The 57,671-nt window shown below is 58.4% G+C and carries 48 protein-coding genes and 3 pseudogenes (1 of these 51 cut by a window edge); 18 read left to right on the forward strand and 33 right to left on the reverse strand.

Annotation, left to right across the window (positions count from 1 at the left end; translation table 11 throughout):
- Positions 1-344, forward strand: partial view of a bifunctional transcriptional activator/DNA repair enzyme AdaA gene (locus tag B7E11_RS03570; RefSeq protein ID WP_080832251.1) — the 3' end only. Its footprint begins 706 nt before the window's first position; the window shows 344 of its 1,050 coding nt (coding positions 707-1,050); its start codon lies beyond the left edge, outside the window; its stop codon occupies positions 342-344.
- A 216-nt stretch (positions 345-560) separates the two neighbouring features.
- On the forward strand, positions 561-1,178 hold the full coding sequence (locus B7E11_RS03575; RefSeq protein ID WP_080832252.1) for a TetR/AcrR family transcriptional regulator: 618 nt from the start codon (positions 561-563) through the stop codon (positions 1,176-1,178).
- 105 nt (positions 1,179-1,283) lie between these two features.
- On the opposite strand, the gene B7E11_RS03580 is transcribed toward B7E11_RS03575, so the two are convergent.
- The 5 genes from B7E11_RS03580 to B7E11_RS03600 form a co-directional block, all read right to left on the reverse strand.
- Positions 1,284-2,714, reverse strand: a complete 1,431-nt coding sequence (locus tag B7E11_RS03580) for a hypothetical protein (RefSeq protein WP_245809611.1) — start codon at positions 2,712-2,714, stop codon at positions 1,284-1,286.
- Between the two features lie 19 nt (positions 2,715-2,733).
- On the reverse strand, positions 2,734-3,726 hold the full coding sequence (locus B7E11_RS03585; protein ID WP_080832253.1) for an ABC transporter permease: 993 nt from the start codon (positions 3,724-3,726) through the stop codon (positions 2,734-2,736).
- 5 nt (positions 3,727-3,731) lie between these two features.
- Complete coding sequence (locus tag B7E11_RS03590) at positions 3,732-5,201, reverse strand: sugar ABC transporter ATP-binding protein (protein ID WP_213084122.1); 1,470 nt, start codon at positions 5,199-5,201, stop codon at positions 3,732-3,734.
- Between the two features lie 119 nt (positions 5,202-5,320).
- Positions 5,321-6,298: a sugar ABC transporter substrate-binding protein gene (locus B7E11_RS03595; protein ID WP_080832255.1), complete on the reverse strand. Its 978-nt coding sequence runs from the start codon at positions 6,296-6,298 to the stop codon at positions 5,321-5,323.
- A 198-nt stretch (positions 6,299-6,496) separates the two neighbouring features.
- Positions 6,497-8,509 (reverse strand): LacI family DNA-binding transcriptional regulator, encoded by a 2,013-nt coding sequence (locus B7E11_RS03600; RefSeq protein WP_080832256.1) that lies wholly within the window; start codon positions 8,507-8,509, stop codon positions 6,497-6,499.
- Positions 8,510-8,774: 265 nt separating this feature from the next.
- Here B7E11_RS03600 and B7E11_RS03605 point away from each other — a divergent pair, with 265 nt between their 5' ends.
- From B7E11_RS03605 to B7E11_RS03620, 4 genes are all read left to right on the forward strand, one after another.
- The gene (locus tag B7E11_RS03605; RefSeq protein ID WP_080832257.1) at positions 8,775-9,380 is read left to right on the forward strand and encodes a TetR/AcrR family transcriptional regulator; all 606 of its coding nucleotides are present in this window, start codon (positions 8,775-8,777) and stop codon (positions 9,378-9,380) included.
- Between the two features lie 15 nt (positions 9,381-9,395).
- Positions 9,396-9,776 carry a DUF5367 family protein gene (locus tag B7E11_RS29360; protein ID WP_176220592.1) on the forward strand — a complete coding sequence of 127 codons (381 nt, stop codon included), beginning with the start codon at positions 9,396-9,398 and terminating at the stop codon, positions 9,774-9,776.
- Positions 9,777-9,892: 116 nt separating this feature from the next.
- Positions 9,893-11,209, forward strand: a complete 1,317-nt coding sequence (locus B7E11_RS03615) for a phytoene desaturase family protein (RefSeq protein WP_176220593.1) — start codon at positions 9,893-9,895, stop codon at positions 11,207-11,209.
- Complete coding sequence (locus tag B7E11_RS03620) at positions 11,199-12,098, forward strand: RNA polymerase sigma-70 factor (RefSeq protein WP_080832259.1); 900 nt, start codon at positions 11,199-11,201, stop codon at positions 12,096-12,098. The genes B7E11_RS03615 and B7E11_RS03620 overlap by 11 nt, the downstream gene beginning before the upstream one ends.
- 70 nt (positions 12,099-12,168) lie before the next feature.
- On the opposite strand, the gene B7E11_RS03625 is transcribed toward B7E11_RS03620, so the two are convergent.
- Positions 12,169-14,175 carry an S-layer homology domain-containing protein gene (locus B7E11_RS03625; protein WP_176220594.1) on the reverse strand — a complete coding sequence of 669 codons (2,007 nt, stop codon included), beginning with the start codon at positions 14,173-14,175 and terminating at the stop codon, positions 12,169-12,171.
- A gap of 473 nt (positions 14,176-14,648) precedes the next feature.
- Between B7E11_RS03625 and B7E11_RS30560 the strand changes: the two are divergent.
- Together B7E11_RS30560 and B7E11_RS03630 are read left to right on the forward strand one after the other, a co-directional pair.
- A pseudogene (locus B7E11_RS30560) lies at positions 14,649-14,756 on the forward strand (ATPase); the annotation flags it as partial.
- Between the two features lie 23 nt (positions 14,757-14,779).
- A complete protein-coding gene (locus B7E11_RS03630) occupies positions 14,780-15,142 on the forward strand; it encodes an SRPBCC domain-containing protein (RefSeq protein WP_245809620.1) in 363 nt (120 codons plus the stop codon).
- 385 nt (positions 15,143-15,527) lie between these two features.
- Here B7E11_RS03630 and B7E11_RS03635 read toward each other — a convergent pair.
- The 4 genes and pseudogenes from B7E11_RS03635 to B7E11_RS03650 form a co-directional block, all read right to left on the reverse strand.
- A pseudogene (locus tag B7E11_RS03635) lies at positions 15,528-16,065 on the reverse strand (alpha/beta hydrolase).
- Positions 16,062-16,379 carry an ABC transporter substrate-binding protein gene (locus B7E11_RS03640; protein WP_245809612.1) on the reverse strand — a complete coding sequence of 106 codons (318 nt, stop codon included), beginning with the start codon at positions 16,377-16,379 and terminating at the stop codon, positions 16,062-16,064. The pseudogene B7E11_RS03635 and the gene B7E11_RS03640 overlap by 4 nt, the downstream one beginning before the upstream one ends.
- 262 nt (positions 16,380-16,641) lie before the next feature.
- On the reverse strand, positions 16,642-17,721 hold the full coding sequence (locus B7E11_RS03645; protein WP_080832261.1) for a sensor histidine kinase: 1,080 nt from the start codon (positions 17,719-17,721) through the stop codon (positions 16,642-16,644).
- Entirely contained in the window at positions 17,718-18,437 is a 720-nt protein-coding gene (locus tag B7E11_RS03650; RefSeq protein ID WP_425430051.1) for a response regulator transcription factor, read from the reverse strand. Before B7E11_RS03650 ends, B7E11_RS03645 begins: the two co-directional genes overlap by 4 nt.
- Positions 18,438-18,622: 185 nt before the next feature.
- Here B7E11_RS03650 and B7E11_RS03655 point away from each other — a divergent pair, with 185 nt between their 5' ends.
- Positions 18,623-18,847: a hypothetical protein gene (locus tag B7E11_RS03655; protein WP_080832262.1), complete on the forward strand. Its 225-nt coding sequence runs from the start codon at positions 18,623-18,625 to the stop codon at positions 18,845-18,847.
- Entirely contained in the window at positions 18,837-19,493 is a 657-nt protein-coding gene (locus B7E11_RS03660) for a DUF2306 domain-containing protein (protein WP_080832263.1), read from the forward strand. Before B7E11_RS03655 ends, B7E11_RS03660 begins: the two co-directional genes overlap by 11 nt.
- Before the next feature lie 582 nt (positions 19,494-20,075).
- Here B7E11_RS03660 and B7E11_RS03665 read toward each other — a convergent pair.
- From B7E11_RS03665 to B7E11_RS03675, 3 genes are read right to left on the reverse strand one after another with little or no spacing between them, the layout of a single operon-like run.
- Positions 20,076-22,082, reverse strand: coding sequence for a carbohydrate-binding domain-containing protein (locus B7E11_RS03665; protein ID WP_080832264.1), 2,007 nt, complete (start codon positions 22,080-22,082; stop codon positions 20,076-20,078).
- A gap of 21 nt (positions 22,083-22,103) precedes the next feature.
- A complete protein-coding gene (locus B7E11_RS03670; RefSeq protein WP_080832265.1) occupies positions 22,104-22,793 on the reverse strand; it encodes a DUF4956 domain-containing protein in 690 nt (229 codons plus the stop codon).
- Complete coding sequence (locus B7E11_RS03675; protein WP_080832266.1) at positions 22,790-23,530, reverse strand: polyphosphate polymerase domain-containing protein; 741 nt, start codon at positions 23,528-23,530, stop codon at positions 22,790-22,792. The genes B7E11_RS03670 and B7E11_RS03675 overlap by 4 nt, the downstream gene beginning before the upstream one ends.
- 196 nt (positions 23,531-23,726) lie before the next feature.
- Between B7E11_RS03675 and B7E11_RS03680 the strand changes: the two genes are divergently transcribed.
- Together B7E11_RS03680 and B7E11_RS03685 are read left to right on the forward strand one after the other, a co-directional pair.
- Positions 23,727-24,404 carry a response regulator transcription factor gene (locus tag B7E11_RS03680; RefSeq protein ID WP_080832267.1) on the forward strand — a complete coding sequence of 226 codons (678 nt, stop codon included), beginning with the start codon at positions 23,727-23,729 and terminating at the stop codon, positions 24,402-24,404.
- Positions 24,404-25,666 (forward strand): sensor histidine kinase, encoded by a 1,263-nt coding sequence (locus tag B7E11_RS03685; RefSeq protein WP_080832268.1) that lies wholly within the window; start codon positions 24,404-24,406, stop codon positions 25,664-25,666. The genes B7E11_RS03680 and B7E11_RS03685 overlap by 1 nt, the downstream gene beginning before the upstream one ends.
- Positions 25,667-25,763: 97 nt before the next feature.
- Here B7E11_RS03685 and B7E11_RS03690 read toward each other — a convergent pair whose 3' ends face one another.
- The 5 genes from B7E11_RS03690 to B7E11_RS03710 form a co-directional block, all read right to left on the reverse strand.
- On the reverse strand, positions 25,764-26,207 hold the full coding sequence (locus B7E11_RS03690; RefSeq protein WP_080832269.1) for an SRPBCC family protein: 444 nt from the start codon (positions 26,205-26,207) through the stop codon (positions 25,764-25,766).
- 185 nt (positions 26,208-26,392) lie between these two features.
- Complete coding sequence (locus tag B7E11_RS03695) at positions 26,393-26,812, reverse strand: DUF1801 domain-containing protein (protein ID WP_080832270.1); 420 nt, start codon at positions 26,810-26,812, stop codon at positions 26,393-26,395.
- A gap of 281 nt (positions 26,813-27,093) precedes the next feature.
- Positions 27,094-28,137 carry an LLM class flavin-dependent oxidoreductase gene (locus B7E11_RS03700; RefSeq protein WP_080832271.1) on the reverse strand — a complete coding sequence of 348 codons (1,044 nt, stop codon included), beginning with the start codon at positions 28,135-28,137 and terminating at the stop codon, positions 27,094-27,096.
- A gap of 22 nt (positions 28,138-28,159) precedes the next feature.
- Positions 28,160-28,906, reverse strand: coding sequence for a GTP cyclohydrolase II (locus B7E11_RS03705; RefSeq protein WP_080832272.1), 747 nt, complete (start codon positions 28,904-28,906; stop codon positions 28,160-28,162).
- A 506-nt stretch (positions 28,907-29,412) separates the two neighbouring features.
- Positions 29,413-30,180, reverse strand: a complete 768-nt coding sequence (locus B7E11_RS03710) for a sporulation protein (protein WP_176220595.1) — start codon at positions 30,178-30,180, stop codon at positions 29,413-29,415.
- A gap of 186 nt (positions 30,181-30,366) precedes the next feature.
- On the opposite strand from B7E11_RS03710, the gene B7E11_RS03715 reads away from it, so the two are divergent.
- The gene (locus B7E11_RS03715; protein ID WP_080832274.1) at positions 30,367-30,873 is read left to right on the forward strand and encodes a tellurite resistance TerB family protein; all 507 of its coding nucleotides are present in this window, start codon (positions 30,367-30,369) and stop codon (positions 30,871-30,873) included.
- Positions 30,874-30,942: 69 nt separating this feature from the next.
- Here the strand turns inward: B7E11_RS03715 and B7E11_RS03720 are convergent, their stop codons facing one another.
- The 7 genes and pseudogenes from B7E11_RS03720 to B7E11_RS30080 form a co-directional block, all read right to left on the reverse strand.
- The gene (locus tag B7E11_RS03720; protein WP_080832275.1) at positions 30,943-33,660 is read right to left on the reverse strand and encodes a discoidin domain-containing protein; all 2,718 of its coding nucleotides are present in this window, start codon (positions 33,658-33,660) and stop codon (positions 30,943-30,945) included.
- 152 nt (positions 33,661-33,812) lie between these two features.
- Positions 33,813-35,447, reverse strand: a complete 1,635-nt coding sequence (locus tag B7E11_RS03725; protein ID WP_080832276.1) for a response regulator transcription factor — start codon at positions 35,445-35,447, stop codon at positions 33,813-33,815.
- Positions 35,425-37,182 (reverse strand): sensor histidine kinase, encoded by a 1,758-nt coding sequence (locus B7E11_RS03730; protein WP_080832277.1) that lies wholly within the window; start codon positions 37,180-37,182, stop codon positions 35,425-35,427. The genes B7E11_RS03725 and B7E11_RS03730 overlap by 23 nt, the downstream gene beginning before the upstream one ends.
- Positions 37,183-37,247: 65 nt before the next feature.
- Entirely contained in the window at positions 37,248-38,621 is a 1,374-nt protein-coding gene (locus B7E11_RS03735) for an ABC transporter substrate-binding protein (RefSeq protein WP_139787055.1), read from the reverse strand.
- Positions 38,622-38,756: 135 nt separating this feature from the next.
- The gene (locus B7E11_RS03740) at positions 38,757-39,587 is read right to left on the reverse strand and encodes a carbohydrate ABC transporter permease (RefSeq protein ID WP_080832279.1); all 831 of its coding nucleotides are present in this window, start codon (positions 39,585-39,587) and stop codon (positions 38,757-38,759) included.
- 21 nt (positions 39,588-39,608) lie between these two features.
- Positions 39,609-40,544, reverse strand: a complete 936-nt coding sequence (locus B7E11_RS03745; protein WP_080832280.1) for a carbohydrate ABC transporter permease — start codon at positions 40,542-40,544, stop codon at positions 39,609-39,611.
- A 465-nt stretch (positions 40,545-41,009) separates the two neighbouring features.
- A pseudogene (locus B7E11_RS30080) lies at positions 41,010-41,177 on the reverse strand (MBL fold metallo-hydrolase); the annotation flags it as partial.
- A 199-nt stretch (positions 41,178-41,376) separates the two neighbouring features.
- On the opposite strand from B7E11_RS30080, the gene B7E11_RS03750 reads away from it, so the two are divergent.
- Positions 41,377-44,172, forward strand: coding sequence for an endo-beta-N-acetylglucosaminidase (locus B7E11_RS03750; protein ID WP_080832281.1), 2,796 nt, complete (start codon positions 41,377-41,379; stop codon positions 44,170-44,172).
- A gap of 73 nt (positions 44,173-44,245) precedes the next feature.
- Here the strand turns inward: B7E11_RS03750 and B7E11_RS03755 are convergent, their stop codons facing one another.
- Together B7E11_RS03755 and B7E11_RS03760 are read right to left on the reverse strand one after the other, a co-directional pair.
- Positions 44,246-44,677, reverse strand: a complete 432-nt coding sequence (locus tag B7E11_RS03755) for a DUF3995 domain-containing protein (protein ID WP_080832282.1) — start codon at positions 44,675-44,677, stop codon at positions 44,246-44,248.
- Positions 44,678-44,689: 12 nt separating this feature from the next.
- Positions 44,690-45,244 carry a TetR/AcrR family transcriptional regulator gene (locus B7E11_RS03760; protein ID WP_080832283.1) on the reverse strand — a complete coding sequence of 185 codons (555 nt, stop codon included), beginning with the start codon at positions 45,242-45,244 and terminating at the stop codon, positions 44,690-44,692.
- 274 nt (positions 45,245-45,518) lie between these two features.
- On the opposite strand from B7E11_RS03760, the gene B7E11_RS03765 reads away from it, so the two are divergent.
- The 4 genes from B7E11_RS03765 (at position 45,519) to B7E11_RS03780 (ending at position 50,206) form a co-directional block, all read left to right on the forward strand.
- The gene (locus B7E11_RS03765) at positions 45,519-46,556 is read left to right on the forward strand and encodes a phosphodiester glycosidase family protein (RefSeq protein ID WP_080832284.1); all 1,038 of its coding nucleotides are present in this window, start codon (positions 45,519-45,521) and stop codon (positions 46,554-46,556) included.
- Between the two features lie 18 nt (positions 46,557-46,574).
- Positions 46,575-47,585: a bifunctional glycosyltransferase family 2/GtrA family protein gene (locus B7E11_RS03770; protein ID WP_080832285.1), complete on the forward strand. Its 1,011-nt coding sequence runs from the start codon at positions 46,575-46,577 to the stop codon at positions 47,583-47,585.
- Between the two features lie 147 nt (positions 47,586-47,732).
- On the forward strand, positions 47,733-48,650 hold the full coding sequence (locus tag B7E11_RS03775) for an aldo/keto reductase (RefSeq protein ID WP_080832286.1): 918 nt from the start codon (positions 47,733-47,735) through the stop codon (positions 48,648-48,650).
- A 248-nt stretch (positions 48,651-48,898) separates the two neighbouring features.
- A complete protein-coding gene (locus tag B7E11_RS03780) occupies positions 48,899-50,206 on the forward strand; it encodes an ABC transporter substrate-binding protein (protein ID WP_080832287.1) in 1,308 nt (435 codons plus the stop codon).
- 63 nt (positions 50,207-50,269) lie between these two features.
- Here the strand turns inward: B7E11_RS03780 and B7E11_RS03785 are convergent, their stop codons facing one another.
- The 6 genes from B7E11_RS03785 to B7E11_RS03810 form a co-directional block, all read right to left on the reverse strand.
- Complete coding sequence (locus B7E11_RS03785) at positions 50,270-53,620, reverse strand: aquaporin (RefSeq protein WP_213084118.1); 3,351 nt, start codon at positions 53,618-53,620, stop codon at positions 50,270-50,272.
- 82 nt (positions 53,621-53,702) lie between these two features.
- Positions 53,703-54,473: an SDR family NAD(P)-dependent oxidoreductase gene (locus B7E11_RS03795; RefSeq protein WP_080832289.1), complete on the reverse strand. Its 771-nt coding sequence runs from the start codon at positions 54,471-54,473 to the stop codon at positions 53,703-53,705.
- 5 nt (positions 54,474-54,478) lie between these two features.
- Positions 54,479-54,913 (reverse strand): hypothetical protein, encoded by a 435-nt coding sequence (locus B7E11_RS28765; RefSeq protein WP_139787056.1) that lies wholly within the window; start codon positions 54,911-54,913, stop codon positions 54,479-54,481.
- 25 nt (positions 54,914-54,938) lie between these two features.
- Entirely contained in the window at positions 54,939-55,919 is a 981-nt protein-coding gene (locus B7E11_RS03800; RefSeq protein ID WP_080832290.1) for a DUF4179 domain-containing protein, read from the reverse strand.
- A gap of 4 nt (positions 55,920-55,923) precedes the next feature.
- Positions 55,924-56,460 (reverse strand): sigma-70 family RNA polymerase sigma factor, encoded by a 537-nt coding sequence (locus tag B7E11_RS03805; protein WP_080832291.1) that lies wholly within the window; start codon positions 56,458-56,460, stop codon positions 55,924-55,926.
- Between the two features lie 292 nt (positions 56,461-56,752).
- Entirely contained in the window at positions 56,753-57,643 is an 891-nt protein-coding gene (locus B7E11_RS03810; RefSeq protein WP_080832292.1) for an SMI1/KNR4 family protein, read from the reverse strand.
- Between the last annotated feature and the right edge of the window lie 28 nt (positions 57,644-57,671).

The raw sequence follows: 57,671 nt of genomic DNA on the forward strand, positions 1-57,671 counted from the left end.
AACCGATCCGCTCGGTCGAACGGGAGCTGGGCCTCTATTTCGAAGGGAAGCTGACCGCGTTCGAAACCCCGCTCTTTTTGCTGGGGTCCGAGTTTCAAAAAAGCGTATGGGCGCAGCTGTTGAAAATTCCGCCGGGGGAAACCCGCTCCTACCTCGACATCGCCCGCTCCCTGGACCGGCCGACCGCTTCCCGCGCCGTCGCCCGCGCCAACGGGTCCAACCAGCTGGCCATCGTCATTCCTTGCCACCGCGTGATCAATTCGAACGGCGACCTTGGCGGATACGCCGGGGGAGTCGCGCGGAAAAACTGGCTGCTGGAGCACGAGCGGCGGGGAGAGGGATAGCGCCGCGCCGCCCTGTCCCTTATTCCGGAAACACTCTTGCCACCGTAAGGATATAGTCCGTCTCCTCCGCCGGAAAATTTTGCGTTACGGTCACATCGCCGTCGGCTTTAACCTCCGAAACCGGAGGATATCCTTTGACGCCCTTCCGGCGTCGGAAGTTTCATTGCAATCGGGAAATTATATAATAGAAGGAGCGAGTTTCGAAGGAGGATCCAGATGGCGAACGAGTCCTGCGACCGGAGAATCAGGAAATCGAAGGCGGCGTTGAAAGAGTCCCTGCTGGCGCTGATGGAGCAGAAGAATTTCGAGGACATTTCGATTACGGATATCGTGCGGGCGGCCGAGCTCAATCGGGGCACCTTTTACAAGCACTATCAGGTGAAAGAGGAGCTGCTGAACGAACTGCTGGACGACGTCGCCGCCGAATTTATCGAGGCCTATCGGGCGCCCTATCGAAACAAGCAAACGTTCGAGGTCAAGCACTTGACGGCATCCGCCATTACGCTCTACGACCACGTTCAACGAAATGCTCGGTTCTACACTCTGTTGGTGATGAGAAACGCCTTCGGCGGCTTTCAAAACCGCATCTGCGGCATTCTGAAAAATCTGTATCTCGAGGACGTCACGGATATGTCCCCGAGCCCGAAGATCGACCGGGAGCTTCTGGCCGGCTTTCGCGCACACGCGGTGTTCGGCTTGATCGCGGAGTGGGTCAAAGGCGGTTTCAAGTACAGTTCGACGTATATGGCCGAGCAAACGCTTGAAATCATCCGCAAAAACCAGGAGAACGACGCGTACGCCACCAATCTATCCCGAACGGAAATCACGAGATAGCGGTCGCCGTCTCCCTGACCTTCGCACGCAAAAAAAGGCGGCACGCACGCCACGGAAACCCGATGGCCATGCATGCCGCCGGCGCCGAATCGACGCTCCCGGCGCTTATTTCAACATTTGACCCAGCCCTTGCTTCGAGTCGATGTTTTTCTCCATCGCGTCCGCCTCGGCTTCCCAATCGTCGAATTGCCCGTACGCCGAGTAAATGACGGAGCCGGTCGGCAGCTCGGGATGCTCGTTTTCGCCGTTCGTTCCCCAGTTGACCCAGCCGGAATCGTTGCGCTGAACGATCTGGTAACGGGACACGACGTTGCTCGTGTACCACACCATCGCATAGCCGGTCCGGTCGTTGAGCTCGGCCGTCTTGTTCGCGCTCATCGGGAAAATCGTTTGCTCCGGAGCGGCGTTGACGTCGACGAATTTGCCGAACTTGACGTTTTCGTTGCGTTCGCTCCGGTGAACCTGCTTGTGCGATTCCGGAATGATGTCCGCGATATGCCGCTTGATCTCCTCTGCGCCAAGGATGCCCTCCTTGACGCAGAACAGCCGCCAGAAGAAATCCCAGGACACCTTGTTGATGTCTTCGCCGATGCTTTCCTTATACCTTTGGATATTAGGGCTGTTTTGCTCGTCGGCATGCTCGAGCAGCTTGTGCACGCCTTCGGACAAAATGTTCGCGTACAGATCGCCTTCCCGGTAATAGGTGCCTCCGTAGCAGGCGAACGACGTAAACACCCGATCCCCTTGTCCGCTTTCGAATTCGTCGCCGACCGTGATTTTGTTGACGACCGGAATGCCGTCCACCGTCGTCGAGAAATCGTCCACGTCGTACTTTCTCCGGAACCACGGGGTATTATAAAAGAACTCCCACGTAATCGCGAACTTCTTTCCCTTCAGATTTTCGTCCAGGCCGTCCGGCACGGTGCCTTTGAACAGATAGCGGCAGTACAGCGGACCTTCCTCCTCGACGACGCAGTCGACCGTCGTATGCTCCGGAGGGTTGATGAGCCCGTTTTTGGGCGTGAAAAAGGGGCCGTAAAAGCCGCCGATCGCGTTGGAGCAATCCTTGATCAGGTTTTTCCCTTCCGCCTTCGCCTCGAAATAGCGGATTCCCCACTTGCCGTAGGAGGTTCCGTCCGCCGTCCCCGAACACAGCTCCAAAATATAATGGCCCGTGTCCAGCCGCCGGAAGCCGTCCTTCTGGGTGAGCGCCAGCTTCTCGATGCCTTTGAAATCGCCGGTTCTCGGCGCCGGCTCCTCGCCCGCGTACAGCCAGTAGGAGGCAACGAGCTTGTCCATGTCGACCAGATACACGATGGATGCCTCGAGAAGCCGATCGCCTTCCGCGCGAACGTCGATCAGTTGAAACGGGATTTCGCGCTCCTTATCGTCGACGAGAACGAGACTGTCCCGATGAATGCGATAATCCGTAAAATTCAATTTGGTGATGACGGGCTCTTTCTTCCGGACCAGCCGATCCGGGTTGTTGAGCATGATCTGAAATTTGCAGGTAGCGTTCGAAAGGATGGAGTTCACAGCTCATGCCTCATTTCGTTTAGTTTTTCGCGAATTTGAAGGAAAAATTCAGGCGTTTTCCCTTTTGGGCGTCGACGAGGATCGCGATGAGAATGATGATCCCTTTGACGACCAACTGCCAGAACGAGCTGACGCCGAGCAGGTTCAGCCCGTTGCTGATGACCCCGATGACCATGGCGCCGAGCACGGTTCCGCTGATGCGGCCCCGGCCGCCGGCCATCGACACCCCGCCCAGGACGCACGCCGCGATGGCGTCCATCTCGTACCCTTGGCCGACCGAAGGCTGGCCGGAGTACATCCGGGCCGACAGCACGATTCCGGCAAAGGCGGCGAGAAAGCCGGTGATCGTATAGACGGCGATTTCGACTTTTTTGATCGGCACGCCGGACAGGCGCGCGGCCTCCCGGTTGCCGCCGATCGCATAGACGTACGTGCCGAATTTCGTTTTGTTGAGCAGCACCGAAAAGATAAAGATCAGGACGAACATGTACAAAACCGGCAGCGGAAGAAAGCCGAACAATTGGCCCGTTCCGATCGTCGTGTACGCGTCGTTCGTGATCCGTACGGATTGGCCGCCGCTGTACAGATAGGCGATCCCCTGCGCCACGTTCATCGTCGCCAGCGTCACGATAAAGGCCGGCAGCTTGAACCAGCTGACGATGCACCCGTTCAGGAAGCCGACGACCGTGCCGATCAGCAGTCCGAGCAAAATGGCCGGAACGAGCGGGATGCCGGCGTTGACGATGAAGCCGACCGTCAGCGTGCCGGTCAAGGCGACGACGGCCCCGACGGACAGGTCGATGCCGGCCAGAATGATGATCAGCGTCATCCCGAGCGCCAGAAAGACGTTGATCGAGATTTGCCTCAGCACGGTGATCAGGTTGTCTTCGGTCAGGAAGACCGGAGACGTGAGCGCCAGCGCGACAAACAAAAGCACCAGCACGGCAAGGATGCCGATATTCCCTTTAAACGCCGTCAGAAACGGGCTTGTTCTCTCCATTTTGCGGGTCATGGGTTTTACCCTCCTGTTGCGTAACGCATGATATTTTCTTGCGTAAGCTCGGACTGGCCGAGCTGCGCCGCGATTTTCCCGTTTCGCATGACGCATACGGAATCGCACATGTTGATAATTTCCGGAAGCTCCGAAGAGACGAGAATGATGGCGAGGCCTTCCATGGCCAGCTCGTTGATGATCGAATAAATTTCGGCCTTCGCCCCGACGTCGACGCCTCTTGTCGGCTCGTCCAGAATGAGCAGCTTCGGCCGGGTGGCCAGCCATTTCGCGAGAACGACCTTCTGCTGGTTCCCCCCGGACAAGCTCGACACTTCGGCGTCGGGCGAAGCCGTTTTAATATTCAAATCCTTGATGTACTTGTCGATAATTTCGCTCCGCTTCCGCTCGCTCACGAGAAGCTTGTTGCTCATTAGATGCTTCAGCTCGGACAGCGTCATGTTGAATCCGACGGAGTTCATCAGGACGAGCCCCTGGCCTTTGCGGTCTTCCGGCACCATCGCGATCCCCTTTTCGATCGCTTCGCCGCAGTTTTTGATCGCGAGCTTTTCCCCGTTGAGGTAAACGGAGCCTTGGTCGTACGGATAAGCGCCGAAAATCGCCTGCATCAGCTCGCTGCGGCCCGCGCCCATCAGCCCGGAAAAGCCGAGGATCTCGCCTTTGTGCACGTCGAAGCTGATGCCTTCGAACAGGTTCCGCTTGCTCAGGCCCTCGACCTTCAGCACGACCTCGTCCCGGCGCGCATACGTCCGCGGATAGAAGCTGTCCAGTTCCCGGCCGACCATCATCGCCACGAGCTCGTCCGGCGTCGTCGCCTTCGTCGGCACCGTTCCGACGTACGTGCCGTCCCGGATGACGGTGATCCGGTCGGTGATTTTGAACAGCTCTTCGAACTTGTGCGAAATGTAAATGATGCTGACGCCGCTTTTTCTCAATCGTTCCATCGTTATAAAAAGGTTTTGGACCTCTTCGTCCGACAGCGAGGACGTCGGCTCGTCCATAACCAGTATTTTCACGTTAAACGAAATGGCCTTTACGATTTCGACCAGCTGCTGATGCGCGACGGTCAGTTCCCCGACCAGCGTGTTCACGTCCAGGTTGAGTCCGAGCTGACTCACCATTTCCCGGGACCGGGCGATCATCTGCTTTTTGTCCTTGAATCCGAATTTCGTCACGGGCTCTCTTCCGAGAAAAATGTTTTCCGCGATGCTGAGATAAGGCACGAGCACGATTTCCTGGTGAATGATGCCGATGCCGTGGGCTTGCGCGTCCTGCACGCCTTTCATGCCGACCGTCTTGCCGTCGATCCGGATTTCGCCCCGGTCGGGCTGATGGATGCCGCCCAGCACTTTGATCAGCGTCGATTTTCCCGCGCCGTTCTCCCCGAGGAGAGCGTGAATCTCCCCTGCCTTCAGCTCGAAATTCAGTCCGTTTAAGGCGCGGGTCGGGCCGAAGCTTTTCGCGATCCCGCGCATTTCCAGAACGGTTGCGCCCAATGAAGTTCACCTCCGAGAGTTAAAAAATGTAGAATGCAAGGAAACCTTGCATTCTACGAAGATGAAGCTTTGCCGTTTTGAAAGGTTCATCCGGTACGTTATTGCCACTCGCCGGCCGTTTCCTCCGCCATCTCTTTCGTGACGACGTGGGAAGGCAGCAGCATTTCTTTTTCGATCTCTTTGCCGTCCAGCGAATCCAGGGCGGCCTGGAACGATTGCTCGGCGATCTGGATCGGCACCTGCGCCGCTACCGCCGTGAACGAACCGTCCACGAGCGCCGCTTTGCCGTCCGGAGACGCGTCGATCGAATAGACGCCGATGCCGGTTTTGCCGCTCGCTTTGATCGCCGCGGCGACGCCGAGCGCGGACGGGTCGTTGATCGCGAAGAAAGCGTCGATATCGGGGTTAGCCTGGATAATGTCTTCGGCGATCGGCAGCGAAGCGTCCAGGGCCGCCTTGCCGTCCTGCTGGGCGACGATGTCGAATTTCGACTTGCTGTCGCCCAGGCCGTCCATGAAGCCGGCGACGCGCTGCACGCAGCTTTCGTTCGACGGGAAGTCGAGGATGGCGATTTTGCCGCCGTCCGGATAGTCCTTCACCATCTGCTCGCCCATCAGCTTGCCGGCCATGTAAGCGTCCGTGGCGACGATGCTTTTCACCAGTTCCCGGTCTTCCTCGATGACCGCGGTGTCGACGTTAAAGACCGGAATTTGCTTGTCGTTCAGCTGCTCGAGCCCTTGACGGATTCCGGCCGAGTCGACCGGAATGACGAATACCGCGTCGAAGCCCTGGTTGGCGGCGTCGGACATTTGGTTCAGCTGCTTGTTCAAGTCGTAGTCCGGATCCAGCATCGTGAATTTGACGCCGTGCTCCTCGGCCAGTCTTTCGTACGTTTTCGTCATTGCGGTTTGGAACGTGTTGTTCTGCGTATTGGGCAGGAAAGCGAAGCTTAACGTATCGCCGTCGCCGGATGCCGACGCGCCCCCGGTGTTCGCTTGCTGGTTGCTGCCGCATGCGGCCAGCGCCGCAGCCAACATCATCACGACAAACCCTTTCATGACCTGCTTCTTTTTCATTCCAGCTACCCCCATGATGAGTTAGTAAAATTTAACTAAGAAAAGAAGCCAACCTGCTTTCGAATGTGGTTTCCCACATTCAATAGCATGTCCTTAAGCGCTTCCATCCGTTTGCTTACGTAAAATATATCATGTAACCGTTTTTCTAGTCAACATTTTAAATTAAAAACAAAAATAAAAGATGGTTATCGCTATTTTTTACGTAAATTTATTCAATACCAGACTTTCGATTTCGGGAGGAGCCGGCTCCAGCGTAATATCCTTCCAGGCTTTCAGTAAATTTTTCGATTCGACGACATACGGCTGAACGCCGATATATTTATAGCTTTCCTGGCCGAGCAGCGCTTTCGCCGTCGCCAGTCCGACCGCCACGCCCTGCTGATAGGGCCGCTGCGTGGACAAGCCTTTGACGATTTCCTCTTTGGCCAGGTAAGTGGCGATTTCGTGATCCAGATCGAAGGTGAAAATCGAAACGTCTTCCCGCTTCAGCTCCTTCAGCGCCTTGATCGCCTCGAGCGCGGGCCGGTCCCACGAAACGTACATCCCCTGGATCTCGGGGTTGTCCTTCAGCATTCGCTTGCAAACTTCGTAGGTGTTTTCGATTTTGTAAAAATATTGCTCGTTCACGATTTCAATGTTGCGGAACTGGGTCATGATGACTTCCTTGGCGACCGCGTCGCGCAAATGCGTCCCGTAGAACGGAGCGCCGTGCCCGATAAAGCCGATCTTCGCTTCCCGCTCGTTTTTGAAATAATTCCCCAGCATGAGGGCGGCGTTTTGGCCGTTTTCCCGTTCGTTGACGGACACGCACGAGGCATACTTGTCCTTGTCCATGCCTTCCGGAACGTTGCTCAAAAAGATGAGCTTGATTTCTTCCGCGATGCTCTGGAACTTTTTCGCCGTCACCTCGTCGTCGACCGGAATCGCGATAATCGCATCCGGCCGCTGAAGCCGCAAGCCTTCCAGCTGGTTGACCTGCAGCAGCGGATCGAAATGCGCGTTGGTGATCGAAATGATGGAAATCCCGTACTTGTCGAGCGTATTGCGGATCCCGTTCTCGTACAGCCGCGCCCAGGCCGTGCCGCCGTAGTGGAACGAAATCGCGACTTTGTAATTGCCTGCGACCAGCTTTTCCGCTTCCGCGGCGGATATCGTCAGTTCCTCCGGAGATACCGTCCGTTCGCCGAACGGCCCCTTGCCCACTACCTGCGTGGACCGCTGGATCGACAGCTCCATCGGCACCCGAATTTGCTCGGGCGCGGGCGACGTTTCGGCTTTTTCGATTTGCCGGAGCAGCAGCTCGACTTCGCGGACGCCCATCTCTTTCGTGTCGTGCTTGAGAATCGTCAGCGGAGGCGTGACGATTTCCGACCACTCTTCGTCGCCGAAGCCGATGACCGACACGTCCGTCGGGCACTCGATGCCCAGCTTGTTCAGCACTTTCAGCAAATTCAGCGTCATCCGGTTGCCGCTCGCGATGAAGGCGGTCGGCTTCGCCCGAACCCAGATGTCCTTCACCTTTTTCTCGGTCTCTTCATAGCCGTTATGGTCGACGTGCAGGACGAGCTCGTCCCGCAGCGGCAGCTTGTACGCGTCCAGAGCGTCCCGGTAGCCTTTGATTTTGCTCTCCGACGAGGAGAACCGGCCGCTTTCGACGAGCAGGACGATATCTTCGTGCCCGGATCTCAGCAAATGCGTCGCCGCCTCGCGGATTCCCCCCTCCCCGTCCGAAGAGACGGAGCCGGCGCTTAAGCCTTTGACCGTCCGGTCGAGAAAAACGAACGGAATGCGCCGCTGCGCGAACGGCTCGAACGTCTTCGCGTCGGTGCTGGCCGGCACGAAAATAGCCCCGGCATTGAGCTTGTCGGACAGAATATTCGTAATGATGTCCTTCTCGTAGGAAACCTGGTCATGATGAAAATAAACGACCGGATTATAGCCTTTTTCCGTCAAGGCGGCGGACATGTTCGAAACCAGCTTCGCGTACAGGGTACCCCCGATGTCGGGAACGACGATCGCGATCTCGGAGCTTTTGCCGATTTTGAGCTTGCTGCTCTTGCTTTTCGGCTTCTTGTCGTAGCCCAGCCTGCGGATGACTTCTTCTACTCTTTCGACCAATTCCGGACTGACGTATCTGGATTTATTGATCACGTGGGAAACCGTGGCGATCGAAACGCCGGCTTCCTCCGCGATTTGGTGAATCGTGGCCATCCTGCAGCACCTCTTTTCTTTTTTACGTAAATTTTAAACGATTTTATCATTCAATCCGCATGCGGTCAAACGTATAAAGCTGGAGAAACCGACCGGGAAGGCAGATTCTGCCAGGGGTCCGCTTTCATTTACGTAAATAATGCCATTGGCGAAAATACCGGAAAAAAATGCTTTATCTTCTCCATTTACACGCGTGTTATCAAGTGGTAATATTACCCTGCGAGAGAGTTAGTTAGTTGTATAACTTATACGGATGGTGGTCCAGATGGCAAGGCCCAACCGGGTGAAAAAGGAGGAGCTGATCCGGTCCGCCCAGCGGCGCATCCAGGAAAAAGGGCTCGATCAGCTGACGTTCAAAGCGGTCGCCGAAGGCGCCGGAGTGACGCAGGGCACCGTATATTACCATTTCCGGACGAAGGAACAATTGCTGTTCGAAGTCGTCGAGTCGCTCTGCAACGATTCCTGGCGAATCGCCGAGGACGAACGAAAGGACGGGAACGTCGAGGAAACGATGCGCCGGCTGCTGGATGCCGCGCTTGGCCGCTGTACGCACGATTCCTTTTACCATAAGCTGTTTTTCTCGCTGGTCGCGCACAGCCTGCAAAACGCGCCGCTGCGGGAGCAGCTGCGGGGAATGCTCGAACGGGAAAACGCGAACGTCGCCGCCCTGCTGGAGCGGCTGCTTCCGTCGCCGGCCCTGGACGCGTCCGGCCTGCCGCCTTCGCATCTGGGCATCCTGGCGAACGCCCTGATCGACGGGCTGGCCCTTCAGGCGCTGGTGAATCCGGATTTCCCCGCCAAGGAGATTTACGCCGGGCTGGCGGCGGCCCTGTCGAAGCAGGGAGTCGGCCGTCCCTCGCCCGATCGATGAAAGGAGCTTGCCGATATGCGATTTTACGGCTTTTTCGGCCTCGTTCTCTGGTTGGCCGCAACGCTCGTCTTCCGGCTGTGGGGCGGCGCCCTGCTGGACCCGGACCGGCCGCTCGTCTGGTTGACGTTCATCCTCGTTCTCCCCGGAATCCCGATCATGCTGCGATTGCTGTTCGCCGTCCGGAAAACGCCCGCCGCGAGCCGCCCGAAGGCGGCCGTGCTGATCGCGCTGCCGGGGATGCTCCTGGACATGTTCAGCGTCGGCTTCCACAAGCACGTATTTCCCGGCATCCCCTCGTCCGATCTGAACCTGTTGTTCATTTGGCTGTTGTGGGCCTATTCCCTCATCCTGGCCGGGGGTTTCCTCGGCGGGAAAATTTTTCGTCATGAACGTTAAGGGCGAGGCCCGAATGGAGGAGGATTCGGCCAAAACCGCGTCCGTCTTCTCGCGGCGTCACATATCGAGCTTGCCGATCGTCTTGTTGGTATCAGACATGGAAAGGGTCGATGAACATGAACTCAACGAACAAAGAGCCGGTGTGGGACGCGGTCGTCATTGGCGGAGGTTTGGCCGGATTGACGGCCTCCATCTACTTGGCCCGGGCCGGACGGAAAGTCGTCCTGCTGGAGAAATCGCCCCAAACGGGCGGCAGAGCGGCCACGAAGGAACTGGGCGGTGCCCGGCTGAATCTGGGCGCGCATGCGCTCTATGCAAGCGCGCTCGGGATCTTGCGGGAAGTCGGCGTCGAACCCCGGGGAGGGTCGCCGAAGCCCGGCGGTCCGCTCGTCTTCAAGCGCGAGGGCGGCGAGACGGCGGTTCCGCTGTGGAAGCTGCTGGTCGGTTCTTTTCTCGCATGGCCGGAAAAAACGGAGCTGATCCGCTTCTACGCCCAAATCCGCAAAACCGAGACGTCCGCCCTGCAAGGCATCAGCCTGCAGCGGTATCTGGAGGACCGCATCCGCAGTCCCCGCGTTCGCAACATCGCGATGGCGCTCGTGCGGGTCAGCACCTATTGCGACGCCCCCGAACTGGCCAGCGCCGGCGCCGCGATCGACCAGCTCCGGCATTCGTCGGTGCTGTACGTGAACGGCGGCTGGCAAACGATCGCGGATCGGCTGAGGGCGCAGGCGCAAACGGCGGGGGTCGCGATACGCTGCGGCGCCGCGGCGCGGGAAATTTCCGGCGCGGATCCGGAGATGACGGTTACCCTGAAAGACGGTACGCGGCTGCAGACCCGCCGGGTGCTGTCGACGGCCGGGCCGAAGGAGACGCTTGCCCTGCTGGACGCTCCCCTTCCCGCCGGGGAAGCGGACGCTTTTTCCCGGCTCGTTCCGGTTTACGCGGCCTGCCTGGACCTCGTCGTCGCCGGACTGCCGCAGCCGAAAACGACGTTTTCCCTGGGCGCCGACCGCCCGTGGTATTTCTCCAACCACTCGGCCGCAGCGACATTTACCGACAACCCGGAACATTCGGTCGTGCACGTCATGAAGTACCTGCCTGCGGGGAAAGACACGGACGCCAGGCAGGACGAACGCGAATTGGAGCGTTTTCTCGATCTCATCCAGCCCGGCTGGCGCAAGCACGTCGTGCAGCGCCGCTTCCTGCCGCACATGCTCGTATCGAATGCGGTCGTCGCCGCGCGCACGGGCGGATACGCGGGACGGCCGGGGCCGGTCGTCGAAGGCAGGCCGGGCCTGTACGTCGCGGGCGACTGGGTAGGCTCGGAAGGCATGCTGCTGAACGCTTCGCTGGCTAGCGCCAAGGAAGCGGCGATGCGTATAATCGGCGATAAAGAACAGAACAAGGAAGCGATGGAACGTGGAGCTTGAGTCCGTTTATGCGGCATACAGGCCGCTGCTTCTTTCGATCGCGTACCGGATGCTCGGTTCGGTGAGCGACGCGGAAGATCTGGTCCAGGATACGTTCGTGGCGGTCCGGCGGCTTCAAGCCGAGAGCGGCGCGGAGCATGTTCGGAACGCGAAGTCCTTTTTATGCAAAATGGTGACAAACCGCTGTCTCGATTTTTTGAAATCCGCCCGCAAAAAAAGGGAGCTGTACGTCGGTCCGTGGCTGCCGGAGCCGATCGTGCAGGCTTATCCGCAAGCCGGCTCGGGGCATGATCCCCTGCAAACCGTCGAGCTGGAGGATTCGATTTCGTACGCGTTTCTTGTGCTGCTGGACCGGCTGACCCCCGTCGAGCGCGCGGTGTTCATCCTCCGGGAAGCGTTCGACTACGACTACCGCGAAATTGCCGGGATGCTCGGAAAAACGGAGACGGGCTGCCGCAAAATTTATAGCCGCCTCAAACGCAAAATCCAGGCGGAGCAGCCCGTCGGCCTAACCGACGCCGAGCATTCCGAACGGCTTGTCCGGCGCTTCATCCAGGCCGCCACGACGGGCAACATGGAGGCGCTGATCGGGATGCTCAGCGAGGACATCGTCGTTTATTCCGACGGCGGCGGCAAGGTGCAGGCGGCCGTCCGCCCGATCGTCACGCCCAAGCGCGCCGCGGCGTTCTTCTGCGGGCTCGCGTCGAAGTTCGCGGCATGGAGCGACATCCGCCTCGTGCGGGTCAACGGGCAGACCGGTCTTGTTCTGTCCAATCCCGCGGATCCGTATCCGACCGTCGTCAGCATGGAACTGGGGGACGACGGCGGCTTTCGGCGCATTTACATGGTGCGAAATCCGGATAAGCTTCGGCACTTGCAATTCGGGTAATTCCATAGCCTGAAAACAAACAAACGAACGCGGGCAGCTGCCCGCGTTCGCGCGTTTCCGGAGGTTCGCTTTATTCTGCTGCCGGCGGCGTCGTGATCACTTTGGCCGGCGGCGTCGTGATCACTTTGGCCGGCGGCGTCGTGACGTCCAATTTGACCGGCGCTGTCGCGTTCCCGGCCTCATCCGTCACGATGATGTAAATTTCGTATGCCGTCGCATCGGCCGGCAGGGGATCGAGGACGAGAACATCGTATTCCATGTCGGCCTCCAAGCCCCCTTGACCGAAGGCAAGGGCCGCTCCGTTCTCGCCGTTAAACCCGGACTCGATCTGCTCCGCGTCCGGCGGCCGGTCCCCGTCCGGAACGACGACGTACTTAAGCCAACCCGCTTCATCCGTCCGCACTTTGAACATCACCTGGCGGCTGCCGTTCGGCAGGACCGTCCCCGCTTTCGGATAGGTCGGCGCAAAATTCGGAGGCGTCGTGTCCCCCGGCGGCTCGACGACGTCCGACGGCGGAGTCGTGACGTCCACTTTGGCCGGTGCCGTCGCGTTGCCCGCCGCATCCGCCGCCACGACGTAAACGTCATAAGCCGTTGCGTCCGCAGGCAATGCTTCCGTGACGACAACCAGCTCCTCGCCTGCCGTCATCGCCCCGCTTCCGCTGTCCAACGCGGTATCGCCGAAGCCGTCCAGACCGGCCATCACCTGCGCCGCGCTCGGCGCCTCCGCCCCTTCCGCCACGACGACGTAGTACGCCGTTCCGGCTTCGTCCGCCCGAACGAGAAGCTCAACCTTCCGGCTGCCGTCGGCCTGCGCTGCGCCGGCTTTCGGATAAGTCGCCGCAAAGCCCGGCGGCGTCGTGTCCTCCGGCGGCTCGACCGCTATCGTGTAGCTGGCGCTCATCACCGCGCTGGCCGTCTCGCCGGCCTTTACCGCGAACGCCTTGATCGTCGTCGGCCCCGTTATGGCGATGGGCTCGCCGTACAGAGCGCTGTCCGTCGTCGGCTCGCTGCCGTCCGTCGTATAGTAAATGCTTGCGCCCGCCGTGGACGTGCTCAGCGCAACCGCGGTCCCGGACGCCACTTCGCCGCCTGCAGGATCCGCCGTCGGCATCGCCGTAACGATGACCGGAGCCGGAGCCGGAGACGTCACCGGCGGCGCCGGCGGATTCGTGACGGTCAGCGCGACGGTTTGCCGGGCTTCGGACATCGGCGCGTCGAACAGAGAGCGGATGCCCGCAACCTCGATTCGGGCGTTCTCCGCATTTCCCGCGTAGAAGGTCGACTTCAACGTGACGATCAGCTGCTTGCCGTCTTCGGAGAGCGTGTACGTCGCGTCGCCGTCCCCGAGCGGGATCCCGTTAATCCGAATATTCGACAGCTCGAACGAATCGGGATCGATCGCCGCGGAAAATTCGATGGTCAGCCGATTGCCCGCATCCAGAACGGCGCTTCGGACATCGAGCTCGGGCTCGATCGCCTTCTTCGTCTCAAAGGCGCTTTGAACGAGCGTTTCCCGGGTCGCCGCGCCGGTTCCTGCGAAGGTTCCGTCGCTTCCCGCTTGAAGCAGCTTTAATTCGAGCGCCCGGGCGACGTATCCTTTCGCCCATTCGGAAGCGTCGACGTTGGAGGAGGACCCCTGGGAGGGGGTGTTCGTCTCTTCCCCCAAGCCTCGGACAAGCACCGCGGCAAGCTGTTCCAGCGTGACCGTTCCGGAGGGATCGAACTCTCCGTTGCCCGTGCCCTCCATCAATCCCGCTTCTGTGACCGCTTCGATAAAGCGGCTTGCCCAATGCTCCGAAGTCACGTCCTGAAAGCTGCCGGAACCGGGAATCAGGACGGAATCGACCTTGAGGTCGAACACGAGAGACATAACCTTTGCGAGCTCCGCCCTGCTCATCTGCTCTTGAAGGCCGAATGAGTCGTCGCCGGTTCCTTCGAAAACCCCGGCTTCGAGCAGGGCTTCGATTTTCTTCTTCAACGACGGATCGACGGACTCCAGATCGGCGAATTGGGACACGTCCGCCGCCGAGGCGGCCTGGGACGTCAAGGCCAAACCGCAAACGAGAACGGCCACGCTCCAAAAATGCCGTTTGCCTGTTTTGCGAATACGAACCCCTCCATTATGTAAAAATGATGGGAAAACAGACACGAATTTCCCTCAATACCAAGTATAAAAGCAAAATACTTTTCCGAAATAGGGACTAATGTCGCATTTCTCGTTCGATAGTCCCTTCGGATGGATCGGATTCGTCGGCAAACGACACGGCAAAAAAAGAAGCGACCCCGTAAACGAGGCCGCTAGTCGATCGTATTTTTTTTGACCCATTCGAGAGTATCTTCCAGTCGCTTGAGAAGCATCGGATGCTCTTCGCTTACTTTCTCGCGCATATAGTCCAAATCAAGCATTTCAGTCAGGTTCGAACGGTTCCCGATCGGCGAGATACGCTCATTTTAAATATTCCTTTACAGGAATATTCTCATTATGGTATATTTAATCCACAAAGACAAACCGCCCGACAAAGGGCCTAAATGACGGAGGTTTTATCAATGGCGGAAAACCAAGGATATCCGGAAACCGAGAACGCAGAGGACAGGGAAATCGTATTGAACCGCAGCTTTAACGCTCCGCGGGAATTGGTCTGGGAAGCCTGGTCGCGTCCGGAACATCTTGCGAATTGGTGGGGCCGAGGGGATTCAAGATCGCTTCGCAGCAATTCGATTTCAAGCCGGGGGGCGTATGGAAATTTACGATGCACGGCCCTGACGGCGTCGCCTTTCCGAATCAAATCGTGTTCGTCGAGATGCAAAAGCCGGAGCGGCTCGTCTATGCGACGAGCGACGGAGAAGAGGAAAGCCCGGGGCAGTTTCAAACGACGGTTACGTTCCGGGAAGACGACGGCGGAACTTCGATCACGATGCGGCTGCTGTTCAAAACGGCCGCGGAACGCGATCACGCCGTCAGAGAATACGGAGCGGTCGAGGGCGGCAAGCAAACGCTGGACCGGCTTGCGGAACTGCTCGCCTTGCTTACCGGAAACTAACGCAAAGAAGCAGCGGATGAACGATTCATTCGCTGGCTTTTTCCGTTTCTATGCCGGCCTCGGCAAAGCTTGGTTGGATTTTGTCCAATCAAAACCGGTTTTTTCGCAAAACACGTCATCTTCGTTGGATTTTGTCCAATCTGGCGGGGGCTTTTCGGCGTTTTCACCCAAATTTCATGTTTCTCGTTGGATAAAATCCACTCTGGCTAACGGTTTCTTCCTTTTCCGCTTCCTAGATTGGACAAAATCCAGCATAGGTCTCCCTCCGCTTGAGCTGTCCTCTTTTCTCCGTTCCTTAAGCTTCTGCAACCGCTCTATAGCGAGGTGAATTCCAAAATAAAACCGTCAAGGAAGACATCCCCTGACGGTCGAAATCCATTTTGCCTTATCTCCGATCGGACCATAAAAAACGCGGAATACGGCCGAGGATGGCAGGCAGGACGCTTACATGTTCTTCGTCCGCGAACTTGACATGCTTCATATAAACGTTTTGCTGGGCCAGCGGACGCAAGCCCTCCGCTACTTTCTCCGCCCCCTCCAGCATATCCTCCAGTTCGTTGGCGCCGATGGCCAGCAGCAAGTGAAGCGGGTGCTCTCCCTGCCAAGTCTGTTTGAACCTCTCCAGCTCCTTCAGCACCTCGCCGTTTCCCCACCAGACGGAGGGGCTCCCCGGACGGATATCCGATTCCGACGACCAGAATCGGATCGTACCCCTTCGGCTTGCGCGTTTGCAGCCTGACGGCTTCCGCAAGCGTCCGGAACAACGCGTCGCCGTCCAACGCATAGACGACCGCATAGCCGCTTGGCGGAGGCTCGTCCGCCGGGGCGGCAATCAGAATCCGATAATCCAGCCGCGCGTTCGACGTCATCGGATATTCGTAGCAACGATCGGGTATATACGGGATTTTCGTTTTTGCGTTCATGGCGCGAGGAACCTCACGACGTCGTCGATCACTTTCCCTTGCGCGATAAGCCCGCCGCTCAGCCAGTAGTCGCTCTCCGTCTCGTACACGTTGCCGTTTTTGACTGCGGGCATGTTTTTCCAAACGTTGCTTTCCTTCAATTCGTTCAGAAATTGGTCTCCCTGGCTTCCGTCTTTCACGAGGAAAATATAATCGGCATCCAATTCGGGCAGGATTTCCAGCGAGACGTCGAGGGTGCCGCCCGAAACCAGGCTGCTCTGGGCAAAGCCAAGATCGTGCGCAAGGACGTAGCCGCTGAAGTAATTGCCATTCAAAAAGAAACATGCCTTTTGCATTAAAACGAATGATCGCCGCCTTTTTGCCTTCCGACAATGGCGCCAGCTTCGTTTTTGCCGTTTCGGCCTTGTCGGCGTAGACTTTCAATGCCTGCTCCGCCGTGCTTCGCGCTCGCTTCGGAGCATTGCCACTTTGCCTCCTGCACAATCAATCGGCCATCGCAATTGATATTTATTCTCAATTATCATACACCGATGTCGAGAAAATGCCTAGAGAACAGCGACCGCGGAAATCCCCGATTTAATCGCCGCCCTCCGAAACCGGAAGCCAGCCGGTCAGCTCCGCCCCGCCCTCCGGGCGATTGGCCGCGGCCAGATCCCCGCCGTGCGCCCGAAAAATCCGCCTGGCGATGGTCAACCCCAGCCCGGCCCCGCCCGTGTCCCGGTTCCGCGAAGCCTCCCCCCGGTACAGTGGCTCGAAGACGCGCTCCAGATCGGACAGTGCGAAGCCGGAGCCCGTGTCCCGGACGGTGACGACCGCGCGGCCGCCCTCCGCATGGCACCGGACGAAGATTTCGCCATGAGCCGGAGTATGCCTCGCCGCATTGTCCAAAAGGTTGCTTACGGCCCGTTCAAGCAAGTGGGCGTCTCCCCTTGCCGGGCAAGCTTCGCCGGGGATCTCCGCGCGAACGGAGATGTTCTTCGACTCGGCCGCCCGGCGGATGCCGTCGACGGATTTATGAACGACCTCGGCTAGATCCGCATGGTCCTCCAGCCGTACCGTCTCCCTATACTCCGTCTTCGCGTAAGCGAACAGGTCCGACACGAGCCGGTCGAGCTGATTCGACTTTTCTTTGCAGACGGCCACGTACTTCTTCATCTGTTCCGGCGAAGAGGCAATCCCTTGATCAAGGCCGTCGAGATACCCTCTCAGGGCGAACAAAGGCGTGCGCAAATCGTGCGCGATGGCGCCGATGAAGAAGCGCCTTTCCTCCTCCAGTTCGGCCCGGCGCTCGACGGATTGCCGCAGCCCCGCCACCATCGCTTCGAACCCTTCGCGCGCCTCGGCGATTTCCCGGATGCGGGATTCGGGCAGTTCGACGTCGAGATCCCCCCCGGCGATTCGTCTGGCCGCCTCGCCCATCGCTTCGAGCGGCCTCGCGATCCATTTGCGCATGGCGTATCCGATCAGGAAGACGGCCAGCGCGAACCCGAACAGCGAGGAAAACCAGATGAGGTCGGGATCGGGGGCGCGATCTTCCGACCCGAAGACGAGCGTGCCGGTTGCCGCGAAACGGACGATCACGTACGTGACCCAGGCCGACGCGCTGATCAAAACGGGAGCCAGAATCATGAAGCTGCGTACCCGAAGCTTCTTCATCGCGGTTTCCCCTCGAACCGGTAGCCGACTCCCCACACATTCGTCAAGTAGAGAGGCTCGTTCGGGTCGGTCTCGATCTTTTCGCGAAGCCGGGCGATGTGCACCCGTACCGTATGCTTGTCGCCGACGCCTTCCCACAATCGTTCCAGCAGCTGGTCGTACGTAAACACCTGGCGCGGATGCTCGCTCAGCAGGCGAAGGAGGTCATACTCCTTGGGCGTTAAAGCGACCGGCTCCCCGTCGACAAGCACTTCGCGGGTGTCGAAATTCAACTGCATGCGCCCGTAATTCAGCACGCGGGGGGCGGCGTTGCGGGCATGGCCGTACCTCCGCAGCACCGCCTTCACGCGGGCGACGACTTCGCCGGGGGACGCGGTTTTGACAATGTAATCGTCGCCGCCCAACCCCAGGCCGCGGATTTTGTGGACGTCGTCGTCCCGCGCGCTCAGAAACAAAATCGGCACGTCGCTGACCGCCCTGATTTTCCGGCACAGCTCGAAGCCGTCCTGTCCGGGCATCATAACGTCCGCGACGAGGCAGTCGACGGCGGCTTCCCGAAACAAGGCCAGCGCTTCCTCCGCGTCAAACGCCGTCATTACCCGAAATCCGTCATTTTCCAAAAAATCCCTCATTAACTCCACGATGCTCCTGTCGTCGTCGACGACAAGGACGGTTTGCCGTCCGTTCACCGCTATCCCCCGCTTTTTCTGCGCCATCCGGCTGCTCCGGTCCGCTCTAAGGTTACTGCCAGTATAACACTCTCCCGCCCGCGAGGCCTCGGTCGCCACGAATCGTGATCGTTTGTTGATTATATTGTGATTTTTTCGCCCCTCGTTCCGGTATATTTGTCGGGTATTCTTTGGGCAGAGGCCTGAATCGCGAAAAAAAAGGAGCGCACGTCATGGAATTTCCACGAAGTCTTTTGTTCTCGATGCATTTCTGGTTTTTTGTCTCGCTGTTCGTATTCGGCGCGTTTCAGTTCTCCCGGCTCCGCGGGTTCGGCAAAAGAGCGGCGCGAGAGGCGGAAGCCGCGCTGAGCCTGCGGCTTGCCAAAGGGGAAATCGGGGAAGCGGAATACAGGCGGCTGAAAGCAATCGTTAAGGGCGACCGCAGCGATGAAAAGTAAAACGCCGTACCGCATTGTCGTCGCCGTCGCGGCCGTCTGGATCGTCTGGACGATCCTGAACCGCTTCGTATTCGATCCGGCGTTTGCCGAGTTTCTAAGCCGCAAAACCGGGCTCGATCGCCCGATTCGGCTTCCGTTATGGCTGACGATGGTCGATATCCACATCGGATTCGCCTGCGCCGCTTTGCTTGCGGGAGCGATGAATTTCTCCGGCAAGCTGCTGCGCAAATACAGGACGCTGCATCGGGGGACGGGATACGTCTATATCGTCAGCGTTGCTGCGGTCATCATCACCTCGGGTTACTTGGCCCCTTACGCGACCGGAGGAAAAATCGTCAGCATCTCGTTCAACCTGCTCAACATCGTCTGGATGGCGATTACGATTACGGCTCTTGTTCAAATCAAACGTAAGCAAATCCAGAAGCACCGCCGCTGGATGGTTCGCAGCTACGCGTTCTGCTTCACGAACCAAGCGATCCATATGCTGCTGCTGGTGTTCGTGGACTTGCTCGGAATGAGCTACGCCAACGGCTACGCGGCAAGCGTAATCGCCGCGATCGTCGCCCTTTTCCTGGCGGCGGAGCTTGCGATCCGGCTGTTTTTCCGAAATCCGCCGCAGGGGATTGGCATCGGCCGGACTGCGTGAGGCAGCTTAGGTGTCGGTTAAGCGGCTGCTTCTTCCGCTGACGGCTACTGGAAAGGCAGAGTTCCGGGGATAGCGAATGGCGGGTAGAGATGGGTAACCACGACTCAACTGGATCGTCAGCGTGCATGCGGAGGTGGTGAGATGAGTAAATTTTGCTCAAGTGCGTACGAATGTTTGCGTTCGGCGGGTAGAGATGGGTAACCACGACTCAACTGGATCGTCAGCGTGCATGCGGAGGTGGTGAGATGAGTAAATTTTGCTCAAGTGCGTACGAATGTTTGCGTTCGGCGGGTTGAGATGGGTAACCACGACTCAACTGGATCGTCAGCGTGCATGCGGAGGGGTGAGATGAGTCATGGTTACCCATCTGAGTTCGTCCACCAATGTGGAACGCAGTTTTTCAGTATCGTAAAACGATCCGGATCCGGGAATTGCCGCATAATAACCAATCTCGCGAGGGAAGCGCTCCAGGCCGACCTCGCTGCGCCGGGTTTGGAGCAGCACCCTTTTCGTCCTTCTCCGCTGCTTGTCTCGATGTCGCGACAGCACTTCAGCCCTCAACCGCGCCCGGCCCCCGCCGCCTTACTGCGGCGCTGCGTCCACGGCCGCATCCCGGCCTGCTCCCATGCCGCCGCGTCCCATGCCGCCTCGGCCTCCGCCCATGCCGCCCATGCCGCTTCCGGCGGTCGTGACGCCGGACTCGTTCACGTAGGTGACGCTCGCGCCGAGCGCGAAGCTGACGACTTCCGTTCCGCCCGTCAAGGCGCCGCCTTCGTACAGGCCGTCCGTTTCGGCGCCGGTCGACGTGCCGCCCGTGTAGAACGCGTACGTCTCGCCTTCCGTCAGATCCGGCGAAGAGATGACGACGGTCTGGAAAGACTTCGCCGGAGCGAAGGAGACGACCGGCTCTCCCTGGCTGTTCGCCAGCGTGATCAGCGTGCCCGCCTCCAGCGCGCTCGGGAACGTCATCATGACGGAGCGCTGCGATGAATCCTCGGACGGCGCCTGAGCCATGCCCGAGCTGCCGGCGGCGACGAGAAGGCCGCCCGTTTGCTCGAAGGTGCCGTTATAGTCGAGCGAGCCGTTGCCGTTCATCGTCGGGCCGTTCACCAGCACGGTGCCGCCGGACATGACGATCGAGCCGTTGGAATCGAGGCCGTCGCCCGAAGCGTTCAGCGCCAGGTAGCCGCCGGTTATCGTCAGCGCTCCGCCGCTGGAGCTGAACGAGTCCGGGCCGCCGCGGCCGCCCGCGGCCGATTCGTCGTTGCCGCCGGCCACGTTGATGCCGTCGTCGCTGGCTACAAGCCGAATTTCGCCGCCCGCGATCGCGATGTCCGACCCCTCGATCCCTTCGTAGCTCTCGGTAATTTCGATCGAACCGCCGCCAATGGCGAGCGAGGCGTCCGCATGAATGCCGTCGTCGCCGGTTGCCAGGCTGAATTGTCCGCCCGAAATGCTGACGTTCGCGTTGCTGTGGACGGCATCGTCCGCGGCGTCGATTTGGAAGGAGCCGCCCGCGATCACGATATCCGCCGCCGCTTTAAGCCCCTTGGCGCTGGTCGTTTCCGCAGCTTCCGTGTCGGCCGTCCCGGTCTGGGCGGCCGTTTGACTTCGTTGCGGGCTAACGCCTCCGTTATCCGCGCCGGTTTGCGGCGCGGCCGCCGCGCTGCCTCCGCCGGACACGATCGCGAACGATCCGTCCGCGATCAGCAGCGAGGTCGCCGCCTGAAAGCCGTCGCCCCCGGCGGTAATGTCGAACGTGCCGCCGGCGATGGCGATGACGCCTTTGTCCGCGTCGGCGTCGTTCGACGACTTCATGCCGCCCCCGCCCGCCGCGACCGCGATCGTGCCGGCCTTGACCGCCAGCAGATCGCGGCCGATGATGCCGTCGTCCGCCGCCTCGACGACGATCTCGCCGTTCACGATCTTCAGATCGTCCCGGCCGGTGATGCCGTCGTTGCCGTTCCCCTGCACGGTCAGCTTGCCGGCGCCGTTGATCGTCAGGTCGCCTTGGCTGTACAGGGCGGCGGTCGGCGCGTCTTCGGACGTATCCGCGTACGTCTCGCCGTCCGTCAGCGCATTTTCCGTTCCTTCCTGCAGCGTAATGACGGCTTTGCCCGCTTCGACCACATGAATGGCGGCACCGTCGGAGTTATGGATTTCCGCGCCGTTCAATACGATATGCACGACTTCGTCCGGGGCGTTGACCGCAAGCTGACCGTCGTCCAGCGTTCCGCTCACGACATAGGTGCCGGCCTCCGTAATCGTCACGACGCCGCCGTCCGCCGCCGCTCCCGCCCCGGCAACGCTGGCGTCGGAGCCGTCGAGGGTAATCATCGTCGAGCCGTCCTCGCTCCACGCCGTCGACTCGTCGTCTTCGTCGTATTCGACCTGGTCGTCCAGATGGAGAGCCGCCAGCTGCGCGGTCGCGGCGGAAGCGCCGGCTTCGCTCGTTTGAACGGCCTCGGCGGAGGCCGCGGCCGAGGACGCGCCCGCATCGGAAGACGAAGCGTTCGAGCTGCACCCCGCCGCCAAAATGGCGCAAAGAAGCGTGATGCCGATAAGTTTCATTCGGGAATCGTTTTTCATTTCTAATCAACCTTTCCTGGTTTAATATTCCTGCACCGCAGGATTCATGGTGAGCGCAATGTCCAGATTGCCGTTCCGGCACCGGATCGCGTCGAGAAACTCCTTCTGGTTCGTCTCGGGCTTCAGGTTCACCGCGTAGACGACTTCGTAAAGGCTGCCCAGCTCGGTCGTCCGGACTTTTTTCAGCTCATAGTCGATGCCGAACTTTCGGAACACTTCGTCGAAAGCTTCCTCGTAGCCCAGACTTTCCGGGATCGTGACCTTGAGCAGCTTGAGCGGCGATTTGTTTTGTCCGAATTTGAAGGCTTTCAGGACGAACATAAGCAGGCACAAGCATACCGTGAACAGCACCGCGTAGCCGTACGCGCCGACGCCGCAGGCAAGCCCGGCCGCCATCGAGAACAGAACGTACGAAATATCCTTGGAATCGCCCGGGGCGCTTCGGAACCGGATGATGGAGAACGCCCCGGCGAGGCTGAAAGCTCTGGCGATGTTGCTGCCGATCAGCAAAATGATGATGGCCACGATCGTCGGCAGCACGATCATCGTCAGCGTAAAGCTGGGGGAAAACGCCGGCTGCGTCTTCATATACGTAAGGCTGATCACGGAGCCAAGCACGATGGAGACGGCGAACGTCAGCAGCGCGTAGGTTAACGTCAATTCCGCGCTTGCCGCGCCGGAAGCGATAATGGACTCGATGGATTCGATCATAGGACGACTCTCTCCCTTTCCGGTTTTGCGTATCGAACGGACTTTTTGTACTCGTTGCCGTATTTGGAGAAGCTCGTCCGGTACATCTTGTGCTCCGACAGCATTTTTGCCAGCCAGACCGGAACCGTCTTCTCCGCCTTCACTTCCATCAGCCACTGCCCGTCCTCGAGCAGCTGCTCGCCGCGGTCGCCGCTCTCCAGCCTCAGATCGTGCCGCCGCGACCGGATGTTCGTGTCGAAGGTGATGCGCAAATCCCGGTTCCCCTTGCAAAACATCGCGATCCGGTCATACGCAAGGTACACCATCGGCCGAAGCTCGTATCTCGACAGGAAGTACTCGATCTCCCCGATCACCTGCCGGTTCATCCCGGCTCGGAATGCCGGCGCTTTCCCCGTCCGGACGAATTCGTAAGCTTCGCTTAGCTTAAGCGCCGTCCTTCGCTTGTTGACGACGCCGAACACCTTTTTTTTCAGCTCCAGGTACACTTTCGCATCGCTCTCGGGAACTCCGTAAGCCCGAATCCGCAGCTTCTCCCTGTACTTCGGCTTTGCCAGGCTGTTGCGGATCAGCGTATGGCGATCGGTATCGTAGTAGAGGTTGCTGATGGAGTAGAACTTGCCGTTTTTGTTGTATTCGTCGAGCTCCATATATTCCATCAGGCGGTGATAAAGGCCATGAAAGGCCTGGGCGTCCATCAAATATTTGTTTTCGTAACGGTTGAACACTTCGATTGCCATGAGCGGCACTCCCTTTCCGTCGGCGATGTCCTCGCCCTTTCATGTCTGTATGTTAGAGCGCCAACCTTTAGCGAAGCTTAAATTGTTATCGCAATGTAAAAAAGTTTCTCCCGGCCGCAAGCGGATGCTACTATTAAGGTTGATTAAAGGTTCCGTTCCTACAATAGAGGCACGTCAACCTAAAGGGGCTGCAGCCATGAGAATTTTAATCGTAGAGGACGAAGTGCATCTGGCGGAGGCGCTGGCTCAAATATTGAAAAAAAACCATTATTCCGTCGACGCGGTCCACGACGGCCAATCGGGACTGGACAACGCGCTGAGCGGCATTTACGACCTGCTGCTGCTCGATATCATGCTTCCGGAGATGGACGGGATCACGCTGCTCAAAACGCTGCGCGCCGAAGGGATTTCGACGCCGGTCATCATGCTGACGGCCAAAGGCGAGGTGCCGGACAAAATCGCGGGCCTCGACCACGGGGCGGACGACTACGTCGCCAAGCCTTTTTCGACCGGCGAGCTGCTGGCGCGGATCCGGGCGGCGTTAAGGCGCAAGGGCGAGGTCGTGCCGGAGGACGGGCTGAAATTCGGAGATATCGAATTGAACACGTCGACGCTTAAGCTCACGTGCAAAGGGAAGGAACTGAAGCTGATTCTGAAGGAAAGCGAGCTGCTCGAGCTCCTGATCGCGAGGAAGCAGGCGGTGACCTCCAAGGAGCAAATTATCGAGAAGCTGTGGGGGTTCGACTCCGATGCCGAGCACAATAACGTGGAAGTGTACATCTCATTCTTGCGGAAAAAGCTCGCGTTCCTGAACGCGTCCGTCCGGATCGCCACGATTCGGGGCGTAGGGTACGTGTTGGAGGGGGCCTCCTGATGTTCAACAAGCTGCGCAACCGGTTTCTCCTGATGAACATGATCATCATTTCGATCATCATGCTCGTTGCCTTCGCCGCCATCTATACGATCACGTACCGGGACGTGCGCAGAGACATCGCGCTGGACCTGGAACGCGTGTCGGAGACATACCGCAAACCGGACGCGGGGGACGGCTTGCCGCGCAGAGGGGGGGACAATCCCTTTCCGCAGACGGGCCGCGGCAAGCTGGAGCCCCCGGCGGAACGATCGGTCTCGTTCTCCTTGCAAGCGGACGCGGATTGGAACCTGACAGAGATCGACTCCCGGTTCGACATGGACGACGAGTTCTATGCGATCGCCGTTCAGGAAGCGGCCTCCGATCCATCGGATAACGGCCAGTTCACGCTGGACGGAACCCGCTGGGCATATAGCGTGCAGCCGACCGTCACGGGATATTCCCTCGTCTATCTGGACGTCACCGCCCGGCAGAACATTTTGACGAATCTCATCTATACGTTTTCCGCCGTCGCGCTGGTCATGCTGGTCGCCATCTATGTCGCCAGCCGCTACTTCGCCAACCGCGCCATCGTGCCGGTGCAGGAAGCCTTCAACAAACAGAAGCGGTTCATCGCCGACGCCTCGCACGAACTGAAGACGCCGCTGGCCGTCATCAACACCAATGCCGATGTCCTGCTCGCCAACAGCGAGGATACGATCCGCGAACAGTCGAAGTGGCTGCACCATATCAAATCGGAAACCGAGCGCATGAAGACGCTCACGAACGACCTGCTGTATTTGACCGAGATGGACGACGTCCGCGAGCGCATTCTCCATGTCCCGTTCGACCTGAGCGAAGCCGTGGAAAGCGTCATCCTCACGATGGAGGCCGTTATCTTCGAGAAAAACATCGAGCTCGACTACGAGATCGAGCCCGGCCTGACCGTGAACGGCAGCAGCGAGCAGATGAAGCAGGTCGCCATGATTTTGCTGGACAATGCGGTCAAATATACGAATCCCGGAGGCTCGATCGAGCTCAAGCTCAGGAAGACGGGCCATCACATCCTGCTCTCCGTGACCAACACCGGCGAAGGCATTTCCGCCGAGCATCTCGGCAAAATTTTCGACCGCTTCTACCGCGCCGACCCGTCGCGTTCGCGCAAGCACGGCGGCTACGGCCTCGGCCTTGCCATCGCCAAGTCGATCGTCGAGCAGCACCGGGGAAAAATTTACGCCAAAAGCGTGCCGAACGAGACGACGACCTTCTTCGTTCAGTTGGGCTAAGATAGCGGGAATTCGAACCAAAACAGCGCAGGACCGCCCGGCCGCCGTTCATGACGGCCGGCGACAGTCCTGCGCCGTTCTTTTTCCGAAGACGGAGTTATCGCGCTTGTCCTTCCAATATCCGCTTGATCGCCTTCAAATCCTTGCGGTTCGCCCTCCGCATCATCGCCGCCATAAAAGGAGCGAACAGTCTGGAAAATCCGGACGGATTCCCTCGGTTGCGAAGAAGCATCCGGGTCGAACCGCCTTCGGCCGGTTCCCAGACATACGTCGTCTCCATCGGAAAAGGCCCGTCGGCCGTTCTCATCACCAGCAGCCGGCCCGGACGGTATTCCGCGATTTCGTATACGTACGCCAACCTCCTCCCCAGAAAATCCGCTTGAAACGCAATCCGGGAACCGAGCGCCAGCGGCTTCGGGGTCTGCCATTCGACCGATTTGATGTTGACGTACCATTCGGGAGCATGATCGGGGTCGGCCGCATACGCTGCTACCCGTTCCAGGGGGCTGCGGATGACCGTTTCCGTTTGAACGTCTACCATGCGTGGCGCTCCTTTTCGTTACTTTATCGGTACGACGCGTTGACATGGATATTATGGCAAAAAACTCGCGCAGCGATGATTCTTCCGGCGGAACCGGTATGGAAAGGGCGCTTACGCGAAATTAACGGCACCGTGAGGCCGTTAATCGGGCCTCGCGCCGATATAACGCGGAAAAGCGGCCCGATTCAACCCGGGTAGGTCTCCCTCAAAAACTTCACCGACTGCTCGATGAGCGCCTTCAGGACGTCCGTATCGATATCCGCGACCTTGTTAATATAGACGCACCCTTTGCCTGCCGTATGTTTGCCGAAATTCCGCAGCAGCTCTTCCCGCTTCTCGTCGCCCGTCGCGAAATAAAGGCTGATCTTCGCCTTTCTCGGCGAAAAGCCGACGAGCGGCGCGTCGCCTTCATGGCCTGACGCATATTTGTAGTGGTACGAGCCGAAGCCGATGATGCTCGGTCCCCACATTTTGGCCGGATAGCCGGTCGTTTCGGCAAAAAGGTCCAAAAGCGCATAGGCATCTTCGCGTTTCTTGGGGTTGTCTACATTTTCGATGAACTCGATGACGCTGTTGTCGGTTTCTTTCGTTTTCAGCTCGTACATCGGCGGACTCTCCTTTTTGGGGGCGTTTACGATATTAGGTTGAATCCCATGGATGATTACACTCCGGACAACATCATTTTAAACGAAACTGGCCGATGCGTATTCATCAATAGCGAAATTATAATCGATTGGTTATCCCAGACCGTCCAACGGTTGGGCGGATTGGAAGAACAGCAGCGGAAAAACGCTGGATGAAGTGAAAAGAGGCTGAAAAATAAATCGGGGATTGGCCCCTATAAAACAAATAGACTCTGACCAGGTCAGAGTCGCCCCACTGAAACTTACTTCCCCGTCTCTTTCCGAATCGCCGGCGCGACCTTCGTCGCCAGCAGCTCGATGCCTTCCGCGACTTTGCGGAACGGCATGCCGCCGATGTCGATCTGGGCCATGAAGCGCCGGTGCCCGAACAGTTCGTATTGATAGAGGATTTTCTCTATGATTTGCTGCGGGCTGCCCACGAACAAGGCGGTGTCCGGGCCCGCCAATCGTTCGAATTCGGCCCGGGTCACCCTGCTCTCGGTTCCTCTCCCGCGGCTGACGTAAGAACGGTAATTCGCATAATAGGGGAAGTATTCCTCTTTCGCTTGCTGCGTCGTCGCGGCGACATACCCGTGCCCCGTGATGCCTACCTTGAGCTCCTCCGGGACGAAGCCGGCTTCGGCGCCGGCCTTGCGATAAAGATCGACGAGCGGCTTGAACCGTTCGGGCTCGCCGCCGAGAATCGCGATCGCCATGCCGACCCCGAGCCTTCCGGCGCGAATCGCGCTCTCCGGCGAGCCCCCGACGCCAACCCAGATCGGCAATCGGCTTTGGACCGGCCGGGGGGCGATTTCGGCGCTCGCCAACGGGGATCGAAACCGGCCCGACCAGGAGACGACGTCCGCTTCGTTCAGCTTCAGAAACAAGTCCATATTTTCGGCAAAAAGGTCGTCGTAATCGTTCGTATCGTAGCCGAAAAGCGGGAACGATTCCACGAACGCTCCGCGCCCTGCGATGATTTCCGCCCGGCCGTCCGACAGCAAGTCCAGCGTGGCGAAGTCCTCGAACAGCCGGACCGGGTCCGCCGTGCTGATGACGGTCGTCGCGCTCGTCAATTTGATCCGTTTCGTCGCCTGGGCGATCGCCGCGAGGACGACCGGCGGCGCCGAAACGGCATAGTCCAACCGATGATGCTCGCCGACGCCGAACAGATCGAGCCCCGCTTCGTCGGCCAGCTTCGCCGCCTCGATCGTCTCCTTCAACCGCTGCCGGGGGCTGATCGTGTTGCCGGCATGCGGGTCCGGCACGAGATCTCCAAGCGTATAAAGACCGATTTCGAAATTCATCCCGCCACCTCGAGCCTCCCGGTTAATCGTTCGGACAGCCGCTTTCCGCCAGGTGGCCGGAGCGGATTATTTTGGTTTGCAAATATTTTTCGTTAAATTCGGAAGCGCTGCCCCACAGCGGCGTCCGGGCCGAGACGTCCATGCCCGCCTTTTTCAAGGCTTCCAGCTTTTTGGGGTTGTTCGTGATCAGCCTGACCGGCTTCGAACGAAGCGTCCGCAAAACTTCGATGGCGTCGCCGTAATTCCGGGCATCGTCGACAAATCCGAGATTCAAATTCGCATCGACGGTATCGTAGCCGTTTTCCTGCAGGACGTAGGCCATCGCTTTGCTGAACAGCCCGATTCCTCTTCCCTCGTGATTGGCCAGATAAAACAAGGCGCCCGTTCCGTGCTCCGCGATCATTTTCAGGGACTGCTCCAATTGGAACCCGCAATCGCACCGCTGGCTGCCGAAAATATCGCCCGTGTGGCAGATGGAGTGCATGCGGATCAGCGCATCCTCGCCGTTGCGGAAATCGCCGTACGCCAAAACGCTGGACTGCTGCATTTCGGCCAGATTGACGGAGGACAGCTTTTCGATGATCCGTTCGACGTCCTCGGTTACTTCCTGGCAGCGAAGCCAACAATACCATTGGAACGTGACGGTCTCGCCGTCCAGACGGATCGGCAATCGAATCGGCCCCACCAGGTAAAGGGCCTCTTCGCCGCTTTTGATCAATTGAATTTTCTTTTCCAGGATGGAGACGACTTTCTCTTGAAGCGCAGGCATGCCACGACCCCTTACGATTAAAAATTTGGTTTCAATATGCCCCGGGCAAAGGAACCGTATGCCCTCGGGTTTCCGAAAGGATGCCTAAGCCGAAACGGCTATCGCCGTCCTCTGTGGGTTCGACTCCTTGCCGGGCTGGCTACATTGGATTTTGATCAAAGTCGGCTTTTAGGCCGCCCCCGCCGTCTTCGTTGGATTTTGTCCAATCGGGCGAGGCCTTTTCGGCGATTTTGCCCTTATTTCAGGTTCCGCGTTGGAAAAAATCCACTGTAGACCGAGGTTTCCGCGTTTCTCGCACCACCCGTTGGATAAAATCCAACATAGGCGCAGCTTCGCAGGCTCAGCCGCCTGAGCGGCGCCGCGCCAGTCCACGCAAACATCGCATTCCGATCTACCTAAGAAAGGCACCCTTCGGGGTGCCCTTTGTTCCATGAAGAAAAGAAAAGCAGCCTTTACTTACTTTATGAAACTAAGTTTATTATAATAACAAAGAAACGTCAAGTATGTTATTTCAAATGCGGCAGGATGCACCGCGCGAGCTTGTCCGCCAACCGCTCCGGGTCGGCTGCGTCCTCTTTCGTCAACGTAACCCGGATATGCCGCTCGTCCCAATCGAACGCTTCCTCCAGCAGGCCGCTCAGCCCTTTGGCCCGCCGGTCGATTTCGATAAAAAAGTTCACTCGCTCCGACCCGTCCGCCGTATAGTAAACCTCGATTTCGTCCAGAGCCGAGGGCAGCCGCGGCTTGAATTCGAATTCCTGCACGAACGGGAATTCCGTCCGAAGGCGCGGGACATGAAGCAGCGAAACATCATCCAGCCGAAGTCCCAGCAGCTTGACGGCCTCGAAGAACCCGTGAACGATCGGATGCGGCAAAATCGGCACGGCGTCCCGGTCGTTCCTGGTCTCCTCCATCTCCACGTTCACGGTCGTTTCCAGCCACACCTTGGAAGAATCGATCGACACCGGCGTCGTCAACGGAATCCGGAACCGGAACGGTACCCGTTTCTCTTCGCCTGGGGCGACCGTAACGCTCGTTCCGAGCGTATGGCGGTAAATGACGCCTTTGTCTTTAACGATTTGCTTGTTTTTTTCGCAAAAAAATTCCGCCACGAGCCCGAATTCGATCGCGGTCACATGCTTCGCGTCCCGTCCTCCCCTCAAAATGACGGTGCCGCTCAGCTCCTCCCCGCAGCGAACTCCGCGGGAAATGTCGAGCGTCGTGTCGACTTTGACGCCTCCGGATCGATTCATCATTCGCTCATAGATAGACATAGGACAGTTTCCCCTCCGCATCGGTCATAGCTTCATCGTACCGGGCGCGATGGGGTTTGGCAATCCGCTTTCGGGTTTTTCTTCCAACTCTTTGAAACTGCGAATGCGAAGGCCCGTAAATAGCTGTAGGCGATTCGCGAAACTGCAAGAATCGCAAAACTTATCGGGCATAGGAGGATTTCTCGAATGGGTTTGTTCGATCTATTCAAAGGAGACAAAAGCACGGAAGGCATGACGCCGCATTTCGCGTTCGCGAGCTCGCTGCTGTATATGATGCAATCGGACGGAGAAATGGATCATGAAGAAGTAGGGCAGCTGCTGGCCGTCTTGGGCGGAGAAGAGCAGAACGGCGTCATCGGCGTCGGTGCGAACAACCGGGCTCTGCTGGATCGGGCCTTGAAATACGTTCGCTCGACCCCGATCGACAAGTTTTTGCAGGAAGCGGCTCCGATCCTGACCGACGCGCAAAAAATTTGCATCCTGGTCAACCTGGTCGATTCCTCTCTCGCCGACGGCGAACCCGAGCATCAGGAACAGCAGTTGTTCGCCAAGTTCCTGGCCGCGTTCAACGTTTCGGAAGAGCGCTTCACGCCATTCTTTGAAGTCATTTCCTTGAAAAACGACCGTTCCGTCTTCCTCAATCAAAACCACCCGAAAAACCAACCGGGGTATCAGGTCAAGCTGCACGTTTAATCTCGCATATACGACAGGACCGTCTTCGGGGCGCTTCGCCTCCGAAGGCGGTCCTGTTTTGGCTGCCGCCTACAGCGCGAACAGCTTCAGCTCCTTGACCCTCACATAGCCGTTGTCGGTGCTGACAAACCGGACCTTGCTCGTCGCGACCGGGTCGGCGAACGCCAGGGAGACGACCGTACTCGTCTTCGGATTTCCGCTCGCCGACGCTCCCGGGATATCCGTCCAGCCGCTTCCGTTCCACGCCTGCAGCTTGAAGTTCGACACCGCGTTGCCGTCGCTGTGGCCGGTATGAACCTCCGCGCTTCCGATGGCATAGCTTTGGCCCAAATCGACCTCCAGCCAATGCGGGCCGTTCGTATTCGCGCTTACCCAGCGGGATTCGTCAGACACGACGCCGTCCACCGCTTTCTCCGCCGCGAAGACGTCATAGACCGAATCCGCCGTCGCCGGCTTTCCCGCCGCCACGTTTGCCGGGCCGACGGCCGTCGGCGCGAGCGCCGAAACGTTTCCATCGCCGTCCACCGTCCGAACCTGATACTCGTCGCCGGAAACGCCCTCCTTGTCGAAGTAGTACGTCCCTTTCGATACTTTGTCGTATGCGGCCCCGTTTTTGAAAATTTCGTAATAGGAAATCCAGTTGTCGTCGGCGCCTTCCGTCCAGGTTACTTCGATACCGTTATAGCCAAGGTTGGAAGCTTCGGCTTGCGAGACGTTGCCCGGCGCGGAGGGAGCGGTCGTATCGCTGCCCGACATCGGCCGGTTTTCCAGGTTGAAGAAAATGACCTCGCCCTGCTTGAACGGCGTCAGCGGAATGCCGTTGGTCATCCAGTAGGAGCCGCTGCGCGTTTCCGTCGTTTTGCCGCCTTCCAGCGTCGCGACCGTGTAGCTGGCCGACGCGTTCAAGCCTTTGGGGAAGACGGTGACATTCGTGCCGACCATCGCGTCTTTTTTCGCGAACGTGATGTACCCTTTGGAGCCGTCGCCGCTCATTTTTTGCAAAATGCCTTCCTTGTCGCCCGCGCTGACGGCGGGACGGTACACCTTCACCCATCTGCCCATGACGCCCTGCGTCTTCAGGTACCGGTACAGGTCCACGTCCCGGCGCAGCGGCTCCATCTCGCTTGGCGTCCCGTCGACTTTGCCGGCGATCGTCAGGTGGTAGCTCAACAAGTAGCGGTTGCTTTTGCTGTAGTTGCCGATGTCGCCTCTGCCGTAGCTGACCTGAAGCTTCTCGGAAGGGAACAGCAGCGACGTATAATACCCGTCCTCGCTGCCCGCCGCTCCGTCGCGCAGCTGCACCACGTCGCTGAACCGCGCCGTTTCGATCGACAGCAGGCCCGCGCCGTCGCTGCACAGGAGCAAGGCCGCGCCGGGGTTTTGCTTTTTGAATTGTTCGAGGATGTAGAGAATGTTGTTGGCCTTCAGAATCGTCCCGGAGTCGGCGCCGTAATCCGTTTTCAGCATAAAGCTCCCGAACTCGGTTTGTTTCTGGTTCAGCATCGCGACGATGTGCGCGACGACGTCCTGGCGCTCCGTCTTTAATCCCGCTTTGTACCAGGAAGGATTCGCCATCCATTCCGGATGAGCCGCGGCAATTTGGGAATTCGCTTCCGCCCCCCAAGGGACGAGCCACAGCCCGAGTTTCTGCCCGTTTTTAACCGCGTAGGCGTTGTAGGCGGCGTTGCTTTCTCCCGGCTTGTTGTTCCAGTCGCCCAAATAATCCTGCCAGCCGGCGTCGATCCAGATCAAATCGCCCCCGATATAGCGGGTCGAATGGATCTTGTTCAGGATGTGGGCCGGGTCGCTGCCGTAACCGCCGAAGCGGACAAGCGGAAAATACTCTTCCCGGGTGTAGTCCCACTTGTAGCGATAAGTGAAATCGAGAATCGTATTCCCCATATCGTCCAGGTCCCCGGAAAACACGCCCGTACGGCTTAGCGGACCCTTCAACGTCGCGTTGTTCGCGATCGTTACCGGGCCGGAGCTCGTCTTCATCTGCGCGAACGTCCGGCCGGAAAAATCGCCGACCTCCGCCAGCCAGTTCCCCGTGTAGTCCCAGGTGACGAAAATTCCCTCCGACAGCGTGCGGTTGTACAGCGCCAGAAACGGATGGTACTTGTTGGAGCCGTTGCCCGCGAAGGTCGTGTTCGAGGTCGCCGGCCTGGGGTCCAGCAGCTTGTTCCAGACGGGCGTATCCGCCTTGTCGCCGCTCATGACGTAAAGGTCGACCTGCCCGGCATCGTTCTGCATCACGCGTTGGCGAAACGCGGATATATCCGCGAAGCTTTGGGAGCTTCCGGAAATATTCCGGAATTCCGACCATTCCTCGATGACGCCCGTCGAAGGATACGCGACATAATGACGCGTAACCTCGACGACGCTGTTATGGATAACGACGCTAAGCTGCAATTCGCCTTGCGCCAGCGTTTGCGTCCGGTACGAATCGTAAATCCAGCCCCCGCCGGAGCCGTTGTACGAAGCGGTTCCGATTTTGACGTTGAACTCGTCGGAGTTCGGGCTCGCCCCCTGCACGTAATTTCGGCCGGTCGCCTTGTTGACCAGCCGGGTCATCGTATACGTCCCCTCGCCGAAGCGCACCGCCTTCTCCACCTTGCCCGTCCCCATCGTCCACGTCCGCGTGGCCGAATCGTAATTCACGTAAGCATCCCCCGACGCGGCCGCATTCGCCTTGCCGCTCCCGATCGGCATTGCCGCCAGCAGCACGCAGGCCGCAACCGCCGCCAGCCAGCCCGTTCGAACTTTCGGTTTGCTTGACGCCGACATTCGTAAGCCCCTCCTTTGCGGAATGTGCAGCTCATACGCGCAAGGTTGATCACCTTGATTGTATGCGCTTACAATTTTTACTATAGCAAGCGGAGCACGTTAAGCACTATGCACTTTTCGTACTCCTTGACGTGGATTGTTTTGACTTCTCGTTACGAACCCTTGAATTCGCTCGGGCTTTTGCCGCTGTACTTTTTGAATACTTTGGAAAAGTAGGCCCGATCCGAAAACCCGAGCGTATACGCGACGTTTTCCACCGTTTCGTTCTCCTGCCGCAGCATCCGGATCGCCATGTTAATTTTGAACTGGTTGACGTATTCGGTGAAGTTGACCCCGGCAAGCCGTTTGAAAAACCGGGAAAAATAACTGGGATTCAAGTGCAAATAATGGGCCATGTCGACCGAGGTGACCATTTCGTCCACATGCTCTTGCAAATATTGATCGATCGCCTGCAGCCGCAAATCCCTTTCTTCCTCTTTGCCCCCGGGCGCAAGAGAGTGACGGACGAACAAGCCCCGCAGCTCCCGGCGAGTCAGTTGAACCGCTTCCGCAGCTCGAACGGCCAGCCCGAGATGCGTGTAGAAGCCCTCCCCCACCTGCCCGTTCGTCTCGTACGCCAGCTGCCGGACGAGATCCGCGCAAGCTTCCTTGACCAGGCGGGGCGGCAAGCGGTCCGCCGCAACCCGCTGGCTCATCGCGCTGACGGCCAGATCGATCCACGATCCGTCGTTCTCCTCGAGCGCGAGCGACAGCAAGCCTCTTTCCTTGTCGAATTTGCCGTCGGCGGCGGGATCGAACGGCGCCGGCTCGGCCGATACCGCCGCCGCCCCGGCGCTGCCGTAAAAGCTTTGATCGCGGCAAGCCGTCATCCGGCGATGGGCGGCTCCGATTTGCGCCAGCGGAACGGCTTCCGGCCAATAAAAGCCCAGCACGTCGATTTTCAAGTACTGCTTCGTTTTTTCCCGTACCGTCTCCATGAAGCGAAGCATGTCCGCTTCCGCCCCGTCGGCCTTGCCGCGGCTTGGGCTTCCTTCGGCTTCCCCGGGGCCGGCCGCGTTCCAGATCAGGTAAACCTCGTAATCCTTGGTCATGAACGGCGTAACGGGAGCGGAAACGGGCGCCGTCCCCGCATCGGCGCAAATTTCCGTCACGATGTTGAATACCGCGTACTGGATCAGGTGCATATCCTCATACCCGTACCGCTCCGCGACGGAAGCGGCGTCGAGATGGAGGAAGCCGACCCGAAAAAAAGGCAGCTTCCACGAAATGCCCAGCCGTTCGCCGAATTGCATCGTGCCCGTCAAGCCGCCGCCGCCGGCCAGCAGCTCCTTCAGGAAGCTCGTCTTCAGCACATCCTTGTTGCGCTCGATATCCTGCCGAATCACATAGCGCTCCATCCGCTCGCTGCGGGCCCGAAACTGATCCATCGCCTTGCGCAGGCTGACGCGAAGCTGCTCGGCCGAAAGCTCGTCCTTGATCAAATAATCGTCGGCTTCCATCTGGAAGGCTCTCTTGGAATATTGAAACTCTTCGTAGCACGTCAGGAAAATCAGCCTGACCTCCGGCTTGATCGTGCGGAAAGCTTGCGCCAGCTCCAATCCATCCATGCCGGGCATGCCGATGTCGGTGACGACCAGGTCGGGCAACGCGGTTTGAAACCGCTCCAGCGCCTGCTCGCTGGTGGACGCCGAAGCCGTCAGCTCCAGCTCCAGATCGAGCTGCTTCAGCAGTTGCGCCACATAGTCCAGCATCGGGACGTCATCGTCAATCAACATGACCGATATCATCGGAAGCCGCCTCCTCGGGAAGAGTCATCGGGATGAAAAACACGACGGCCAGGCCGCCGCCGGAACGGTTCGCGGCCGAAAGGCGCGCCAGAGGCCCGTATAAAATCCGCAGCCTTCTGGCGACGTTGACCATGCCGACCCCTCTGCCGGACGCGGGCGATTCCTCTCCCGCGATCCCGTCAAGGCGGTCGTTGAGCCGCTTGAGCCGTTCGTCCGGCATGCCCCGGCCGTTGTCGCCGATCTCGATGCGAAGCCCGGCGCCCGTCCATTCGGCGCTCAGCTCGATCGCCGGGTTCTCGGGACGGGAGGAGAAGCCGTGGATGATCGCGTTCTCGACGATCGGCTGCAGCAGCAGGCGCGGAAGCCGGATCGCTTCGGCTTGCGCGCCGATCCGGCTATGGAACCGGATGTCCAGCCGGTTGCGGATTTGCATGACCTGGATGTAGCTCCCCAGCACTTTGCACTCCTCCGCCAGCCCGACCGGCTCGACGCGCACATAGGCGCGCAGCAGCTTGATCAGCGATTCCAGCATGCCGCCATGCGCCGAATCGCCGGCAAGCAGAAGGTTCACCTTGATGGAATTGAGCGTATTCAACAAAAAATGCGGACTGATCTGGGCGGCAAGCGCCTGCAGCTCCAGCTTCCGCTTCTCCTCCTGCTCGGTCTCGACCTGATGCAGCAGCTGATTGAGCTCGTCCAGCATCTGATTGAACGCCGAGGACAGCTGGGCGACCTCGTCCTTGCCCTTGACGGGCAAGCGCACGTTCCGGTTGCCCCCGACGTACTGCTTGACGTTGGAACGAAGCAGGCTGAGCGGCTTGTTGATTTGTCCGGCCCACAGGACCGACAAGACCAGAAAGCCGACGAAAAAAATGCCGACCACCATAATGGAAACGAAAAATTCGCGGTTGATCTGGCCGACGATGGAGCTCCTTAGCGTATGGCTGGCAAGCTGCCAATCCACTCGCGGAATCCGCACTTCGCCGCTCAGCACATCCGCGCCGGAAAGGTCGCCAATTTCGTTCGCGGAAGCGATCCGGCTGCCGGACTTGTCCGTCAGCGTAACGGCGACTGCCGGATTGCCCGTATTCAACACGCTTTGGAAATAGGAATTCGGAATGCCGATGAACAACGTCGCCAGCTTCTCGGAGTTGCGCGGGTCGGCGATGACGCGCGCCGCATAATAATGCGCGGGAGCGGCATCGCCGCTCCCGGAAGGGAACCACTGCAAAATCGAGGTTTCGCTGTCGTCCACGCGGCTGCCGGCCGCCAAAAATCCGTCCGGCAGCTCCGAGAACAAAGGCCGGTCCAGGTTGCCCATGACGATCCGGTTTTTCCGGTTGACGATGAGAATTTCCAGATTGGCGTCGAACGACTGCACGGTCAATATGTTGGCCATCGACTTCAGCTTCGAATGCCGGGCGTACGCCTCGTAGTCCGTGAACGAGTCCTTGTCCTTCAAGTATCGCAGGCTCTCCAGCGCTTCGGCGTCGTACGACTGGGAAAAGTAAATCGAGGCGAAGGATATCGTGTCGATCGTCTTCGTAAGTTGGTTGGCGATCACCCGGAGCGTTTCTTCATTGGAGCGCAGCGTCCGGTCGGTCACGTTCTGCTTGACGGACGTATACGACCAGAGCGTAACCGCCATGAACGGCAGCAGGATCAAGATCAGGAACGAAAACTGCAGTCTGCGATGGAAAGAAAAGCGGCTCATCCAGCCCATTAACGCGCTCATCTCCACCCCGTCCTTTACTCATTCCCCATTATACCGCATTCTCCCCGCTGCCGCCCCGCGTTTTTCTACGGATTGGCCTGGATGACCTTCTCCGCTTCCTCGGTCATTTCCTTTCGCACGTCCTCGAAGCTGCGGTTGTCCAGCATGAAGCTGTTGAACCCGTTTTCGACGATGGTTTTCAGCTCGGCTCCGTACGCCACGCTCACGCCGCCTTCCGGCATTTTCACGTTCGGATCGAACAACGTTTTGGACAACGACTCGATATCGATCAGATCCGTGTTGTCCCCGAAAAAGTCCGTCAGCAGTTGGTTGCCGTCAACCCCTTTGGCCGCCGGGATTTCCTGCGTGAACTTGTAGGACTCGGTCGTCATCCAACGGACGAAGTCGTATGCCGCTTCCTTGTTTTTCGAGCTTGCGCCGATGGCGATGCCGCTGCCCGAAATGTTCGTCATGCCCATATCGGTCGCGTCGACGGCGCGCGGAATCGGGGCGTACTGCATCTGGAATTCATGAGGGAACCTCTCCAGGTTGAGACCCGCTCTGACCGCGTAGCTCGGCACGGCCAGCATGCTCGCGTTTCCGGCGAAAAACTGCTGGAGCACGTGGTAGTTCGAAGCGAGAACGTCGGCGTACGGCTCTACGCTCTTGTCTTCCTTCTCCATGGCGCGGCGGAGATTGAAGAAGTATTCGAAGGACGGATCGTCGAAAATCGGTTTCCGGTCGGCCGACAATTGCGGATGCGGGCGCTCGGTATAGGCGATGATGTTCGGGTATTCGCCCCACGTATGGAAATACGTTCCGTAGTGTTCGTCCGTCGTCAGCTTTTTGGCGTATTCGCGGAAATCGTCCCACGTCCAGCCCATCTCCGGCAGCGCCAGGCCCGCTTCCTCCAGATGGTCCTTGTTGAATACGGTAAACCACTGCGTCGAGTTGGTCAGCAGCCCGTAAACCTGATCGTCGAGCTTGATCACCTTGGTATATTCGTCTTCCGGCGTGACGCCCTCTTGGGCGAACAGGCCGTTAAGCGGTTCCACGATGCCGCGCGAAGCGCGCTCCAGCACCTGCTCCTCGTTGCCCGTCATGAAGACGTCCACGGCTTCTCCGCCGGCAATCAGCACATCCAGCTTGGTCATGAATTCGACGCTGTCGCTGTTTTGCACGAGGGAGACGTACTCGACCTCCACCTTGTCCTGGGACTCGTTGTACGCCTGCACCGCCTGATAGAACGGCTCTTCCGGCTTGCTCATTTTGAACGTGTAAAATTTGATTTTCGTTTTTTCCGCGGGCGCCGCTTCCCCGCTGCCCGAAGCTGCCGGCGCCGTCGAGGACGGAGCCTCCGCGGACGGCGAGGCGTTCGAATTGCCGCCGTTTCCTCCCGAGCATGCCGCAAGCGCAAAGACCAGAATCAAGCTTGTAAGCGCTAAACTAAATCGTTTCAAAAGAATCCCCCCGGTTTTGGTGTCGTTGCACGATCATTATACCTTCCCGCCGTGCGGCTCGCCGTGTACCGTATTGCGCTTTCGGCGTGGACATTTTTGACTCTCGCGAGCCGCGGCTGCGACCGGCGGAGGGCGTCAGCCCTTCACGCCGCCGATCGCGATGCCGTTGATGACCTGCTTCTGCAGCGCCAGGAACAGCGCAAGCAGCGGAATGACGGCGGAGACGGCGGCCATCATCATGACCGAGATCCGCGTGCCGAATTCCTCCTTGAAAAACTGCATGCCGAGCGGAATCGTATACAGGTCGGTCGAATACAGGAAAATAAGCGGTCCCTGGTAGTCGTTCCAGGTCCAGATGAACTTGATGATGCCCACGGTCGCCAGAATCGGGCGGCTGAGCGGCAGCATGACGCTCCAGAAGATGCGGAAGTAGCCGGCCCCGTCCAGCTCCGCGGCTTCCAGCATATCGTTGTGGATGCCGGCCATGAACTGCCGCAGCAAAAACGTAAAATAGCTGGAAAACATGCTCAGGAGGATAAGGGAAAGGTGCGTGTCGTACAGCCCCAGCTCCTTGATCATAATATAGCGGGGCACGAGCGTCGCCTGCTCCGGAATCATCATGAAGGCGAGCATCAGGCTGAACACCAGGGCGCTCCCCTTGAACTTGAGCTTGGAGAGGGCATAGCCGGCCATGGCCGAGATGAGCAGGGTGGCCAGCGTGGTCAAAATGGAGATTTTCAAGGAGTTCCCGTAAAACAGGGTAAAGGAAACGTCCCCCATCCATACCTCTTTGAAATTTTCGATCAGGTTCCATTTTTCGGGGATCCATTGAATCGGGAACGTCCATACGTCCTTCTCCGTTTTGGAAGCGGCCGACAGCATCCAGAACAACGGCAGCAGAAAAAACAGCGAGATTACGGCGAATGCGGCGGTCAGCAGCCAATTGCCGAGTTGGATTTTTCTCATCGAGTAGGCCTCCGTCATCGGTCAGTAATGAACTTTGCGGTTTTGCGAAATCCAGGTAATCGAGGTCACCAGCACGATCATGAGGAACAGCACCCAGGACATGGCCGACGCATAGCCCATTTTAAAGCGCTGAAAGCCTTCTTCGTAGATCTGATACACAATGACGGTGCTGGAGTAGTTCGGGCCGCCGTTGGTCAGGAACTTGATAATGTCGAACACCTTGAACGACGAAATAATGCTGGTAATCGTCAAAAAGAACGTCGTGGGGCCGAGCAAAGGCAGCGTAATGCGCCGGAACTGCTGCATGCCGTTCGCTCCGTCGATGGTCGCCGCCTCGTACAGCTCGTCCGGAATATTGGTCATCCCCGCCAGGAAAATGATCATTTGGTACCCGAGCAGCTGCCAGACGTAAATGATCATGATGGCGACGAGCGAGAAGCTGGTATCGACCAGCCAGTTGGGCGGATTGTCGATGCCGAGCTGCAGCAGCGCCTGGTTGATCGGCCCCTTCGAGGGATGATACAGCGCCGACCAGACGGCGGCCGTCGCGATCGTCGAGCAAATATACGGAATGAAGAATGCCACTTTGAAATAGCTCTTGGCGTACAGCTTCTTCTGGATGACGGCCGACAGCGCGATGCTGATGACGAGCGTGGCCGGAACCGTTCCGATCGTAAACCAAATGTTGTTTTCCAGCGCCATCAGAAACTTGTTATCTTCAAATAAACTGAAAAAGTTGTCCAGCCCGATCCACTTGATAGCGGACAGGCCCCCGACCAGATTCCACTCCGTAAAGCTCAGCACGAGACTGAACCCGAGCGGAAAAAGGGAAACGAGAATCATCCCGATCACTTCCGGAGCAATAAACAGCCACCCGGCGGCCTCCGCGCGCCTCTTGCGCGTCCAGAACCGTTTTTTGGCTTCCGGAGACTTCGAAATCGCTACCCGTTCGTTCATCGCTTTCGCCCCTATTACCTTAATGTGTCCCCATTGTAGCAAGACGGGGGCGGAAATACGGTACATGTTTCATACCCTTGGGCGTGTATTATTTTGACTTTTCGGCGTATGCGAAAGGTAACCGACGGACGGGGAGATTTTGTATGAAAAATCGTACAATTGCCAAGGCAGAAGGGGAAAAACGGGGGGGTTTGTACGAAAAATCATATAAAAACGGGCGCGGAACCGACGGACGGGGAGATTTTGTATGAAAAATCGTACAATTGCCGGGGCAGAAGGGGAAAAACGGGGGGTTTTGTACGAAAAATCATACAAAAACGCGCGCGGAACCGACGGACGGGGGGCCAGGGACGGTGTAAAGAAACACCGCAACCGAAACAAGACGGCCGCATGGCCGCCTTGTTGGTTCCCCGGCTCGCCATCCAATGGGCAGGACTCGGCCAGAATGGGGTTTGCCGCCAGCCGTCAGCGATCGATCGTTTCCCCATCGTCCGGCACGAGAATTCGATCGCGCAATCCCTTTTCTTCAATAAAGCTCCTCAGCTCGTCCCGGGACAAGAAGCAGTGGTTGACCGCCTCCATATGCGAGACGATCACCGTCGCTTGCGGAGCCGCCAAATGCGTCCGGAAAATCGGGCCCCGGCACTAGTTCGAAATCTTCAGGGGCACGATCGGAGCCTAGGCATCGAGAACGAATCGTGAAATCGGCGGTTCGTTTTTCTTTAGTTTCTCCCTTAAATCTTTAGTTTGTCCTCTACTTGAAAGGGGTTACATGTAATAGATTAGGGGTGATTCATCAGGACGACAAAACGCGGAAAGGGAGAATGATGCATTGAAGACTCGCAACAAGAAGAAAACCTGGTCCAGGTTCACGGTGCTCGGCGTCGCCACAGCCTTGTTTACGGCCAGCTTCCCGCTTGCGGCGGCGGCCGGGGACACCTGGCCTTTTGCCGGAGATCAGGCTCACGGCGTTAACCAGCCCAGCGTGCACGGCTACACGAGCGGCCATATTGCCGACTGGAGCCCGGAGCGCGACCCTTATGCGGAAATGCTCCGGTCCCATGTCCCGCTTCAGCAGCGGATCGCTCCCTTCGCCTCGACGCAAGCCAATCCGAATCTGGATCCGGACGTCAAAATGACGAACGTCAGCGGCGACTACGGAAACGCGTTTATCGAGAACGCGCCTTACACGAACAAATTCGCCCAATACCATTTTCATTTCTGGCAGTATGTCGATTACTGGTCGCCCTGGCACGGAACCGCCACGGCCTACACCCCTCCCGAATATTACGACGAGCTGGCCCAGAAGGACTGGCAGCAAAAGTGGTTCGAGTTCGGCATGCTGAACATCCCGAATCCGACGTACACGGACGCGGCGCACAAAAACGGCGTGCTGTCGCTGGCCGGCATCTTTTTCTCCAATAACGACCGCGGCCAGCAAACGTACAAGCAGATGATCGTGAAGGACGAAAAAGGAAACTACCCGGTCGCCGAGAAATTGATCGAGATGGCCGAATACTTCGGTTACGACGGTTACTTCATCAACCAGGAGGAGCAGAACCCCAACGTCGCCGTCGCAGACATTCCGGATTACATCGGATTCATGAAAGCGCTGCAGGACGGCGGGCTGTACGTTCAGTGGTACGACTCGCTGAACACGGCGACCGGCGCCAACACGTTCGCGCGCACCTTCCATGACCACAACATCTCGTTCCTTTACGACAAGGCAACGGGCGAACAGGTGTCGCAGTCGTTTTTCTTCGATTACGGAATGGGGAACAGCCAGATCAATGCGGCAGCTGCCTATCTCCAAAATCTGAACGCCCAATCCGGCACCGATTTCGAGCTCGACGACGTCGGCTTTGCGGGCCTTGAAGCCGGACGCGACCGGTTCAAAAGCGTCAACGGCACCGCGCTGAAAAACAAGCTGGACGCAAACGGCGTGCCGCGCCTCGGCATCGCCACGCTCGGGGCGGACTTCGTCCACGCGGGACTGGACGAGGACATGAACCTGGGCTGGCCGGTCCGGCACCGCGCGGAAAACGAGTACCAGTGGATGACCAAGCTGCGCGAACAGCTCTGGTGGTCCGGCCCGAACGTCGATCCGACGAATACGGCGACCTCCCCGACGAATACCGTCGCCGACGTCTATGCCGACAACCGGTACTGGCCGGGAATCTCTTCGGTCATCGCCGAGCGTTCGGTCGTCGGGGGCACGAATTTTTATACCGATTTCAACACGGGGCACGGTCTCTCCTACTATCGCGACGGAGCGGTCTCGAACCCGGACGAATGGTCGAACATGAGCCTGCAGGACGTTCCGGTCACCTGGCAGTGGTGGCAGGATACGGCCGGCAGCCGGCTTAACGTCGACTTCGATTACGGCCCGGAATACGACCTGGGCGATTCGGGACGCCAATCGTACGAGCAGATCGGCGCGTACAACGGAGGAAGCTCCCTCGTCGTCAGCGGCAAGCTGGAAGCGGAGACGTTCCTGCGTCTGTATAAAACCGAGCTGAGCGTTAACGCGAACTCGAAGCTGTCCGTCGCCTACAACAAGCCGGAGACGGACGCATCCGCCATGCAGGTCGGGCTTATTTTCGCCGATCGGCCGGAGGAAGTCGTGAAGGTTCCGGTTCCGGAGAGCGGGAATGCGACCAACGGCTGGGCATCGGCCGAACTGGACCTCGGCGCTTATGCGGGCCGGACGATCGCGGCTTTCGGGCTCGTTTTCGCTCCGGAGCAGGAAGCGGTCGAAACGTATCAAATGAATATCGGGCAAATCCGCATCCATGACGGCTCCGCCGTTCGTCCTTCGGCGCCGTCCAAGCTGACGATTACGGAAGCGTACGCGGACACCGGCGAAATGAACATCAGCTGGAAAATGAACGAAAACTATGAAGTCGTGAAGCAGTACAACGTTTACGTCAACGACACGTTCGTCGGCGGCAAATACGACGAGGTGTTCTACATCAAAGATCTCCCGGCGCTGTCCGGTACGATCAAAGTGGTTCCGGTCGGCGCCGACGGACGGGAAGGCGAAGCCGCCGTTCTGCCGTTCGACCTGACGAGCACGGTATCGAACGTGCAAGTCGAATCGACGGCGGACGGCAAGCTGACCGTCAGTTGGACCAACCCTTCGGTATCGACGGGCAACTTGAAAATCAACGTCGAATCGGTCAACTGGGTGACATCCAAAAAACCGGTGAAGGAAAATAAAGTCGTTTCCGAAGGCACGACCTCCGTCGTTTTCGACAAGATGCCGGTCAACGGGGACGAGTATGTGGTAACGATCGCTCCCAAACGCGGGGACGCGGTGTCCGCAAGCGGAGCCTTCATCGATACGATCGCCGAGCCGTATGCCGAGGACTGGTATTGGGAGGGCGACACGCTCCATCTGCCGATGCCGGAAACGAGAGACTGGCGCTATCTGTACGTATATGAAGACGGGGTTCTCCGGTCCTTCCCGACCACTTACGGCGTAGGGGACAAAGACCGGATCATCCGCGGCCGGAGCACGAAGGCAAGCCTCGCGTTTCCCTCGACGGCCGAGAACGTGCATGTCGTGCTGGAGGATTACGCGGGCAACCAATCGGAGCCGGTCGTTCTCAGAGGCGGCGACAATTAAATAACCCGACGCAGACCGAACCCGCAAGAGCGCGCTTCCCGCGCGCGTCTTGCGGGTTTTTGCGCGGCGCCGCTCAAGCCGCGGCGTAAGCGGCCGTTATCAAAGCCAGGCAAATGCCCAGCAGCAGGCAGAGCGGGGAATACAAGAGGGCATCCCACTTGGCGAAGGGAGTCCCTTTCCGGCTTTTAAAAAAACCTAACCATTTAAAATCGCCGACCGCCCGCAGAATGAACGCCGCAGACAACCCCCATCCTCCCGGCGAAAACAACCAGCTCGGCAGTGCGGGCTCTCCGTATCCGCCCAATTGCAGGACGAATAGCCCCATGGCCGCGAGCAGCGCCGCCACGCCCCCGGTCGCCCGTTTGGACGGCCGGAACAACGGCTCCCCTTCCCGGCTCGGAACCGCAACGAGCAGCCCCTTTTTTCCGCCCAATACCCAATACCAATGGACGCCGCTCAAGATGAACGAAACGATTCCGACAAGCAAAGCAAGCCAAGCGACCATGCAAATCCCCCCTTAACGTTCGATCAGGCGTTTTCGAATCGAGTTCACATGACGAAGCACGTCTTCCTCCGCAATCCGATCGAGCTTGTGACGCTCATACCAGCCGAGGTAGTAGTGGTACAAAATCCATGCTTTGCTCGTCGCGTCTTCGGCGGACATGCCGAGCTTCGCGAACAATCCGGCTGCAAACTTCATCCGGGCATGCTCCATCGCCTCCAGCACCTTCCGGTAAGCGGGTTCTTTGGCCGACAGTCTCCGGAGGTAAAAGAGAAAATCCCCCTTCCGGGTCGCCGCAAACATCTGCCGCAGCAATTCCGCCAGCTTCTCCTCGGCCGAAGCCGGACTCGACGCGGCCTCCATCACCTGCTTCGTCGACCGGTCGATCCATTCGTCTACGATTCGCCGGACGAACGTCTTGCGGTCGGAGAAATACCAGTAAAAGCTGCTTTTGCTGCACTTGAGCGCCAGCGCCATCTTTTCGATGACCAGCGCCTCCGCCCCGCCCTGGGAGAACCGCTCCATCCCCAATCGAATCCACTGGTCTTCCGTCACCATAATTTTCGGCATCGGCCCGCTCTTTTCTGTACGTTATCGTCTAGATAGTTCCAGCATATGGCTTCTTCTCATGCACGGCAATATCTGTACGAAATCGTACACAAAAATGTCGCCCTTTTTCGTTCGCCGAAACCCGAATGCTTGCAAGCGCTCAGTCGGGGATCCGATGCCGGGTCCTCCTTTTTTCGTTTAAGACTCATTAAAGGTTGCCGCTCTAAGATGGGGGCATGAACGGGGCGGGCAGCCGCCGGAAGAAGCCGTTCAGTTGCCGAAAGGAGTGGAGCTTATGTTCCGCCAACGAAAAAAAACCAAAATCTTCGCCATAATAGCCGTCATTCTGCTGGCGCTCGGCACGACTGCGTACCGGCTCGCCGATCGCTATCTGATCGAGCACGTCGAGGTCGTCGTCGCTCCGAACGGCGCGTCCGCCCAGGGGCGCCCGGAAACGTCCGCAACCTCCGAGTCCGCGGAAGCTTCGGAAGACGCCGGAGCCTCGGAGAGCTCGGGGACATCCGGAACGTCGGAATCCTCCGGAACCGATGCGCCGGACGCCTCCGCGACGGAAGTCGAATGGGACGACTGGAACTACACGGACGAAAACGTCACGATCCGCATCGAAAAAGTGCAAACGGGCTCTGGCGACGACGTCGTCACCTACTTCGTGGCCGACGTCCAGTTAAGCGAATCGGCGGACTTGCTGACCGCCTTCGCCAAAAACGCCTTCGGCACGAACATCACCGAAGACACCTCGACGATCGCCGCCAACAATAACGCCATCTTCGCCATTAACGGCGATTATTACGGCTTCCGCAGCGACGGCGTCGTCATCCGCAACGGGACGCTGTACCGCGACGAACCGGCGCGCGACGGCCTGGCCCTGCTCGAGGACGGCACCCTGATGCCGTATGACGAGGAGGAGACGTCCACGGACGCGCTCCTTGCCCAGGGGGTCACGAACACCTTCTCGTTCGGCCCGATTCTCGTTCAGGACGGCGAGATCGCCGGCGACTTCAGCAGCGTGCGCATCGACAACAACTTCGGCAACCGTTCGATCCAGAACGCCAATCCGCGAACCGGCATCGGGATGATCGCGCCGAACCACTTTCTGTTCATCGTGGTCGACGGACGCGAGGAAGGTTACAGCCGGGGTATGACGCTGACCGAATTCGCGGAGCTGTTCCGGGAGCTCGGGGCCACCGAAGCCTATAATCTCGACGGCGGCGGCTCGTCGACGATGTATTTCATGGGCCGGGTCGTGAACGATCCGCTCGGCGAAGGCAAGGAACGCGGCGTCAGCGACATTATTTACATTCCCCAATCTTAAACAAGGAGGCGAATCCGCATGACGATCCTCATCCCTTCCTACGAACCGGACAACCGGTTGATCGCCCTCGTTCGCCAATTAAAGGAAGCGACCCGCGATTCAATCCTGATCGTCGACGACGGCAGCGGCGAGAAGTACCGCGAAATTTTCGACCAGGCGAAACAAGCGGGCTGCACCGTGCTGAAGCACCCTGTCAACCGGGGCAAGGGCAGCGCGTTGAAAACGGGCTTCGATTACGTGAGACGGCTCGGCGACGGCGAAGGAGTCGTCTGCGCCGACAGCGACGGGCAGCATTTGCCGAAGGATATTTTGAAAGTCATGCAAGCCGTTCGCGAGTTTCGCAACCACATTGTGCTCGGAAGCCGGCAGTTCTCGGGCAGCGTTCCGCTCCGCAGCCGCTTCGGGAATACGGCGACCCGGAAGGCGTTCGCGCTGGCGACCGGTCACTCCATCCGCGATACGCAGACCGGGCTTCGCGGCTACTCCGCCGACATGCTGGACTGGTTATGCCGCATTCCGGGCGAGCGCTTCGAGTACGAAATGAACATGCTGCTGGAAGCCCCGAATGCCGGCTACGGCCTGGTGGAGGTGCCGATCGATACCGTCTATCTCGACGACAACAAATCTTCCCATTTTCGCCCGCTTGCCGATTCCGCGCGTATTTATTTTCCTTTTCTGAAGTTCTGCCTGTCTTCGGGCCTCGCCGCGATCCTCGATTTCGCGCTGCTGCTCGTCTTGCAAGGACTGAAGTCGAATCTGCTGTTGTCCGTCGTCGGGGCGCGTCTGTGCAGTTCGATTTTCAACTATACGATGAATCGCAAATTCGTTTTCGCCAAAGGCAGAAAGGCCGCCGTATCCCGGTCGATGCCTAAATACTTCACCCTGGTCGTCCTTATCGTTTTGCTGAATTACGGGGTGCTGCATTTGTTTCATGAACATATCGGCATTCCGCTCGTCCCGGCCAAGCTGCTGACGGAAGCCGCCCTGTTCTTGTTCAGCTACTGGGCGCAGCGGAAATTCGTTTATTGAACGGGCTTGGCCGCTCCCGATAAGTTAGTTAGTAAACTCGGGGATATTAAGTAATGAATTTTACAGTTCTTACGGGCGCCTCCGGAATTCGTTACAATTGAACCGTGCCCCATTTTTTATCGAAACGAACCAGGGAGGACATCGACGATGAGAACAATCCCGTTGGGAACAAGCTCTTTAGAGGTACCGGTCGTCGCGGTCGGCTGCATGCGCCTCAATTCGCTGGACAAAGCCGGAGCGGAACGATTCGTCAAAACGGCGCTGGACGAAGGCGCGAACTTCTTCGATCATGCGGACATCTACGGCGCGGGCCGTTGCGAGGAGATTTTCGCGGAGGCGGTCGGGATGAACGCGACGGTTCGCGAAAATCTCATTCTTCAATCCAAATGCGGCATCCGCCAGGGCATGTTCGATTTTTCCAAGGAGCATATCCTGCAGTCGGTGGACGGCATCTTGGAGCGGCTGAAAACCGAGTATCTGGACGTGCTGCTGCTGCACCGCCCGGATGCGCTGGTCGAGCCGGACGAGGTGGCCGAGGCGTTCGACCGGCTGGAAGCGTCCGGCAAGGTGCGCCATTTCGGCGTTTCCAACCAGAACCCGCTGCAAATCCAGTTGCTCAAAAAGTCGGTCAAGCAGCCGATCGTCGCCAACCAGCTGCAGCTCAGCATTACGAACGCCACGATGATCTCCAGCGGCTTCAACGTCAACATGGAGAATGAATCGGCGGTCAACCGGGACGGCTACGTGCTGGACTACTGCCGGCTGAACGACATCACCGTCCAGCCGTGGTCCCCGTTCCAGTACGGCTTTTTCAAGGGCGTTTTTCTCGACAACCCGGAGTTCCCGGAACTGAACCGGAAAATCGACGAAATCGCCGCCAAGTACGAAGTGAGCAACACGACGATCGCGATGGCCTGGCTGCTGCGCCACCCCGCGAACATGCAGCCGGTAACCGGCACGATGAATGTCGATCGCCTGAAGGACTGCATCAAGGCAAGCGATATTCGGCTGACGCGCGAGGAATGGTACGAGATCTTCCGCGCCGCCGGCAACGTGCTCCCCTGACCGCCCGGCCCGGCATTCCCGAGAAAACGAGCTTCTTCCTGCGAGCTGCGGAAGAGGCTCTTTCTTTTTCTTGTTCATGCTCTTCGCCGCCGAAAGTGTTTTTCTCTCCCCGCTCGGATTTCATTCCTCTTCCATTTATGTCATAATAAAGGGAGGCATTGTTCCTGTACGCGTTGCTATCGTTTCAGACAAGTTGTCCCGGCCGGAGCATAGAATAGATATAGCCATATCGGGAAGGTGCTGATGGAATGAAAGCGCTTAATGTATGGATCGTGTTGGTCGCCTTTCTTCTTGCAGGCTGCGCGGGAACGAGAACGGGACAGGGGCAAGCGGTCGAAATCGAACGGCTTAAAGTGCTGGATTGGGATAGCGACAGCTTTTATTCCCGATATGGCAACTATTTTCTCTACGAGTTTCCCCAAATTCGTTTCGAGGTTGTCCCGCTGAAACAAGTTTATGCAAGCGGAAGCCCTCCGGAGCAGGAGCAGGAATTGGCCAGGCTGGTTGCGAGCGAGAAACCCGATCTTTTGTTTTTAAACCGGATGCAGTACCGGACCTTGCAGGCCAACGGGGATCTGTTTCCGTTAAAAAGCCTGTTGGGAGACCGGGTATTCGAAAGCTTGCACAAGGGCGTTTTCGAGCTGCTGAAGTTTTACGGGGGCGACGAGCTTTACGGGGTTGCCGCTTCCATGAATTCGAGCTTCCTTTTTTATAACCGGGATTTATTCGATCGTTACGGAATCCGGTTGCCGGACGACCAAATGGATTGGGAGCAGTTTGCCTGGCTGGCGATGCGGTTCCCGGCCGGTCGGACCCTGGGGTTGTATTCCCCGAGCCCCGAGCCAAGCTCGTTTTTGACCAATATCGGCGTCTCCGAAGGCCTGTCCTATCTCTCTCCCGACAAAAGCAAAGTGACGATGAACACGGACGGCTGGGCCGAATTTGCGGAGCTGCTCAAATCGCTTTATGCCGGGAAAACGGTGAACGCGTGGGAGACGCCGTACAACCGGGAAAATCATCCGTTCCTGCACGGGGAGGCCGCGATGACCTTCGGGGATTACGGCTTTTATCGATTGCTGGAGGAACGAAGTTTGCCCTTTGCGTGGGGGGTCATGCCGTTGCCCGGCTCGGACCGGACGCGATCTGCGATCGACCTGGAGCAAGTCGTCTCCGTTTACAAGGACAGCGAAAAGGCGGAAACCGCGGCCAAGCTGATCGAATATATGACCGGCGAGAAAATGACCCGAATGCTGGAACGCACGAAGGCCTCCTTGTCCGCGTCGCTGCATGCTTCGGCCGCTGCGGACGCGGCCCATCCGTTTCATTTCTTGTACGGTCGGAACGCGAATCTGGGCGCTATCGCCAGTTACATGAACGTGAGCGAAATGCCCGATGCGTTTAACGCGGAATTTTCGGCTTTCTACGAGGATACGATTCGTAAAATTGTGCAAGATCAAATCGGGGTAAGGGACGGACTGGCCGAGATCGAAAAGTTCGGCAATGCGCTTATCGCGAATATTCCGGAACCGGCTCTCGACGCCGGCGTTCGACCATAAAGGAAGGGTTGCCCCCGGTCATTCGCATGACCTTCGGGGGCAACCCTTTTTTCGAACTCCTTCTTACTCGACGATCGTTTCGCCGCCTTCCGGACGGCTCGTAAAGTAGTGGTCTCTGGACGCTTCCTCGATGTGATGGAAGGCCCAGTGGCTGGCCGGAACGTCGGACCAGGAGGCTTCTACGCCGTACAGCGGCCCTCTCTCCAGCACCCGGTTGAACACGGTGACGCCTTCGGCGCGGGTCAGAACCTTGTTCGGCTGGAAGCTGCCGTCCGGCATGCCTTCCATGTAACCGGCTTGGTAAACCTTGCCGATCATCTCTTCCGCCCAATGACCGCCGACGTCGGCGAAGCCGTGCTCCGACTCGCCCGCGAGCGCCTTCCAGCGCCCGATAATGACCGCCATTTCCGCGCGGGTAATCTCTTTCTCCGGTTGGAAGCTGCCGTCCGGCATGCCTTCCATGAGACCGGCTCTTGTCACCTGACGAATCGCTTCCGCTGCCCAATGCGTCGCTTTGACATCCGGATAGCTCATCGTTGCGTCTGCCGCCTGCAGATCCAGCACGCGATACAGAATCGTGGCGACTTGCGCCCGGGTCAGCGCGACCGTCGGACCGAACGTTCCGTCCGGAAGCCCGATCATATACGCGCTATGATAGCTTCCTTCGATTCCGTTCCCCGGGGTTCCGTTCGCCCCGTCGTTCAGGTTGAGAATCGTGAAGGTACTGAACTTCTCGATCGTAAAGGTCAATCCCAGCTTGCCTTCGGCATATTCCCCGATTTCCGGCTTCACGACTTTCCGTTCCCCGTCGCTGTGCTCGATGAAAATGACGAGGTTCGACAGGTACGCTTCTCTTGCGGCCGGGGAAGCCGGCACATGGCTGTCGTTCATCGGCAGCGTGATGTTGACGGAACGGCTCGTCATGTTCGTTTCGATCGTCATCGGGCGATCCACAACGTACACGTTTCCGTTATTCAGGATTTGCCGTACGATCTGTTCCGTTCTCGCCCGCTCTTCCACTTGCTTGCGCTCGCTCTCTTGCTTGATCGGCACCAGGTGGAAGTAAAGATTCGGGTTGATGCCGGCCAGCGAAGCGTTCGGAATGGTGATCATGCCGTTATCGGTGTAAATCTCCAGATCTAGTCCGGCGTCTTGTACGGCTTTCAGCGCCGCATCCGGCAATTCCACGCGAACGTCCTTGACGACGTCCTGTTGGTCCGGAATGACGATGCGGACCGCCGGCGCGTTTGCGGCCAGCGTTTTGTCCACGGCTTCGATAGCTTTGTTCGTCGTAAACGTCACTTTATCGCTCTTCGTGCCGTCCGTGTTCGTCGTTCTCTCGATCTCCGTTTGCGCGACGACGCCATGACCGCTGGCTTCGACGTTAACGGTGATCTTCTCGACGCTCGGCGACGGCGACGGTACCGAAACGACCGGTGCCGCTTGACGCGTTACGGTGATCGTGTACGTTTTTTCGCTGCCGTCCTTCTCTTTGACGACGACCGTCACGACATTGCTGCCTACGTTCAGCGCGATCGGATCGCCGGCTTGTCCGCTCGTTGCGGCCTTGCCGTTGACGGCGATCGTCGCTTCCGGATGAGCGGCCGTCAGCGTAAATTGAAGCTCCGCTACGCTGTAGTCCACGCTCATCGCATAGTCGTACACGCCGGCTCCTACGCTCGGCTCGATCGTTCCCGTCGACGGGACGATCGCTACAAGTCCGCTTTTCAGCGTCAAGGCTTGGCGGGCTCCCTGCAGGCCAGCAAGGGCCGCGTCGACTTCCGCTTGGGTCGCGCCTTCGTTGTTCAGCACCGCTTGCGCTTCCGTCAGCTTCGCCTGGTAGTTCGTCCAGCTTGCGGTCGTGTACTCCGCTTCGTTCAGATCAACTGCACGGTCTGCTTCAGCTTGCAGTGCCGACTTGTCGACGACCGGCGTTTGGACGTCTTCTTCCAGCGCTTCTCTTGCCGCCGTCAGGGCTTCCAGAGCTGCATCGACTTCCGCTTGCGTTGCGTCTTCGTTGTTCAGCACCGTCTGTGCAGCTTCCATCGCGTCTTGCAGCGCTTGCCAACTCTCCTGCGTATAACCCTCTGCTTGCAAGTTCTCTTCGTTGATCTCGGTTACTTTTGCTTTCAGAGCCGTCTTGTCAACGGCTGGCTCGGTCGGCTGGTCTACGGTATACGTCTCCGGTTCCGAGGCTTCCGAATCCGTATACGCCGGATTGTCCGACTTCGCCGTCACCGTCACCGTATAGGTGCCCGGCTGAAGCGCCGGATCCAGCGTCGACAGGTCAACGGACGTTCCCGTCGTAACTTCGACTGTCCGGGTCGTGCCATCTTCAAATTCAATCGTTACTTCATATTTGTCCGCATTGGCAACGGCTTCCCATGTCAGATCGTCGCCGGTCAAGTCAACTACCGGCTTCGCCAGCGGAGTCGCCGGTTCAGGTACCGTATACGTCTCCGGTTCCGAGGCTTCCGAATCCGTATACGCCGGATTGTCCGACTTCGCCGTCACCGTCACCGTATAGGTGCCCGGCTGAAGCGCCGGATCCAGCGTCGACAGGTCAACGGACGTTCCTGTTACTTCGACTGTCCGGCTCGTGCCATCCTCAAGTTCGATCGCCACTTCGTACTTGTCCGCATTGGTAACGGCTTCCCATGTCAGATCGTCGCCGGTCAAGTCGACTACCGGCTTCGCCAGCGGAGTCGCCGGTTCAGGTACCGTATACGTCTCCGGTTCCGAGGCTTCCGAATCCGTATACGCCGGATTGTCCGACTTCGCCGTCACCGTCACCGTATAGGTGCCCGCCTGAAGCGCCTTCCAGCGCCTGCCCGCCGAGCAGCAGCGCCGGGCCGAAGCTCCGGGCCGGGTTGAGGAGGTTCCCGTCAGGCCGATGCCGAGGATATGGACGAAGGCCAGCGTCAGGCCGATGACCAGACCGGCTACGGCTCCGTTGCTGGCGGAGGAGGTCACGCCCAAAATTGCGTAAATGAAGACGAAGGTCAATACGATCTCGACGACGACGGCCATCCCCATCGGAATGCCGATCCCGTAGCCTTCGCCGAACCCGTTCTGCCCGAGGCTGGTGACGGCGGCTCCCGTGGAGTCGATGATCGCGAACAGAACGCCGGCTCCCGCGATGGCGCCGGCAACCTGAGCGACGACGTAGCCGATGAAGTCGGCGCCGGACAACTTGCGGCTAAGCAGCATGGCGAGCGAAACCGCCGGATTGATGTGGCAGCCGGAAACCGGACCGATGGCGTAAGCCATCGCCACGATGGACAGGCCGAACGCGAGGGCGATGCCCAGATTGCCCAGGTTGTCCCCCGCCGTCGCGGCGCTGCCGCAGCCGAACAGCACGAGCACGAACGTCCCGATGAATTCGGCGGCATACTTTTTAACGGATGTGTTCATGTTCTCCTCCTGATTCATAGTCGAAATCGCCTAGCCTATTGTAATCAGGAGGTTTGAACAAATTCTGAACGTGATCCCCGGATCAGTTGCTGATCCAGCCGCCGTCGACGGGCAGCTCGATGCCGGTGATGAACTTGGATTCGTCCGAAGCCAGGAACAGATAAGCGTTGGCGATGTCCATCGGCTCTCCGGCATGCGGAGGCAGCGGCGCGTGGTTTTTATAATGCTCGCCCATCTCGACCTGCGATTTGATGCCCGATTTTTCGACCATGCCGGTAAATACGGCGCCCGGATGAACGGAGTTGACGCGAATGTTGTCTTTGGCGAACCATTGCGCCGTATGCTTCGTGAGCGAACGGACGGCGCCTTTCGATGCGCTGTAGGCGGCGCCTTGCGCGTCGGCCATGCCGCCGATGATCGCCGCGATGGACGACGTATTGACGATCGAGCCTTTGCCGTTCTTCTGCATGTGCGGGATGACGGCTTTCATGCCCAGCCATACGCCGGTCGTGTTGATGTCCATGACCTTATTCCAGTCGGGGACGTCCGCGTCCAGAACGCCTTTGGCGATATGGATGCCCGCGTTGTTGATCAGGATATCGATTTTTCCGTATTTCGCGACGGTTTCCTCCACGATGGAGTTCCAGGATTCCGGGCTGGAGACGTCGAGCTTTAACGCGATCGCCTCTCCGCCGTTTGCCACGATTTCGTTCACGCGTTGTTGCAGCGCTTCGACGGCTACGTCCGTCGCGACAACCTTAGCGCCTTCTTTGGCGAACAACTGCGCGCCGGCCAAGCCCATGCCGCTAGCCGCTCCCGTAATAATCGCTACTTTTCCCGAAAGTCTACCCATGTTCGTCATCCTTTCTGTAGTCGGCTATGACAGGTTCCTGCCACTTCAAGTATAGAAAGCACGGAAAGCGCGCTCAATCGGCAAAATATTCGCGCTTTGTACGTTAAACGAACGGGGAAAGCCTTCTGTTCAAAAAAAGAGCGTTCGTGAACAAAAACGGAACGAATTGCTCGCTTGCGGAACTGACGGTTATGGGTGCGCGTCGCCTCGCCTTTAAGCCTACGTTGGAAAACGTCCAACGAAGAGCCGCCAAAAAGCGATCCGCCCCCGCTACGCTGGATTTTATCCAACGGAATCAAGCGATTTGGCTCCATTTGGAGAATACCCGGCTTTTTCGTTGGATAAAATCCACTGCAGCCGGCCGAATCGGCCAAAAGGCGCTTCCTCGTTGGACAAAATCCACTGCAGGCAGTCGCTTTCCCCTCGCCTTCGATCAGCATCCCCTCGGCTCGACTCCTTCCCGATCTAAGGAAGAGGGATTCCCTCGCTTAACTCCTCTCCCGTCCGGTCGAATCCGTCATACGGGACGAGCCTGTATTTCTCCTTCCGGAGATCGATCGGAGCGTATCGGCCATAGGAGATCTCCCCGGCCTCGTCGGATACGTAAGCCTCCCGGTACGTCAGCTCCTCGCCGTCCGCCGATACGATCTTAAAATGGACGGCCTCCGACGCCTCCGTAACGTCATAGTAGACCATCGTCGAGACGGGCGTCGACACGACCTTTGACACCGTCACCTTTTGCCCGTTCTGAAGCCTGACGGTCTTGTTCAGCTCGATCGTCGTCGTGTCCTGCGCCAACCGGCTTGTCGGGACCGAAATGTCGAAGACCCAAGGCTCCTCGATCGGTTTCCGAAGATCGAACGTGTCGTATGCAAGGGTCACCCGAAGCTGCTCGTCATCCGGCAAATCCCGCAATTCGATATCGCCGTAAATCGTATACATGCGGTCGTTGACTTCGATGGACTGTCCTCTTCGCGTACGAACGAGATCTTCACCGTTGACAAGAACGCGCGGAATGAGGTAGGTTCGGTAACCGAACGAAACCCCCGCCGCCGGCTCGTACGTCGAGCTGATGAGCAGGTTGTCGTTATCGACCAGAACCTCGTTCAGGGTCAGCTTGCCGTAGGCGTTTTGCGCCGTTTGGCCGATTTGCGTTTTATAGGCCGAATAATCGAGAGGCTCGTTTTGATCCAAAAAGCGCTCGATAAGCCCCGCCACGAAGGGCACGTTCGCGATCGTCGCAGGATTAAGGGGCACGATCAGCCCCATAGCCAGCAAGAAGGCGGACGCCATGCCGACCCATTTCCCCGATTTTGCCCGTTCGGGTTTCCGCAGCTTCCGAAGTACGCGATGCTCCCACCGCTTTTGCTCCTCCTCGGTCAGAGCCGGTTCCTCGAACTGCGAGACGTCCAGCCGCAGTTCGTTCAACTCCCGATAGATGGACATGCCGTCACACCCCGTTTCTTGAAGTGAAAATCCGTCTAAGCTTTTGGCGGCCGCGCGACAGCTTGTTGTGGATCCACGATTCCTTCACGTCGAGCTGCCGGGCCAGTTCGCGAGAGGGGACTCCCTCCAGGTAATATTTCTCGAAAATCATTCTCTCCCCGGCCGTCAGATGGGCCAGCACTTCGTCCACGTCCTGCCGGTCGCAAAGCGGCTGCCGGCCGGGCAGCGTCTCGGCCAATTCCGCATCCGTCACCGGCTCCCGATGCTTCCTCGCTTTCCGATAGCTGTCGATAGCGCGGAATTTGGCGATGGCGGCGATCCATTGTTTGAACGTGTTTTTTTCGGGATCGAAGGTATCGATTTGGTTCCAGACGGCCAGGAGCACGTCATCCAGACACTCCTCGCAATCCCGGCGGTCATAAGGCACGTAGCGCTTGATGATCGACACGAGCAAGCCCCCATAGCATTGAATGAGAAACGCGATGGCCTTTTCGTTCCGGTCCCGGATGTGCCGCACCACGTTTTCCTCGGTTATGTCCACAAACGCTTTCCCTCCTTGCGCTGATCATTGGCGCCTACAGGGTAATTCGTTGCATCACGGGCGATTCTATCATTGGGAAAAAATAAAGCATATATCGGGCCTATCCAGCAATAAAAAGCCCGCCCCTCAATCGGGACGGACTCCATATCGGCAAAGCTTCCGTTCATCGCTCGAACAACGGAAATAGCTGGTTGTTTGCCGCTTCGAAAAGCAGCTCATCCCTCTTTTGAAGCGCGCGGCCCGTACGATCGTTCCTATCGCCCGTGCCCGAACGGCGCTCTTTTCGCACCTTTTAGGAAACGTTCACGAGCCCCCGAACGAAGGCCTCGAATTTCGGGGCGAGTCTTGTGATTCGGTACCCGTTCTCTTTATCGACGTAGACAATCTCGGGCTCCCCATCGTTGCCGCAGTCGCGGTAGTCCAGCATCACCACGCCGGCCTCGGAAGGACAATCGCAAATGACCACGCCGATTTCGGGGTAGCCTCCGTTTTCGATCGTGGCCCGGCTGCCCAAATCCCCGCACAGCGAGCGCTTCTTCTTCCGCCCGATTCCCGAAATTCCCGAAATCTCGATAAAGCCGTCGGTCCCGGAGTCCGATTCGCCCAGCGGATAAAACCGGTTGCGGGGAACGCCCCCGTTCTGTGCCTTCATCATCCGCACGTAAAAAGTTGGCAGCTTGAACACCAGTTCTTCTTCCACGGAAGCGATCAGTTCGTCGCTCGGCCATTCGGAGCTATAGTCGTTCGCCCGCCCGCCTTCCTCCCAGAAGTCCTTCAAATCGATGCCGATATCGGCTTTCGCTTCGGCCTTGGGCGCTTTCGCGGGCTTCTTGGGGAGCTTGCTTTCGATCCAGCCCAAAAACTCCAGCGTGTCCTCGTCCCCGGGCTCCAGCCGGTCGGCCGTTTCAAACGCTTTCCTGGCGTCTTCGTACCGTTCCAAATAATAATAGGCGAGCCCGATGCGGTAATGCCACAGCGGGTCCTCCTTGCCCTCTCTTTTCACCGACAGGAACTGCTTGACCGCTTCTTCGTAGCGTTCCAGATTGTTCAGCGCCCGGCCCAGGTGGCTGGTCAGCGCATAGCCCCGGCTTTTCGCCGGAATTTCCGTGACCGCTTCCACGATTTTCTCGTATTCTTCTTCCTCGTGCCATTGTTCCAGCTTGTCCAAGAGCTCTTCGCTCATCGTTCAGGCCTCCCCCTCGAATTTCCAT

It is taken from the genome of Cohnella massiliensis (genome assembly GCF_900169535.1).
GTDB classification, from domain to species: Bacteria; Bacillota; Bacilli; order Paenibacillales; family Paenibacillaceae; genus Cohnella; species Cohnella algarum.

Coding starts and splice junctions, on each gene's coding strand:
- B7E11_RS03715 (WP_080832274.1), top strand. CDS start 30,367: ATGGGTTTGTTCGATCTATTCAAAGGAGACAAAAGCACGGAAGGCATG.
- B7E11_RS03780 (WP_080832287.1), top strand. CDS start 48,899: ATGAAAGCGCTTAATGTATGGATCGTGTTGGTCGCCTTTCTTCTTGCA.
- B7E11_RS03810 (WP_080832292.1), bottom strand. CDS start 57,643: ATGAGCGAAGAGCTCTTGGACAAGCTGGAACAATGGCACGAGGAAGAA.
- B7E11_RS03705 (WP_080832272.1), bottom strand. CDS start 28,906: ATGCCTGCGCTTCAAGAGAAAGTCGTCTCCATCCTGGAAAAGAAAATT.
- B7E11_RS03605 (WP_080832257.1), top strand. CDS start 8,775: ATGGCAAGGCCCAACCGGGTGAAAAAGGAGGAGCTGATCCGGTCCGCC.
- B7E11_RS03800 (WP_080832290.1), bottom strand. CDS start 55,919: ATGTCCATCTATCGGGAGTTGAACGAACTGCGGCTGGACGTCTCGCAG.
- B7E11_RS03690 (WP_080832269.1), bottom strand. CDS start 26,207: ATGGTAGACGTTCAAACGGAAACGGTCATCCGCAGCCCCCTGGAACGG.
- B7E11_RS03650 (WP_425430051.1), bottom strand. CDS start 18,437: ATGGCGCAGAAAAAGCGGGGGATAGCGGTGAACGGACGGCAAACCGTC.
- B7E11_RS03765 (WP_080832284.1), top strand. CDS start 45,519: ATGTTCCGCCAACGAAAAAAAACCAAAATCTTCGCCATAATAGCCGTC.
- B7E11_RS03755 (WP_080832282.1), bottom strand. CDS start 44,677: ATGGTCGCTTGGCTTGCTTTGCTTGTCGGAATCGTTTCGTTCATCTTG.
- B7E11_RS03680 (WP_080832267.1), top strand. CDS start 23,727: ATGAGAATTTTAATCGTAGAGGACGAAGTGCATCTGGCGGAGGCGCTG.
- B7E11_RS03700 (WP_080832271.1), bottom strand. CDS start 28,137: ATGAATTTCGAAATCGGTCTTTATACGCTTGGAGATCTCGTGCCGGAC.
- B7E11_RS03720 (WP_080832275.1), bottom strand. CDS start 33,660: ATGTCGGCGTCAAGCAAACCGAAAGTTCGAACGGGCTGGCTGGCGGCG.
- B7E11_RS03725 (WP_080832276.1), bottom strand. CDS start 35,447: ATGATATCGGTCATGTTGATTGACGATGACGTCCCGATGCTGGACTAT.
- B7E11_RS29360 (WP_176220592.1), top strand. CDS start 9,396: ATGCGATTTTACGGCTTTTTCGGCCTCGTTCTCTGGTTGGCCGCAACG.
- B7E11_RS03740 (WP_080832279.1), bottom strand. CDS start 39,587: ATGAGAAAAATCCAACTCGGCAATTGGCTGCTGACCGCCGCATTCGCC.
- B7E11_RS03675 (WP_080832266.1), bottom strand. CDS start 23,530: ATGGCAATCGAAGTGTTCAACCGTTACGAAAACAAATATTTGATGGAC.
- B7E11_RS03600 (WP_080832256.1), bottom strand. CDS start 8,509: ATGGCCACGATTCACCAAATCGCGGAGGAAGCCGGCGTTTCGATCGCC.
- B7E11_RS03665 (WP_080832264.1), bottom strand. CDS start 22,082: ATGAAAAACGATTCCCGAATGAAACTTATCGGCATCACGCTTCTTTGC.
- B7E11_RS03660 (WP_080832263.1), top strand. CDS start 18,837: ATGAAAAGTAAAACGCCGTACCGCATTGTCGTCGCCGTCGCGGCCGTC.
- B7E11_RS03785 (WP_213084118.1), bottom strand. CDS start 53,620: ATGAACACATCCGTTAAAAAGTATGCCGCCGAATTCATCGGGACGTTC.
- B7E11_RS03685 (WP_080832268.1), top strand. CDS start 24,404: ATGTTCAACAAGCTGCGCAACCGGTTTCTCCTGATGAACATGATCATC.
- B7E11_RS03670 (WP_080832265.1), bottom strand. CDS start 22,793: ATGATCGAATCCATCGAGTCCATTATCGCTTCCGGCGCGGCAAGCGCG.
- B7E11_RS03615 (WP_176220593.1), top strand. CDS start 9,893: ATGAACTCAACGAACAAAGAGCCGGTGTGGGACGCGGTCGTCATTGGC.
- B7E11_RS03770 (WP_080832285.1), top strand. CDS start 46,575: ATGACGATCCTCATCCCTTCCTACGAACCGGACAACCGGTTGATCGCC.
- B7E11_RS03760 (WP_080832283.1), bottom strand. CDS start 45,244: ATGCCGAAAATTATGGTGACGGAAGACCAGTGGATTCGATTGGGGATG.
- B7E11_RS03745 (WP_080832280.1), bottom strand. CDS start 40,544: ATGAACGAACGGGTAGCGATTTCGAAGTCTCCGGAAGCCAAAAAACGG.
- B7E11_RS03585 (WP_080832253.1), bottom strand. CDS start 3,726: ATGACCCGCAAAATGGAGAGAACAAGCCCGTTTCTGACGGCGTTTAAA.
- B7E11_RS03775 (WP_080832286.1), top strand. CDS start 47,733: ATGAGAACAATCCCGTTGGGAACAAGCTCTTTAGAGGTACCGGTCGTC.
- B7E11_RS03655 (WP_080832262.1), top strand. CDS start 18,623: ATGGAATTTCCACGAAGTCTTTTGTTCTCGATGCATTTCTGGTTTTTT.
- B7E11_RS03645 (WP_080832261.1), bottom strand. CDS start 17,721: ATGAAGAAGCTTCGGGTACGCAGCTTCATGATTCTGGCTCCCGTTTTG.
- B7E11_RS03710 (WP_176220595.1), bottom strand. CDS start 30,180: ATGTCTATCTATGAGCGAATGATGAATCGATCCGGAGGCGTCAAAGTC.
- B7E11_RS03695 (WP_080832270.1), bottom strand. CDS start 26,812: ATGTACGAGCTGAAAACGAAAGAAACCGACAACAGCGTCATCGAGTTC.
- B7E11_RS03575 (WP_080832252.1), top strand. CDS start 561: ATGGCGAACGAGTCCTGCGACCGGAGAATCAGGAAATCGAAGGCGGCG.
- B7E11_RS03595 (WP_080832255.1), bottom strand. CDS start 6,298: ATGAAAAAGAAGCAGGTCATGAAAGGGTTTGTCGTGATGATGTTGGCT.
- B7E11_RS28765 (WP_139787056.1), bottom strand. CDS start 54,913: ATGCTGATCGAAGGCGAGGGGAAAGCGACTGCCTGCAGTGGATTTTGT.
- B7E11_RS03730 (WP_080832277.1), bottom strand. CDS start 37,182: ATGAGCGCGTTAATGGGCTGGATGAGCCGCTTTTCTTTCCATCGCAGA.
- B7E11_RS03795 (WP_080832289.1), bottom strand. CDS start 54,473: ATGGGTAGACTTTCGGGAAAAGTAGCGATTATTACGGGAGCGGCTAGC.
- B7E11_RS03590 (WP_213084122.1), bottom strand. CDS start 5,201: ATGCGCGGGATCGCGAAAAGCTTCGGCCCGACCCGCGCCTTAAACGGA.